Source organism: Alteromonas sp. S167 (assembly GCF_036864375.1).
In the GTDB taxonomy this organism is placed as follows: Bacteria; Pseudomonadota; Gammaproteobacteria; order Enterobacterales; family Alteromonadaceae; genus Alteromonas.
Genome location: NZ_JAZETR010000002.1, coordinates 576,715 through 630,170, shown reverse-complemented (window position 1 = coordinate 630,170; position 53,456 = coordinate 576,715). Strand labels below are relative to the sequence as shown.

40 protein-coding genes and 1 tRNA gene (1 of these 41 running past the window's edge) are annotated in these 53,456 nt (G+C 44.3%); 15 read left to right on the top strand and 26 right to left on the bottom strand.

Annotated features, from left to right (window positions below):
* The 5 genes from V7R35_RS05960 to V7R35_RS05940 all read right to left on the bottom strand — a co-directional run.
* Positions 1 to 1,793, bottom strand: a 1,793-nt coding sequence (locus V7R35_RS05960; protein ID WP_334013799.1) for a ligand-binding sensor domain-containing protein, incomplete at its 3' end; no start/stop codon positions are given.
* Positions 1,794 to 2,026: 233 nt separating this feature from the next.
* Positions 2,027 to 2,458, bottom strand: coding sequence for a DUF3010 family protein (locus tag V7R35_RS05955; protein ID WP_334013798.1), 432 nt, complete (start codon positions 2,456 to 2,458; stop codon positions 2,027 to 2,029).
* A 135-nt stretch (positions 2,459 to 2,593) separates the two neighbouring features.
* Positions 2,594 to 3,229 (bottom strand): hypothetical protein, encoded by a 636-nt coding sequence (locus tag V7R35_RS05950; protein WP_334013797.1) that lies wholly within the window; start codon positions 3,227 to 3,229, stop codon positions 2,594 to 2,596.
* Positions 3,226 to 5,415 (bottom strand): xanthine dehydrogenase family protein molybdopterin-binding subunit, encoded by a 2,190-nt coding sequence (locus tag V7R35_RS05945; RefSeq protein WP_334013796.1) that lies wholly within the window; start codon positions 5,413 to 5,415, stop codon positions 3,226 to 3,228. Before V7R35_RS05945 ends, V7R35_RS05950 begins: the two co-directional genes overlap by 4 nt.
* A 2-nt stretch (positions 5,416 to 5,417) precedes the next feature.
* On the bottom strand, positions 5,418 to 5,879 hold the full coding sequence (locus tag V7R35_RS05940; protein ID WP_334013795.1) for a (2Fe-2S)-binding protein: 462 nt from the start codon (positions 5,877 to 5,879) through the stop codon (positions 5,418 to 5,420).
* Between the two features lie 402 nt (positions 5,880 to 6,281).
* Here V7R35_RS05940 and V7R35_RS05935 point away from each other — a divergent pair, with 402 nt between their 5' ends.
* Positions 6,282 to 6,917 carry a PEP-CTERM sorting domain-containing protein gene (locus V7R35_RS05935; protein ID WP_334013794.1) on the top strand — a complete coding sequence of 212 codons (636 nt, stop codon included), beginning with the start codon at positions 6,282 to 6,284 and terminating at the stop codon, positions 6,915 to 6,917.
* A gap of 11 nt (positions 6,918 to 6,928) precedes the next feature.
* Positions 6,929 to 11,017, top strand: a complete 4,089-nt coding sequence (gene pulA, locus V7R35_RS05930; RefSeq protein WP_334013793.1) for a pullulanase-type alpha-1,6-glucosidase — start codon at positions 6,929 to 6,931, stop codon at positions 11,015 to 11,017.
* Positions 11,018 to 11,195: 178 nt separating this feature from the next.
* Here the strand turns inward: pulA and V7R35_RS05925 are convergent, their stop codons facing one another.
* The 7 genes from V7R35_RS05925 to V7R35_RS05895 all read right to left on the bottom strand — a co-directional run bounded on the left by V7R35_RS05925 (position 11,196) and on the right by V7R35_RS05895 (position 17,854).
* A complete protein-coding gene (locus V7R35_RS05925; protein WP_334013791.1) occupies positions 11,196 to 11,558 on the bottom strand; it encodes a hypothetical protein in 363 nt (120 codons plus the stop codon).
* Between the two features lie 33 nt (positions 11,559 to 11,591).
* Positions 11,592 to 12,188 (bottom strand): NAD(P)H-dependent oxidoreductase, encoded by a 597-nt coding sequence (locus V7R35_RS05920; protein ID WP_334013790.1) that lies wholly within the window; start codon positions 12,186 to 12,188, stop codon positions 11,592 to 11,594.
* Between the two features lie 440 nt (positions 12,189 to 12,628).
* Positions 12,629 to 13,318 carry a hypothetical protein gene (locus tag V7R35_RS05915; protein WP_334013789.1) on the bottom strand — a complete coding sequence of 230 codons (690 nt, stop codon included), beginning with the start codon at positions 13,316 to 13,318 and terminating at the stop codon, positions 12,629 to 12,631.
* A gap of 22 nt (positions 13,319 to 13,340) precedes the next feature.
* Positions 13,341 to 15,620, bottom strand: a complete 2,280-nt coding sequence (locus V7R35_RS05910; RefSeq protein ID WP_334013788.1) for a xanthine dehydrogenase family protein molybdopterin-binding subunit — start codon at positions 15,618 to 15,620, stop codon at positions 13,341 to 13,343.
* Entirely contained in the window at positions 15,617 to 16,117 is a 501-nt protein-coding gene (locus V7R35_RS05905; RefSeq protein ID WP_334013787.1) for a (2Fe-2S)-binding protein, read from the bottom strand. Before V7R35_RS05905 ends, V7R35_RS05910 begins: the two co-directional genes overlap by 4 nt.
* 196 nt (positions 16,118 to 16,313) lie before the next feature.
* Positions 16,314 to 16,745 (bottom strand): hypothetical protein, encoded by a 432-nt coding sequence (locus V7R35_RS05900; RefSeq protein WP_334013786.1) that lies wholly within the window; start codon positions 16,743 to 16,745, stop codon positions 16,314 to 16,316.
* 17 nt (positions 16,746 to 16,762) lie between these two features.
* On the bottom strand, positions 16,763 to 17,854 hold the full coding sequence (locus tag V7R35_RS05895) for a CaiB/BaiF CoA transferase family protein (RefSeq protein WP_334013785.1): 1,092 nt from the start codon (positions 17,852 to 17,854) through the stop codon (positions 16,763 to 16,765).
* A 397-nt stretch (positions 17,855 to 18,251) separates the two neighbouring features.
* Here V7R35_RS05895 and V7R35_RS05890 point away from each other — a divergent pair, with 397 nt between their 5' ends.
* From V7R35_RS05890 to V7R35_RS05870, 5 genes are all read left to right on the top strand, one after another.
* Complete coding sequence (locus tag V7R35_RS05890) at positions 18,252 to 19,460, top strand: acetyl-CoA C-acetyltransferase (RefSeq protein ID WP_334013783.1); 1,209 nt, start codon at positions 18,252 to 18,254, stop codon at positions 19,458 to 19,460.
* A gap of 22 nt (positions 19,461 to 19,482) precedes the next feature.
* Positions 19,483 to 21,633 (top strand): 3-hydroxyacyl-CoA dehydrogenase NAD-binding domain-containing protein, encoded by a 2,151-nt coding sequence (locus V7R35_RS05885; protein ID WP_334013782.1) that lies wholly within the window; start codon positions 19,483 to 19,485, stop codon positions 21,631 to 21,633.
* 64 nt (positions 21,634 to 21,697) lie between these two features.
* Positions 21,698 to 23,341 (top strand): AMP-binding protein, encoded by a 1,644-nt coding sequence (locus V7R35_RS05880; RefSeq protein ID WP_334013781.1) that lies wholly within the window; start codon positions 21,698 to 21,700, stop codon positions 23,339 to 23,341.
* Positions 23,342 to 23,420: 79 nt separating this feature from the next.
* On the top strand, positions 23,421 to 24,422 hold the full coding sequence (locus tag V7R35_RS05875; protein ID WP_334013780.1) for a helix-turn-helix domain-containing protein: 1,002 nt from the start codon (positions 23,421 to 23,423) through the stop codon (positions 24,420 to 24,422).
* Positions 24,423 to 24,519: 97 nt separating this feature from the next.
* A complete protein-coding gene (locus V7R35_RS05870) occupies positions 24,520 to 25,662 on the top strand; it encodes an acyl-CoA dehydrogenase family protein (RefSeq protein WP_071815872.1) in 1,143 nt (380 codons plus the stop codon).
* A 124-nt stretch (positions 25,663 to 25,786) separates the two neighbouring features.
* On the opposite strand, the gene V7R35_RS05865 is transcribed toward V7R35_RS05870, so the two are convergent.
* The 3 genes from V7R35_RS05865 to V7R35_RS05855 are packed head-to-tail and all read right to left on the bottom strand — an operon-like array spanning position 25,787 to position 28,695.
* Complete coding sequence (locus V7R35_RS05865; RefSeq protein ID WP_334013779.1) at positions 25,787 to 26,560, bottom strand: 2OG-Fe(II) oxygenase; 774 nt, start codon at positions 26,558 to 26,560, stop codon at positions 25,787 to 25,789.
* A 10-nt stretch (positions 26,561 to 26,570) separates the two neighbouring features.
* Positions 26,571 to 27,908, bottom strand: coding sequence for an aldehyde dehydrogenase family protein (locus V7R35_RS05860; protein ID WP_334013778.1), 1,338 nt, complete (start codon positions 27,906 to 27,908; stop codon positions 26,571 to 26,573).
* Positions 27,901 to 28,695: a CmcJ/NvfI family oxidoreductase gene (locus tag V7R35_RS05855; RefSeq protein WP_334013777.1), complete on the bottom strand. Its 795-nt coding sequence runs from the start codon at positions 28,693 to 28,695 to the stop codon at positions 27,901 to 27,903. The genes V7R35_RS05860 and V7R35_RS05855 overlap by 8 nt, the downstream gene beginning before the upstream one ends.
* 77 nt (positions 28,696 to 28,772) lie before the next feature.
* Between V7R35_RS05855 and V7R35_RS05850 the strand changes: the two genes are divergently transcribed.
* The 4 genes from V7R35_RS05850 to V7R35_RS05835 all read left to right on the top strand — a co-directional run bounded on the left by V7R35_RS05850 (position 28,773) and on the right by V7R35_RS05835 (position 37,330).
* On the top strand, positions 28,773 to 29,690 hold the full coding sequence (locus V7R35_RS05850) for a LysR family transcriptional regulator (RefSeq protein ID WP_334013776.1): 918 nt from the start codon (positions 28,773 to 28,775) through the stop codon (positions 29,688 to 29,690).
* 440 nt (positions 29,691 to 30,130) lie between these two features.
* A complete protein-coding gene (locus tag V7R35_RS05845; RefSeq protein ID WP_334013775.1) occupies positions 30,131 to 30,832 on the top strand; it encodes a hypothetical protein in 702 nt (233 codons plus the stop codon).
* A gap of 346 nt (positions 30,833 to 31,178) precedes the next feature.
* Positions 31,179 to 34,631, top strand: a complete 3,453-nt coding sequence (locus V7R35_RS05840; protein ID WP_334013774.1) for an AAA family ATPase — start codon at positions 31,179 to 31,181, stop codon at positions 34,629 to 34,631.
* Between the two features lie 815 nt (positions 34,632 to 35,446).
* Positions 35,447 to 37,330, top strand: coding sequence for a hypothetical protein (locus V7R35_RS05835; protein ID WP_334013773.1), 1,884 nt, complete (start codon positions 35,447 to 35,449; stop codon positions 37,328 to 37,330).
* Positions 37,331 to 37,587: 257 nt separating this feature from the next.
* Here the strand turns inward: V7R35_RS05835 and V7R35_RS05830 are convergent, their stop codons facing one another.
* The 9 genes from V7R35_RS05830 to V7R35_RS05790 all read right to left on the bottom strand — a co-directional run bounded on the left by V7R35_RS05830 (position 37,588) and on the right by V7R35_RS05790 (position 46,984).
* The gene (locus V7R35_RS05830) at positions 37,588 to 38,418 is read right to left on the bottom strand and encodes a hypothetical protein (RefSeq protein ID WP_334013772.1); all 831 of its coding nucleotides are present in this window, start codon (positions 38,416 to 38,418) and stop codon (positions 37,588 to 37,590) included.
* The gene (locus V7R35_RS05825) at positions 38,418 to 39,995 is read right to left on the bottom strand and encodes a hypothetical protein (RefSeq protein WP_334013771.1); all 1,578 of its coding nucleotides are present in this window, start codon (positions 39,993 to 39,995) and stop codon (positions 38,418 to 38,420) included. The genes V7R35_RS05830 and V7R35_RS05825 overlap by 1 nt, the downstream gene beginning before the upstream one ends.
* Before the next feature lie 3 nt (positions 39,996 to 39,998).
* A complete protein-coding gene (locus V7R35_RS05820) occupies positions 39,999 to 41,471 on the bottom strand; it encodes an OmpA family protein (protein ID WP_334013770.1) in 1,473 nt (490 codons plus the stop codon).
* A 408-nt stretch (positions 41,472 to 41,879) separates the two neighbouring features.
* Positions 41,880 to 41,966, bottom strand: a tRNA-Leu gene (locus V7R35_RS05815).
* Positions 41,967 to 42,100: 134 nt separating this feature from the next.
* Entirely contained in the window at positions 42,101 to 43,312 is a 1,212-nt protein-coding gene (locus V7R35_RS05810; RefSeq protein WP_334013769.1) for a saccharopine dehydrogenase family protein, read from the bottom strand.
* Positions 43,313 to 43,431: 119 nt separating this feature from the next.
* Entirely contained in the window at positions 43,432 to 43,968 is a 537-nt protein-coding gene (locus V7R35_RS05805; protein ID WP_334013768.1) for an Ig-like domain-containing protein, read from the bottom strand.
* Positions 43,969 to 43,979: 11 nt separating this feature from the next.
* Positions 43,980 to 45,572: a DUF4331 domain-containing protein gene (locus tag V7R35_RS05800; protein ID WP_334013767.1), complete on the bottom strand. Its 1,593-nt coding sequence runs from the start codon at positions 45,570 to 45,572 to the stop codon at positions 43,980 to 43,982.
* Between the two features lie 180 nt (positions 45,573 to 45,752).
* The gene (locus tag V7R35_RS05795; RefSeq protein WP_334013766.1) at positions 45,753 to 46,454 is read right to left on the bottom strand and encodes an anti-sigma factor; all 702 of its coding nucleotides are present in this window, start codon (positions 46,452 to 46,454) and stop codon (positions 45,753 to 45,755) included.
* Positions 46,451 to 46,984, bottom strand: a complete 534-nt coding sequence (locus V7R35_RS05790) for a sigma-70 family RNA polymerase sigma factor (protein WP_334013765.1) — start codon at positions 46,982 to 46,984, stop codon at positions 46,451 to 46,453. The genes V7R35_RS05795 and V7R35_RS05790 overlap by 4 nt, the downstream gene beginning before the upstream one ends.
* 369 nt (positions 46,985 to 47,353) lie before the next feature.
* Here V7R35_RS05790 and V7R35_RS05785 point away from each other — a divergent pair, with 369 nt between their 5' ends.
* The gene (locus tag V7R35_RS05785) at positions 47,354 to 47,869 is read left to right on the top strand and encodes an RDD family protein (protein ID WP_438823447.1); all 516 of its coding nucleotides are present in this window, start codon (positions 47,354 to 47,356) and stop codon (positions 47,867 to 47,869) included.
* A 100-nt stretch (positions 47,870 to 47,969) separates the two neighbouring features.
* Here V7R35_RS05785 and lptG read toward each other — a convergent pair whose 3' ends face one another.
* Together lptG and lptF are read right to left on the bottom strand one after the other, a co-directional pair.
* Complete coding sequence (lptG, locus tag V7R35_RS05780; protein ID WP_334013763.1) at positions 47,970 to 49,031, bottom strand: LPS export ABC transporter permease LptG; 1,062 nt, start codon at positions 49,029 to 49,031, stop codon at positions 47,970 to 47,972.
* Positions 49,032 to 50,144 carry an LPS export ABC transporter permease LptF gene (gene lptF, locus V7R35_RS05775; protein ID WP_334013762.1) on the bottom strand — a complete coding sequence of 371 codons (1,113 nt, stop codon included), beginning with the start codon at positions 50,142 to 50,144 and terminating at the stop codon, positions 49,032 to 49,034.
* A 262-nt stretch (positions 50,145 to 50,406) separates the two neighbouring features.
* Here lptF and pepA point away from each other — a divergent pair, with 262 nt between their 5' ends.
* The 3 genes in view from pepA to V7R35_RS05760 are tightly spaced (at most 35 nt apart) and all read left to right on the top strand, a layout consistent with a single transcriptional unit that may run on beyond the window.
* A complete protein-coding gene (pepA, locus tag V7R35_RS05770) occupies positions 50,407 to 51,912 on the top strand; it encodes a leucyl aminopeptidase (RefSeq protein ID WP_334013816.1) in 1,506 nt (501 codons plus the stop codon).
* A 6-nt stretch (positions 51,913 to 51,918) separates the two neighbouring features.
* Complete coding sequence (locus tag V7R35_RS05765) at positions 51,919 to 52,341, top strand: DNA polymerase III subunit chi (protein WP_334013761.1); 423 nt, start codon at positions 51,919 to 51,921, stop codon at positions 52,339 to 52,341.
* A 35-nt stretch (positions 52,342 to 52,376) separates the two neighbouring features.
* Positions 52,377 to 53,456: the beginning of a valine--tRNA ligase gene (locus V7R35_RS05760; protein ID WP_334013760.1), read on the top strand. The gene runs 1,695 nt beyond the window's last position; only the first 1,080 of its 2,775 coding nucleotides appear in the window; the start codon lies at positions 52,377 to 52,379; its stop codon lies beyond the right edge, outside the window.

Here is a 53,456-nt window from a genome sequence, read left to right as displayed (position 1 = left end):
TCTAGGCCATATAATCCATGGCCGGGATACGCTATCCATAGCGTATTGTAGTCGTCAAGGATAGCCTCAGTAGGTTGCAAAATATATTCAGACTGTACATTGCGGGTGGTATGAATTTTCTTAAGTTCGCTACTTTTTGTATTGTAACGCCATAACCCACCGGTCATTGATATCAGAACGTAATCATCCGTATTGCTGTAGTCTGGGATGAACGTGTAAAACTGGCTTACATCTAACGACGTTGACAGTATTTCATCTTTAATCAGCGTGTTGTTTTTCTCGTCCAGTTTATAAAACTGTTGTTCAGACGCCACAATAAATTTGTTCTTTGACACCTTTAAAATGTCATAGGTTTTGTCAGACGCTAACATTTCGTTTGTAGTAGCGTTCATATCAAGAGGGATAATTTGTTTCTCGACAAGGTCAAACTTACGCAAGCCTGCAAAAGTAGCTAGCCATACCCAGTTGTCTTCCCCTTCTCTGATAATGTAAATAGAACTTGAAGAGGCCACTGCTTTCTTATCGGGGGTCACCAAAAACTGTTCGACTTCGCCTGTTTCAAGGTTATACAAATTCAATCCATTGTTGGTGCCAACCCATAAATTCTCATCGTTTTGAACATGAAAATCATGAACAATATTATCACTAAGAGAACCTTGTGATGCTCCTTCAGCGTAGACGTTATCAAATAGCACCGAGCGTGGGTTCCACAGCAACATGCCAGACGTTTTCGTGGATAACCATAGCTGTTCGTTAGGTGTTACTGCGATTTTTGTTAAGCTGTCATCGGTTATCAGTAAGTTAGCACTTGATGGCTTGAATAAATGCTGCAGTTGTTGAGAGTTTAAATCGACAGTATACAGGCCTTCGTTTGTCGCAAGATAATAATGACTGCCGTTAATATGCAGTAAACTCCAAATATTTAGAGATGGCAGTGCAAGTGCACCATCAGGTATTGTCTCGCCACCTTTTGCATAATCTAAAAGTGCATTTAGCTCAAATTTGTAAAGGCCTTCTACAGTACCTAACCAAAAGTTAGCCTGGTCATCAACAAGTATCAGCTTGGCGTTTAGCTTATCTTTGTTAGATTCTCTATTCTCTTCATACTGTATTTTTTTGACTTTTTGCGTGGCTAAATCTTGAGTATACAAACCTGCAGAGGTTGCAATAAAAAGTACATTGTCGTGAAGTGCCAGCTGTCGAATTACTTCGCTTTCGGGAATGCCAAATTCAGGAGTAAGTAGGTCAAATACGCTCGACCACGTGTTTGTAGTGAGGTCGTACTGCACAATAACGTGGTCATGCGCGATATAAATCGTGTCATTAGGGCCGTTAATGAAATGTGAGGCAAATTGATACCAGTCTGGCTGGCTTTTATAGGTTATTGCAACAACCCTCTCACTCTTACCCGTTTCACGCTCTACTTTATACACACCGCTGCTAAACGTACTTACCCATAGATTATTATCTTTATCTTCAAATAAGGAATAAATACCATCATCTGCAAACTCGTTGTTTAAACCTAAAATTTGCTTGTTGTGATAACCATCGTAGCGGTTAAGTCCTGTTTCAGTGGCCACCCAAAGAAAGCCCTCACTATCAACTAGCATATCGTTAATGGAATCTTGAGAAAGGCCGTTTTCAGTTGATAAGTGTTTGAAGCGGGGGGAATTGATAATAGGGTCAGCAAATACAGTTGTGGGTAGCAGTGTGAAAAACAGAAGCCAAAAGCCCAAAAGTGCAGACGTTAATTTAAAGGAGCTATTTAGTAACTGTTCAAGCTGGTACCGCATATATTAATTCGCTTTCTGTATTTTTTATTTTTATAAGCGTCTAACGCAGCAACGCTACGTTAGCGTGTTTTGTAACAATTTGTTACTTGAAATAATAGCCTATGTATCGCTCAACATGATAGCGGTCATTTGGCTAATTAGGTAATGGGAAGGAGGAGAGCGATACAATCTTGGGTTAAATACTGCTGATGGGGTATTGATGAATAGGCCTTAAGCTTGGCACTGAAGCATCACTATTTATGTGCATCTGACATCAACCACGCGTATGCGGTGGTGAAAGCAGGCTCTTGGAATTGTTTGAGTCCTGTTTCTGAAAATGGAACTGCAATAGGGTTTTTGCGCAAAGACTCTTTTATGTCTGTGGGGCTATATATCGTAACGTCTAAGTCGTTTATCAATTCAATGGCTGCTTCAAGTTTAAAGCCAATGGCACTTCCTGCAAATTTACCTTTGCTTTGACGTTGTCGAATAATTACAGCCTCAATTTTGTAATCTTCAACCAATTTAGCAAAGGTGTTTTGAAAATTCTTAAGGCCTTTGGCACTAGTATCGGCCAAGGTTAAACGTCGTGTACGGCAGTCTGGTAAATGAAATACACCATCAGTTAACGTAAGCAAGCATACAATCGCCTCATTACTTTTAATTTCTATACCACACGCTTTCATAATAATTCCTCTTAAAATGGGGCGGTAAGTATAGCGCGTTTCCAGCTTTTAAGAATCAACGCTGCTTTTGATGCGGTGAAAGCATGGTAAAGCAGTCTAGCGTTTTAACAATGTCTGCTAGACTGCTACTCGATTTTACATTGCGCTAGGGCAGTGTGCGCCAGAGTTCACCCACGCTTTTGCTAGAGCGCCTGCTTCTTCTTGCGTGCCTGGTGCTTTTTCTCTTCCTTTACCCGGATGAAAGCCCCAGCCAACCAAGCCGTCTTCGGCAATGTGCTTAACCACAGCTTCTAGCGTTTTGCCGCCGTTACGGTTTTGGTCTTTTAACTGCTCACAGATTTCGTTTAGTGATTTACCTAGCCATTTTTGATCAATGGGGGCGGCTTTCCATGGCGTGTGTCCTGGCATCGACCAGTCGTCTTTAACCTTTACGTTGTCTGACGAATGGCAAGTACTGCACATCATGCCTGGCACGCCAACGTCTGCAACGCCTCTTTGAACTGGCGGCATGTGGGGTTTTTGAGCATCGCCTTGTAGCAACACGTCTTCTACATGGCAATTAACACACCGCGGGTGCTGAAGCACTTTTCCTAATTCAATAAAGACCGCTTTAGAGTAGGCTTGCTTGGATGACAGGTGCGCAAAGTCTTCAGGTGCTTTTAACGTGCTGCTGTGGTCCTCATTATGGCTGTTGGCATGCACGGTCTCAATCACAAACGCACCTAGAAGTGTTATTGTAGCGAACAGCAGGAGTGTATTTATAAATTTCATGATGCCTCCTGTGCGCGTCGAATTGCCTTGTTCATTGGCAGGTTGGTAATAAATTGTCCGGTAAGCGAACGCCACGCATTAGCCACTGCTGGACCTATCGGCGGTACACCAGGCTCGCCCACACCGGTTGGCGACTCGCTAGATGGAACAATGGTTACCTCTACCTGTGGCATTGATGCAATACGCAGTGGGTGATATGTGTCGTAGTTGCTTTGCTGCACTTCACCGCCTTCACCTAAAGTAATTTCTTCATCGAGTATGGCGCCTAGGCCGAATCCGATGCCGCCTTCCATTTGTGCTTTCACAATATCAGGGTTTACGGCAAGACCGCAGTCAACAGCGCACCACACGCGAGTTACCTTGGGCAAACCTTCATCGTTTTTGGTTACTTCAGCAATTTGCGCTACGTAAGTGCCAAACGACTTGTGCACAGCAATACCGCGAGCATGGCCTTCAGGTATTGGTCCTGCAGTGTCAGACAGTTTTACTACCGCATCTAATACGCCTAAATCGCGCGGCGAGTCTTTTAGCAGTGTTCTGCGCCCTTCAATAGGGTCGGTTTCTGTTCTTGCGAGTGCGTAGTCTAATGCAGTCTCAACAACATAGGCAGTATGTGTATGTCCAACAGAGCGCCACCAAAGTACAGGTACAGGATTACTCATTGTGTGAAGTGATACGTTGCGATTAGCAATGGCATATGGGAAATCACTGGCACCTTCAACCGATGTTGGGTCAACGCCATTTTGTATCATTTGCTCGAAGGGAGAGCCTGCCACTATAGACTGGGTAGCAATCACGTGATGCCACGCGTTTACATTGCCGTTACTGTCGTTACCGGTTTTCACGCGGTGTACAGTAAGCGGTCTATAGCGACCACCTTGTACATCGTCTTCCCGGGTCCACATTAGTTTTACGGGTATTCCTTTGGCTTGGGTTTTGGCAACTTCTGCCGCTTCTTGTGCGAAGTTGCTGGCAGGTTGAGCTCGTCTGCCAAAGGTACCACCACCTAATTGTGTATTAATTGATACTTTTTCTGGTTTAACGCCAAATACCGAAGCCACGGTGCCTTGGTCAACGGTTTGTAGCTGACTGCCCATCCATACTTCAACAGAGCCGTCTTCGTTTGCTCGTACTACGCCATCTAATGTTTCCATTGGTGTATGTGCAAGATAGGGAAATGTATAAACCGCTTCATAGGTGCCGGTTGCACTTTTCAAGGCTGAGGCAGCGTTGCCATGACTGGTAGCAGTAATACCCGCCGTTTCGGTCTTATCAACATATTCTTGCGTGATTTGCTTGGTTGAGCGGGTTTCGGCTTTTGAAATGTCCCACGATATTTTTAGCGCGTCTCTACCTTTTATCGCTGCGTAAGTAGATGTAGCTATTACCGCAACTCCGCTGCTAATGGTATGTACGCCAACAACGCCAGGCACTTGCTTTGCTTTTGAATCATCTACCTGTTTAAGTGTGGCGCCAAAATGCGTGGGGTGAGCCACTACCGCATAGCGCATGTCAGGCAGTGAAATATCCTGCGTAAAAATGGCGTTACCATTGGTTTTCGCCACAGTGTCTATTTTGGACACCGGCTTGCCGATATACATAAACTTATCAGGTGATTTTAGCGTTGGATCTTGATTTGGCGTTATGACAGACGCGGCTTCTGCTAATTCGCCGAAGGTGGTGTGTCGGTTAGATGCCTTATGATGCACAACACCTTTTTCTACGCTGATACTCGTTGAACTTACGTTCCACTTGTCAGCTGCCGCCTTCACTAAATTTTCGCGCATCATTGCGCCTGCTTTGCGCATTTGCATATAACTGTTAGCAAGTCCTGTCGAACCACCAACGCCCTGAATACCGAATGCAAAGTTTTTGTATAGTTCTGTATTGGCCTGCGCGTGTTGCGCTTTCATCTGTGACCAGTCTGCGTCCATTTCATCAGCAACTAACGTAGCCATACCCGTAAATGCGCCTTGGCCAATTTCAATATGCTTTACTAACACCGTTATGGTGTTGTCGGGTTTCAAATGAATGAATGCATTAGGCTGCATGGGGGCATTCTGACTAGCAACAGCACGATTTCGCAAAGGCAGATAAAGCCCTACTACTAAACCTGTTGCTATTCCCACGCTGGCTTTTAAAAATTGACGGCGGTTAAACGATGGCTTTTCATGTGACATATGCATGGTTAAGCCTCCAATTCTGCTGCAGCGTTTTTGATAGCCTGTCGAATGCGTACGTAGGTAGCACATCTACATAGGTTTCCTGCCATTCCGGCATCAATATCTTCGTCAGTAGGGTTTGGCTTTTTGGTGAGAAGGTCGACCGCACTCATAATCTGACCCGATTGGCAGAAGCCGCACTGGGGAACATCTAAGTCTTCCCATGCTTTCATTACCGCCGCGGCCGTTTTGTTATCCATACCTTCAATAGTGCTTACTTGGGAATTGTTTACAGCGCTGACAGGCGTTACACATGAACGCACGGCATTACCGTTTAAGTGCACAGTGCAGGCGCCACACTGCGCTTTGCCACAGCCATACTTTGTGCCTGTCATGTTTAATTCATCGCGCAAAACCCAAAGCAGCGGCGTTTGTCCGTCTACTTCAAGCTCGCGAACGTCACCGTTTACGTGCATCGAAATTTTCATAGTATCTCCGGGCTATGTTGTCAGACTGCGACAAACAAGTTTGATGTTGTTGATTAGAGGACTGCGGCTAATCGAGGTGCTTGTATGCAAAAACCACGAGCAACGTGGCACGTGAAATTACTTAGTTAAAGTATAGTTAATGTACTGCTTACGTGCCCACGTAGTATCGGTTCAATAATTTTCGCGCATCGCAGTGTTTTTAAAGCTTTTATCCTTCCTTCTGTCTCAGCCAAAAGCCTCTTCTCCTATAACTACAAGTTTCTGCTCAGTTTTCTTGCATACGTATTCAATGCCCATTGGTCTGTTTTGCTCTAGTAAGCGTGATGTCGATTAAATAGTATGCAGCAAAAATAAACATGATTTTTACAAGATGGATACAACATTTAACAAAAGGGCGAAACCATGAAACTCAGTATTTTATTGGCAGCATGCTCACTTTTTATAAGTGCACAGGCCAGCGCGAACTTTATTACCAACGGCGATTTTCAAACCTGCAATTTTGATGGGTGGCTTTTAGATGCGGATGGACCTATAGCACCAGCGGACGCAGGCGACTTTACAATTGTGAATAACAATGGTGATTGTGCTGCGCAGATAGGTATGACTGAGCTTGGCGCTTTTGGTGGTTTTATAAATACGCTGTTCAATCAGGTTAATTTGTCATCTGTTGCCAATGACACAGAGTTAACACTCAGTTTCGATTGGGTATTTAGCGGAAGTGATCTTCAAGAGGATGAATTTTCTGATCTTTTTGTTTTTTCCATTGTTGATGAATTTGGCACACCAGATGAATATTTTATTAATTTTGAAGATGGCAGTGGCACGTTTACTACATTATTCAACAAAACCCTCGATATTTTTACTCTAGATTTTGCAATGTGGGCAGGCGTACCCGAGGGTAATCCGTATACCTCATTCCTCACCATCGACAACGTTTCTTTAACTCAGAGCACAGCAGTGCCTGCGCCGCAAACTTCTGTTCTGCTTGCACTCGGATTGGGCTTTGTTGCACTTCGCCGTGCAAAGCACAATAAATAAGGGGCACTACAGTGAAAAAGAACGCGTTTATTTGTTTACCCGCTTTGCCCTTGTTGGCGCTAGTCAGCATGCCAGCGATTGCGGATTGGCAGGTTAATCAGACTGCAGACACAAGTTACCGAAGCCGCCCTGCATACGACCGTGTAAACCGTCAATATGTCAGTAACATTACTGTTCAGAACCCCAGTGAAGAAGCGCTTACAGGACCTATTCGTATTTTGCTTAATGCCAGCAGCCATACCTTGGTTAACGCAAACGGTGAAATAGATGGAATTCCTTACTTAACCGTTGATGTAGAAACGCTAGAACCAGGTGACAGCGCCTCTGTTACAGGCCGATTTGCGCTTAAGCGAGCGCGCTTTTCGCTAGATCTTAGCGTACAAACTTTTGTCGAAGATGAAGATGGAAGCGGACTTACGTTAGAAGAAAACCAAATAGCTGTTTTTTATAACCGAGAAGACGGTGAATACGATGGTTGGGGCCTGCATTTATGGAACGGTCAAGCCTGCGGAAACTACGCAGAGCCTACAACGCAAAGCTCGCACTTTAGCAATTGGCCCGACCCTTACCCAGCAGACGGCGTACATCCTGAATATGGTGCATATTATGTGCTTACGGTAGAGCCAGGTGCAGATTGTTATAACTTTATCGTTCACAAAGGCAACGACAAAGCGCTTGGTGATGCCGATAGCCGCTTCGAGTCAGAATTCGGCAATCAGGCGTTTACTTTCCATGGTTTTCCAGAGCTTTGGTATACGCCTATTTCAAGCCGCCCTCAGTTTCTAGACGGGGCGCGAGCGCACTGGATGGATGACAATACGCTGTTATGGCTTACCGACCACAGTGATGCAGCAGACATTGCACTTTACTACTCAAATGATGCAAGTTTAGATGCTGAAAGCGCGGGTGTGTCGCTTCTAGATGTAGGCGCGTTAAGTGCGGCAACGGGCGTTGCTATGACCCGTGATATCCCTGAGCAAAGTCACTACAGTGAAAACCCGCATTTAAATGGGTTTACGGGCTTTGCTATTGATGTAAGTGAGTCGCAGGCTAAGCAAATGCTTACCGGGCAGCTTGTTGCTGTGGCACGTGATGCCGAGGGTAATGTTTTAGACTCAACGCGAGTACAAACAGCAAGAGTACTAGATTACCTATACACGCGCGGTACCAATGATGCTGATGAAGCAAGCATGGGCGTGAGCTACAGCGGTGATAGTGTTATCGCATCGGTATGGGCGCCAACGGCACAGTCGGTAAGCCTTAAGGTTTACAACAAAGCAAAAGAACTGCAAGACACACATGCAATGGTGCTTGATGCGCAAACTGGTATTTGGCAGTACACCGGCAAAAAAGCCGATTTAGACAGACAGTTCTACCGGTATGAATTAACAGTTTTCCATCCATTAACACAAAACATTGAAGTGCTGGAAACTACCGACCCATATTCGGTGTCGCTGTCTACCAACGGTCGCTTTACTCAGTTTGTAAACTTGGGTGACGCTGATTTGAAGCCTGCAGGTTGGGATAATCACGTTGTGCCTGCGTCAGGCGACCCTGAAGATATTATTATTTACGAAAGCCATATTCGCGACTTCAGTATTCTTGATGAGAGTACAAGCCCTGAAAATCGCGGTAAGTACATGGCGTTTACCGAGTCTAATTCTGTGCCTGTGCAACACCTTCAAGGGCTACAGAACGCTGGTTTAACACACTTCCATATGCTACCTGCTAACGACATTGCCACTATTCGCGAAGACGCAGAAAGCCGCGTAGATATTACCGATACAGTAGCAAAGCTGTGCAGCTTAAACAGCGAAGCGCCTGTGTGTGGTGTGGAGAGCGATAGTGCAACGTTACTAGAGGTACTTAAAAGTTATTCTCCAGATACTACGCAAGCGCAAGCGCTGGTGGAAAGTATGCGCGGGTTAGATGGATTTAACTGGGGGTACGATCCGCATCATTTTGCTGCACCGGAAGGAAGCTATGCTACCGATCCAGACGGCGAAGCCCGTATTGTAGAAATGCGTGCTATGAACCAAGCATTACATGAAATGGGTCTTCGCGTTGTGCTGGATGTAGTTTACAACCACACCGCATCTTCTGGGCTTTTCGATAACTCGGTACTCGATAAAGTCGTGCCCGGCTATTATCAGCGTTTGAACGAAACAACAGGCCGCATCGAAAACTCAACGTGCTGTGAAAATACGGCAACCGAACATGTGATGATGGCAAAGCTAATGAACGATTCATTGGTAAGTTTTGCTGAGCACTTTGGGTTCGATTCGTTCCGTTTCGACTTAATGGGGCACATTCCAAAGCAAGCAATTTTAGATGCCCGTGAAGCTGTTCGTGCCGTTGACCCAGACACCTATTTCTACGGCGAAGGCTGGAACTTTGGTGAAGTTGTGAATAACCGCAGGTTCGAACAGGCTGCACAGCTCAATATGGCGGGCTCTGAAATTGGTACATTTTCTGATAGACAACGCGAAGCTGTTCGCAGTGCCGCCTTGTTCAACGCGGGTGGTAGCTTGCACGACCAAGACACTATTAGAATAGGGCTTGTAGGCAACGTTGGAAGCTATCAGTTTGTTGCCGCCGATGGAACATATCTTTCAGCTTATGATTACAACTGGAATGGCCAACCTGCCGGATACAGTGAAGACCCAGCAGATACCGTTAACTACATTTCTAAACACGACAACGAAGCCTTGTGGGATCAGCTTCAATACGGTTTACCTACTGATATGTCGGTACAAGATCGCGTTCGTGTACAAAACGTGGCGCTGTCTATTCCGCTATTAAGCCAAGGTATACCGTTTATGCACATGGGTTCAGAGCTTATTCGCTCGAAATCTATGGACCGCAACACGTATGATGCTGGCGACTGGTTTAACCGTGTCGACTTTACGAAAGCACAAAGCAATTGGAATATTGGCATACCGTTAGCGCAGGATAACCAGGCAAGATGGGATGAGATCAGCTCTGTTTCTGCAAACCCTAATTCGCAGTTTGGTTCGCAAGATATTCAACTTACGTCTTCATTGTTTAATGAGTTCTTAAATGTTCGTTCAACCAGTAAGTTGTTTAGGTTGAACAGTGCCGAAGATATCTCGCAGCGAATTCGTTTTCACAATACCGGAGCAGGGCAGGTTCAAGGGCTTATTGTAATGAGTCTTGACGATGGAATTGGCCTTACTGACCTTGATGAAAACAACGATGCCATTGTAGTACTGTTTAACGGTACGCAAAGTACGCAGAACTTTACCATTGGTGATGCAACGAATTTTGTATTACACGCTAACCAGCAAGGGTCTGCAGACGAGCGCGTTAAACGCGCATGGTTTAACAACGGAACCTTTAGCGTGCCGGCGCTAACTACTGCTGTATTTGTGAAGCCGCAAAATGGTGAACAGGGCTATGGATTGTCTGCATTGCCACCTTACGGAGACAGAACAGTTTATTTACGTGGTGCAATGAACAACTGGGATACGTCGCTGCCGTTAGAATATGTAGGTAACGATACCTATCGTATTACTGTTAATTTGCTTGAAGGTACCTATGACTTCAAATTTGCTGATGAAAACTTTAGTGTGGCAAATGTTGGCGGTGGTATATCGGTTGGCGCAGGTCAGTCGGCTACCCTAACCAATGGCGGTAACAACTTAACGCTTAATATTATAAGCGACGGTGAGTACACCTTTGAGCTAGATGCCGAGAACGATGCAAATCCAACGCTTTCTATTACCACGCAAGACCCTAATGCAGTACCTGCACCGTATGGTGATACCACCATTTATGTACGCGGCACAATGACTGAATGGGGTACAACTCACCCAATGGTGTACGAAGGCGCGGGTATTTACTCTATTAGCTTTGAAGTACCAGCAGGAACCCACGAGTTTAAAGTAGCAGAGGCAAATTGGTCTTCACCTAACTTGGGCAGTAATGGTGGTTCAATAAATGTTGGCGAATCGCTAACACTACAACAAGGCGCAGGGAATATTCTGCTATCGGTAAGTCAGTCGCAAACACTTCGTTTTGAAGTAGACGCTTCAGATACAGGTGCACCTGTTGTAAGTGTTGAGGCTGCTTTGGAGTAAAATAAAAAGCTTTGCTGTACTGTTTACTGCAGCAGTAACCAAAAAGCCAGACTGTATACTGTTCACGGTCTGGCTTTTTATTTAGTATGCGTTCAAGGCTGGTTTAATCAGCTTTTTAACGTTTACGAACAAGGCTTATTGCCCAGTTTTGTTAGCCGTATCGTTATAAAGAGTGTGACTATTTTTCTTCAACAATTATTGCAATGGCTGTCTTCTCTCCAAGGTTAGTGACTCTGTGAGTCCACGCCTGATGCCACATAACATGCCCGTCAGGAATATCAGCAATTATTGTCTCGCCGCCAAGCGTTTCAATTCTTAACTTGCTACCTTTTTCAAAATAAACGGTTTCGTTATTGTGACGATGAAACGAGTCGCTTTCGCCTGGCTTTAATACCATTTTCAAAACTAAGGCTCGTTCATTATCCAGAAGCAGGTCGTACTGCTGTGGCGAAGCTACATGTCCAGACTCATGATGATCTTCAGCATAAGCGTTGACGGCTGCTGCCACTAATAAAAACAGTCCTACTCGTAAAATAGGCATAAAAACTCCTAGGGCGTTTGTCACCAACGCCAATTAAAAGTGCTTGTTAATGTGGGCTTCAAAACGTTTAAAGTCGTTTTCAACGTCTGCGTTTTTCATAACATCAAAACTCGCAAAGGTTGCCATTGGCTGCATGCCGAAAAACTTAAAGTTCATGTGCATTGGAAACAGTAAATCATCAACAGACTTACCGTCGAAGAACTCTTCACTATCGTTGAACGATTCTTCTGGGGCATTGAAGGTCAACGACATCATGTATTTCACATCAGATAGCGTTCCGCCAGTACCGTAGTTTTTCTTAGGCTCTTCTGCTACACGTCCATCGCCTGCACACATTGCGCCCCCCATACCTGCGGTATAGACTTCGTCCATATACTTTTTAAATGACCAAGGCACACCCATCCAGTTGATAGGCGTTTGAAGAATGACATAGTCTGCCCATTGGTGATGCGCTAATTGCTCATCAACTTCGTATTCTTCCACCATGGTTATCACTCGGGTGTTGTAGCCCTTTTCCTCTAGTAGGGATACCGCTTTATCAACTAAAGCAGCATTCAGCTTTCCTTCAGAGAATGGGTAATACTGATGTGCATTAATAATTAGTACATTACCTGATTCGTTGATACTCATTGAAAAACTCCTAAAATTACTTGTCTATGGGCTAGCGAAAGTAAGTGTATTTGCTCACTAAATGTCATGTGGTATATATTAGTAACCTTAATACTTTTTTCAACTAGTGTAATTTTAGTTACTGCATTTCAAAGGAAGTTTTTTTAGAAAAAAGTCCTATTAAAACAGGCGGTAAAGAAACAAAAAAATTTACAATGCTTGTATTGAAACTTCTGCTTTTGATAAGGAAATACAATAACAAAAATGCAAGACTAAACGTTATTTGCTGGTTAAAAAGTAGATGCGGGGTGTGGCACGACATCCAAAAGATAGAAATGCAAAGAATCGTTTGGCGCCTCCCTTATTGAGAGGCGCTCCAATTAGCGGATAATCATTTATTAAGCTAGGATGGGGTAGTTGTTAGCTTAAGCCTGTTTATTTACCCATATAGCTAGTGCAGGTTATTGTGGGCAGGGTACTCCTTCCTGAATCCACAGCTTCATTGCCTTAACAAAATCTGAATGTGTTCCAGGTGCAGGCGTTCTTCCGGGGCCAGGCGCCCAAGCCCACCTTACTAGAGGGTCATCTTTTACGTGATGTATAAACTCTTTCTTAAACACATCCATTTGCTCAAGCCCCCCTCTGAAAGCTAAGAAAGAGTTCTTCGCTGGATCTAACCATGTTTGGCATAATGTTTGTGCGCTCAAGTCTCTCGGTATAGCCATAGTAGGTGGCGGCATGTGCCAGATAAATCCCGGCATCAAGTTGTTTGATGCGCCTGGAGGCATACCTGGCTCATCGCTATTCGCATTTTGATGACAGCTTCGACAGTTAACAGGATGTGGATTGCCCGTTTGCACAAATTCACTATTTTCCACAGATAACCTAATGTTATTCAACATCGATATATTCATTGGGTGTAGCGATCTTTCGTCACCAACAGTAGGACGATGAATACCTTCTTCAACAACCCCATGGCAATTTGCACATCGAGGGTGCACTGCGACTTCGTGTAAATAAGCAAACGCTGTGCGTCCATCGGGATTGGCCGTGAACGCTTTGTAAGCGGTCTTGGCTTCTGCAGCATGCGCTGATAATGAAGAACACATGACTAGCACCAAAGTAAGTATGTGCAAAAAAGGAAACTTCATATTTACCTCCTCCAAAATTTCATTAAGCCAAAGCTGCTTTAACGTCTTTGCTGGTCATTGGTAAAGACCGTAGTCTAATCCCTGCCGCATGATAGACCGCATTTGCTACAGCAGGTGCAACACCAATAACCCCTGGCTCACCCAAGCCAACAGGAAACTCGTCACTATCCACAAACTCAATGTCGAGTTCTGGTAAATCGTTCATCCTTAGGGGATGGTAAGTGTGGAGGTTCAATGCTTTAGGCTTGCCTTTTTCGTAGCTGTTTGACTCATGAAGTGCAATACTGGCACCCCACAAAAGCGAGCCTTCAAGCTGAGCTAGTGCTCCGTCAGGGTGAACGATGATCCCGCCATCAACGGTTGCATAAAGGCGCTTTAGCGTTATTTTTCCTGTTTTTCTATTAACATGAACGTGCGCTGCTGTCGCAATCCATGCTGGCATGGTTCGCTCTTGCCCCGCAGTGACTGAAAACCCGATCCCTTCGTCATTGGCTAGTTCGATGTCTTTTACTTTTTCAGCTAACAGACTAAGAACATTGCGTAACCGGGTGGCACCGCCAACGCTTTCGGGTGCTTTACCTGCTTGTTTTCCTTTTCCATCAAGCAGTGAGAGCCTAAATTGCAAAGGATCCTGATTTGTTTGATGTGCAATCTCGTCAATAAATGATTCTAAACCCCAGGCGATCCAACCTTGTCCAACTGAACGCAACCAGCCAGGCGTAAAAGTGTCCTGAGCAATACCATTTTGAATTGCTCTTGCGCGGTGATGTTCCATTGTGTACCAGTGATCTGCGCCAGAGGCAGAGAACATATCAACTTTACCTTGTCCTTCTATCGTTTCTGACATAAAGCCTGGCGCCATTGCCGCAGTGGGCCACCCTGCCGAGAATGAATGCTCTAGGCCTGTGAACTGGTTGTTTTTATCAAAAAACGCTTTAAGGACAGCCGTTGAGGGGGAGCGACTTTGATCAAATGCTGTATCGTCGGGACGAGTAAAGATTAACTTAACAGGCTTGTTTATAATCTTTGACGTGAGCAGGGCAGGCACAATCCAATCACCATACAGACGGCGCCCAAAACCACCACCAAGGTAGTGGTGGTGTATGACTACATTCTCTTCAGAAACTCCTACTGCCTTTGCGAGCATAGGTAACGTTAATGATTGCCACTGATTTCCTGTATGGACGTGCCATTTTGTATCTTTGAATTCAACAACAGCATTTAGTGGTTCAAGTTGAAAATGGTTCACAGTTGCCGTTGTAAACGTTGACTCGAGCACGTGTGCAGCAGCGTTTGCCACAGCGTCAATGTTTCCATCGTCTACAAACAAATGGCCTTCTTTACTATCACGGCATAAGCGTTCGCCCTCATTCAAGATGTCTTGTTCTGAGACAGAAATAGAGGGGCCGGGTTCGTAATCGACTTTTAGCTTGTCAGCCGCTTTTACCGCGGAGTAATAGTCATTTGCAACTACAGTAATCCAACCTTCACACGTACCACTGGGGTCAGTCAATACATGATATCCCGCATAGCCAGGAATGCTTTTGCATGCAGAATCATCTACCTTCTTAACCCTAGAGTGATAGCGTGTTGGCGGCAAAACGGGGCGTGCGTAAACCATTCCTTCTACTTCAACGTCAATTCCGTAGACCGCCGTCCCATTAGTTTTAGGTGGAATATCAAGTGCTTTATATGATTTGCCTAACAAATGCCTTTTGCCACTGGGTTTGATGGGCATATTGCTAATTTCTTCAGCTGTAAATGTTCTGTCTAGAGCGCTATTTGAAACAATATCGCCATAATCGATTCGTTTTGCTCCAGCAATGACAAAACCATTCTCCGCACGACAGTTTTGAGAAGGAACACCAAGAAGTTTTGCGCCAGCTTCAATCATTGCTATCCGTCCAGCAGCACCCGCTTGCGACAATGGTTTAAAAGAGTGAAAAACAGACCATGAGCCTCCGGTAACCATATACCCCCATTTTGGGTCGGTGTTCACGTAGTTAATGGATACTTTGCTCCAATCACACTCGAGCTCTTCGGCAACAATTCTCGCTAACGCACTCCCAATATGCTGGCCCATTTCGACTTTAGCAACATTAATAGTCACATATCCATGCTCGTTAATCTCAAACCAAATAGTTGGAGAAAAACGTTTACTCGAAAGTGACTCCGTCGCTGAAATGTTGGCTGAAACCAACGTGGGGGCGAACGCCATTAGCAGACCACTACTCGCGCTACCTACAAGGAAATCCCTTCTTGAAAGACTAATTGCATCTTTCTTGGGTTTGAACAATTTCATGATTCTTCCTCCTCATTAGATTTGAGAGGATCAAAAATCTGTACTGCACTGTTCTGATACTCTGCTGCCACTTTAATCGCTTTTTTGATTCTCGCATGAGCCATACAGCGGCAATAGTTTGAGCTCATGTGATTGACAATGTCTGTATCGCTTGGCGATTTGTTTCTATCGAAAAGCGTTACGGCCTGCATAATCTGGCCAGATTGACAGTAGCCACACTGCGGTACCTGAACGTCAATCCATGCTTTTTGTAATGGGTGCTCACCACCTAAGGACTCAATAGTTTTTACGTTTTTGCCTTTCGCCATTGAAACTGGGAATGAACATGAGCGGACAGCATTATCGTCAATATGAACAGTGCAGGCTCCGCACATGGCAACACCGCAGCCGAATTTTGTACCTTTAAATCCAAATTCATCTCTGATTACCCAAAGTAACGGTGTATCGTCAGGTGACTTGGACCTTACTTCCTTACCATTAAGTGTGAACGCTACCATTCGCTTCCCCTATCAAGGTTTGTAAACTGGAAAAAAGAGAAAGATAGATGAGACTTCCCATCCAACTTTTTGATTGATATTGAACCAAGGCTGCCCGCACTACAATTGGTTACATTTTTGTAACTACTGTAAGTTTTTGATATTTAATCTTTTTTTGTCTCGGTGGCTGTTAAGGCGGGCCGCTGCGTCTTAATATTCATAGGTACCCCTCAATCGAATCAACAAGTGCATTATTGAGACCGACATTCAGGGATTGGAGCCATGTAATGGCACTGTTCTTTAATTCAAAAAATCGGTAATTAATTGGCAGGTCTTTATATAAACTGGCGATTTGCTCTTGCACTAGTAATGGGCATTGTGAGTTTCGAATCAGAAAAGCGACGTTCTTCAAGCCAGTTTCAACCCTTTGAACACTTGCTATGCGGAAGTTATCGTATACCTCTGGCATCATAAGGCTATCACCCTCAAGCACTACATATCCCGAAAAGCTTGAAGAACCTGATTGTTCTAACATATCTGTAAGATCTGAATTGTAGTGGCGGAATGTTTCTGCGTTCCACGGGCCAATCATTTTTAAATAAATAACGTCATTCACAAATCGCAATGTAAAGGAACCGTGTTCATTCATCAGTGTGCCCTCCTTATTCAATCAACTTTCAACGCACTTAGTATTTCATCAGTGTGCTGTCCACGTTTTGGTATTGCTTTAGAGGCCGCACAGGAATATGCATTGTCTAAGAATCGCGGGGCAGGCGCGGCTTGTAAAAATCCATCTGCGGTAGCCCACACACCTCGTGCATCCATATGTGCGTCGTGTTGAGAATGTTCAGGGCTGAGCACGGGTGAAACACATGCGTCACTCTGCTCGAACATTGTTTTCCAGTATTGTTGTGGGTGTTTGCTAAAGATTTCTTCCAGTCTGCCACTCAATGTTTTCCACAGCTTGGGGTTTCTTTGCTGGAGAAAGTCTGGGTCACTGTTTAGCCCCAATTGAATTAAAAAGGCTTTATAGAATTGAGGTTCTAGACATTGAACAGACATCCAATTTCCGTCTGAACACTGATAACAGCGGCTCCAATGAGGACCGTCTAGCATACTTTTCCCGCGAGTTTCGCTGAACACGCCGATGCCTGACATGTACATGATCAAGTTCATCATGTGTGCAGAGCCATCAACGATAGCAGCATCAACAACTGTTCCCTCACCAGTTCGGCCAACACGGTACAATGCCGACAACACGCCAGCGACAAGGTAGAGTGCTCCTCCTGCGATATCGCCCAATAGTGTTGGTGGTGTGAAAGGCGCTTGTCCAGGTGGCGAGGCGTACCAAAGTGCGCCAGATAATGCGATGTAGTTTAGATCATGTCCGGCCGCTTTTGCTCGGGGCCCATTTTGGCCCCATCCAGTCACTCTGCCATAAATCAACGCGGGGTTCACAGCATGAAGGTCATCTGGGCCCAACCCTAGCTTTTCCATCGTGCCTGGGCGCATACCTTCAATAATAATATCAGCCGTTCTAATCAGCTCGCGAACGCTCGCTTTTCCTTCATCTGTCTTCAAGTTCAATAGGACAGACTTTTTTCCTCTATCAAGTAAGCTTTTATCGGTCATTCCTTCCACTGGAACGTCTTCCCGGTGAACCACCGTGACATCGGCACCTAGGTCTGCCAGCATCATTGCAGCAAAAGGCCCTGGCCCAATACCCTCGATTTCTATGACTTTTAAACCACCTAACATATTTCATTGTCCTCTTAGAAACTCGGAATCACACCTATTCGCTAGCATCCTAACCAATAGCGCTGCACTGTATTTAGCATTGCGACACTGGCGTTGGCTTCTGAGTTTTACTTTGTTTTAACAATCTACTTTTTTACCGCGACAATGATAATGACCAGAAAGCTCAGTGTGATTGACAAAATCCAACAAGTTACTGCAATACCATTCTTGTTAGGCATGTATTCGAATTATTTGTCACTTTTAGTCAATTTATATGGTGTCTTTAGTCATCGTTTTTTTGCCCATTCTCTCTATAGTTTTAAGCAACATTTTTTTAACAAGGCCGTGGTCTCAGTGAAACGGTAAAGGTTTCACCATGCACTGTGGCGTTGCTGATACAGCAAAGGGGAATGGTGTTATGGCAACACAAGCTTATATTTTTGATGCGGTGAGAACGCCACGCAGTAAGGGAAAGTCTGATGGTTCGCTTCATGAAGTGAAATCTATAGAGCTGGGTGCGGTATTATTACGTGAATTGCAAAAACGCTACGACCTAGATACGTCCTATGTCGACGATGTAATGCTGGGTTGTACCGGCCCCATCAAAGAGCAAGGTGGCGATATTGCCAAGTCAATTGTGCAGTTTGCTGGGTGGGACGAGAGTGTGGCAGGCGTACAAATGGACAGGTTTTGCGCTTCAGGCTTAGAAGCGGTCAATTCCGCGGCTCAAAACATTATGTCGGGTTGGAATCAATTAATCGTAGCTGGTGGTGTGGAGTCTATGTCTAGGGTCCCTATGGGAGCCGCAGGTGCTTCGATGATGTTTGACCCTGAGTTTGTAATGACGCAAAAAACACCACCCCAAGGTATTGGCGCAGACTTAATTGCAACCTTGGGCGGCTGGTCTCGAAATGATGTAGATAACTATGCGCTTCTTTCACAAAAACGCGCAGCTTATGCCCGGGATAATGGGTATTTCGACCGCTCAGTAGTACCTGTGCGAGATACAAACGGCTTAATGATATTAGCTAAAGACGATTTCATTAGGAGCGATGCCACGTTGGACGGACTCGCCAGTTTAAAACCGTCCTTTAAAAAAATAGGCGAATTGGGAATGGACGCCACACTATTGTCGAAGTATCCGCATATAGAGCGCATTAACCATGTCCATACTCCCGGGAATTCTTCTGGGATTGTAGATGGTGCTAGTGCCGTGCTTATTGGTAGTGAGCAAGCAGGAAAAGATTTGGGGTTATACCCACGTGCAAGAATTGTTGCCGGAGCGGTTACCTCTACAGAACCATCTATTATGCTAATCGGGCCCGCGCCTGCTGCCGAAAAATGCTTAAAAATTGCGGGGCTTCGCAAAGAAGATATTGACCTCTGGGAAATTAACGAAGCTTTTGCTTCTGTGGCGCTTAGGTATATGCGTGAATTAGGTATTAGTGAGGAGGTGACCAACGTTAACGGTGGTGCAATTGCCATGGGACATCCGTTAGGTGCGACTGGCGGAATGCTCGTCAGTACGGTGTTAGATGAGTTGGAACGCCGTGAGTTAAAACGCGCAATGATTTCACTTTGTGTAGGTGGTGGCATGGGCATTTCCACCATTATCGAAAGACTGTAACCGAAGGATAATGGAGGAGAGCATGAATACTTTTAAATACCAAAAAGACGATAACGGCATTGTAGTCATTACCATGGACATGAATGGACCGGTAAACGCAATTAATGACGAGTTTTATCGCGAAATGTCGGAAGCACTAGACACTTTGGAAAAAGAAACAGATCTTTCAGGTGTCGTGTTCACTTCAGCTAAAGATACGTTTTTTGCTGGTGGTGATCTCAATATGCTCATGGCAATGGAACCAGGAGATGAGCGAAAAATATTTGATACGGTAGAGGCGAATAAGTCGTTGTTCCGTCGATTAGAGAAGTTACCGGTTCCCGTAGTCGCTGCGATAAACGGCGCAGCATTAGGTGGTGGCTATGAGCTGTGCTTAGCGAGTAATTATCGCGTTTGTGTAGATAACCCCCGCATTGAAATTGGATTACCTGAGGTGTCTTTGGGGTTGTTACCTGGAGCGGGAGGCGTTGTTAGGCTTACAAACCTAGTTGGGTTAGAGGCAGCGCTTCCCATGCTTCTTGAAGGTAAAAAAGTCAGACCGCAGCAAGCTTTGAAAACTGGGTTAATTGACGCCACTGTACAGAGCAAAGATGAGCTTATTTCACATTGCAAAGCGTGGCTGGTTAACAACAAAGATAACGGTGAGGTCGCTATTCAGCCTTGGGATCAAAAAGGTTTCAAAATACCCGGTGGAGATATTAACAGGCCTTCTATAACGCAAATTGTGGCAATGGCGCCGCATATGCTTCTTAAGAAAACCAGGGGCTTGTTACCCGCGCCAGAAGCGATTTTAGAAACAGCAGTACAAGCGGTTACTGTTAATTTTGATACGGCACTTAAAATAGAGTCCAGAAAATTTGCCTCTTTGCCAGTTACGCCTGAAGCAAAGAATATGATGTCAGCTTTTTTCTTTCAATTGAATCAGATTAATGGTGGTGGAAGCCGCCCTGACGTGAAAACAAAGTTCACATTCAATAAAGTTGGGGTGATTGGTGCTGGCATGATGGGGCAAGGCATTGCTGCGGTGGCGGCAGGTTTAGGTATTCAGGTTGTATTAAAGGACGTGTCTATTGACGCAGCTGAGAAAGGTAAAGCTTATACAGCCAAAGTTTACGACAAGAAAATAGCAAGAGGGCGAGCAACTGAGCAAGATAAAGAGCAAGCTCTCTCACTTATTATTGCTACTGATAATGATGAAGACTTGAAAGGCTGTGAACTTGTTGTAGAGGCTGTTTTCGAAGATATGTCGCTGAAGCACAAGGTGCTTAAAGGCTCAGAGCAATTTCTAACCGAAGATGGAATTTGGGCCTCTAATACCTCAACACTTCCTATCACTCATCTGGCTGAACCTAGTCACAAGCCTGAAAATTTCATTGGGCTGCATTTCTTCTCTCCCGTCGACAAAATGCCGCTGGTAGAAATAATTTGTGGCAAAAAAACGAGTGACGCTACCCTCGCAAAAGCATTCGATTTCGTCCAGCAGATAAAGAAAACCCCCATCGTCGTTAATGACAGTGTTGGCTTTTTTACTTCCAGAACCTTTGCTTCGCAATTACAAGAGGCGGCAACTATGGTCAGTGAGGGTATTCATCCAGTCAGAGTTGATAACTTAGGTAAAGCTATTGGGATGCCAGTAGGCCCGCTAACGGTAAATGACGAAGTAAGCTTAACGATTGGTATTAAAGTACGAGAAACGCAAGTAGCTGCCGGCTTGATAAAGGCTGAGGATGATCGCTGGCCTAAAGGGAACAAACTCATCGAAAAACTTGTGAAGGAACACAAACGCGGTGGTCGCTATCACGGTGAAGGCGGGTATTTCAATTATGTTGATGGTGACAAGGCAATTTGGCCTCAATTACTTGATATGTATTACGACCCAACCGTCGAAATTTCCGATAGTGACATCAAAGACAGGCTGTTGTTTATAAACGTAATAGAAAGCTTGCTGTGTTTGGAGCAGGGTGTGTTGAAATCAGTGGCCGATGCCAATATTGGCAGTATCTTTGGGATAGGTGCACCCATTTGGACAGGCGGATACATTCAATTTGTTAATAGCTATGGGCTTGAGCGCTTCCAAGCCAGGTGTGAAGAGCTTGCTGAAAAATATGGTGAGCGATTTAAAGCCCCTGCCATTGTAGGAAAGAAAATAGCAGCAGGTGAATTATTTCTTTAGAAATACTTCACCTATTTCTTCGGACAATATCGCTTTACATTTTTAGACTGAAGGGGCGTGTAGCATGAGCCAGTTAAAAACACCGTTAGACTATTTCTATTATTGGGAAGAAAAAACACCTACCGACATATTTCTGAGGCAGTCCTTTGGCAATGGGCAGTGGAGGGAGTACTCATGGTCAGAAGTCGGAGAGAGAGTTAGAAAAATAGCTAGCTTTATCCATTCTCGTAACCTTCCTCCTCAAAGCAAAATAGCGCTTTGGTCAGCAAATTCAGCTGATTGGATCATGGTAGATTTGGCTATCATGCTAAGTGGGCACATCAGCGTGCCCTTATTCCCCAATCAATCAGTTAAGGCCGCTAATCATGTACTAAAAGAATGCGATGTTTCGCTAATGTTTGTTGGTGAATGTGGGCAAGAGCAAAAGTTTACAGAATGGAATACGGCAAACGTCACCCTAGTGGGCATGCACGGCTGTTCGATAGCGGTAGACCACAATTTAGCGCAAATTCAGCAGACGTTTGGTCTTGTATTAAGCAACCCAAAAGCAGAGCTCGATAGTCTAATGACGATAGTGTATTCATCCGGCACAACGAGTATGCCCAAAGGCGTTATACACTTGTATTCTGCGCCGGCAAAGGTAACGCCCTCTATCGCCAAGGAGTTCAAAATTTCACGAGAAGAAGGGTATAGAGCCTCACTTTTCTCTTTTTTGCCACTGGCTCATATGGCAGAGCGTGCCCTTGTCGAATTTACGGGCCTTTATAGTAATGCTTGTATTTCATTTTCTGCAGGTCTCGACGATTTTAGTGACGAAATCGTTAGCGTGCAGCCTACATTTTTCTTTGCGGTTCCAAGGCTGTGGGACAAGTTTAAATTGTCGGTAGATAGCAAAATTCCCCCTGAGGCACAGGCTGCAATGAGTGAAGAGGATAAGCATAAAATACGATATATGTTGGGCCTCTCTAGAGCTGATATGATCCTGAGCAGTTCAGCGCCGCTGCAGCCAAAAGTCCACCAGTGGTACTTACATATGGGAATTAAAGTAAGAGAAGTTTACGGAATGACCGAGACTTTTGCGACAGGAACAGGATGCTTTGAGGATATACCTGCGTCGGGAACAGTAGGAAAGCCCCTTGGTGATGTTGTAGAGGTAAAGCTTTCCGATGAAAACGAAATACTGATGCGATCTGAGGGCATGATGTTTGGCTATTACAGAGCCGAAGAAAAAACGTTGAGCGTGCTTAAAGATGGATGGTTTCACACGGGAGATTGTGGCACTTATGACGAGAGTGGCAACCTAGTGGTAACCGGGCGCAAAGGAGATGAATTCAAAACAGCCAAAGGAAAATTTATCCATCCGGTGCCGTTAGAAAAATGCTTTAGCGGTGTACCGGAGATAGAGCAATTTATCGTTGTTGGGCAAGGGCTTAATCAACCAATTTTGTTAGCGACACGCTCTGAATCTGCTTGTTTATTAACAAACAGTGAGTTGCGCGATAAGCTGAAGCAGTATTTGTCGAAAATAAACACCACACTTGCCCCTTACGAGCGCATTTCGCATATTTTAATTACTCGGGCTGCGTGGACAATTGATAACGGAATGTTAACCCCGACCTTGAAATACCATCGAAAAACCATTGAAAGCTGCTTCAAGCCAGATGCCCTAAAATGTTGTGAAAACAAGGAAGAGGTTGTCTTTGTTTAATATCGAGACCCCTTGTATTACATGTATTCGATACGGTATTGATGGGATCAATGTATGAGAGTGTTCTAACTTTAAGCCAATGAAGAAAAAGCAATCGTTACAAAAAGCAGCCTTACAACACCTGTTTGCCGGCTATGAAAAACATGGGCTCTCGATTAAAGCGTTATTTACCGAGTTGGGTTATGACGCGGAAGATTTTGAAGAAGCAAGTTTTAGGTTGCCGTCAGAAAAGTTGGGAAAACTGGTTCGACTTGCGGCAATCAAACTCAACGATGAAACCATAGGCTTTTTTGAGCGCCCCACAAAACTAGGTGGCGTGAAGATAGGTGTGCTATATGCCTTACGAGGTAAAACACTGCGAGATGCGTATTTCAGACTATTTAAATATTTAATGCTGTTGCATGATGATTTAGATATAAAACTGGTTGAGAGCGGTGAAGAAGCGAATATTGCTATTAACATAAAGCGAGAAGAGTCGGATGCAGACATGCTGGTTTATATAACGCTTATGTTGTTTGTATTTAGATGGTCGTCTTGGGTAACAAATCATCGAATATCGCTTAATCGCCTGAATTTCAGTGGTAAAAAGTCGACTTACTCACACGATTTAGACTCTGCTTTTCCCTGTCGTCACTACTACGAAAGGCCGCAGACGGAATTAAGTATTTATCGAAGCGACCTAGAATTACCTGTTACCCAAAAAGAAGAAAGTGTTACTCAGTTTATACATTCCCTTTCCAACTTACTCATTAATCGCATGTCTGACGCCAGCATTACGGCGCAAATTAAACGCATGTTGAGAGAGTGCGACAATTTAGAGAATTTACCACTCAAAAAGGTGGCTGATGATCTGAATAAAAGCCCGCAGACTGTTCGTCGCTATCTTGCCCAAGAAAATACAAGTTTTGCGGCATTAAAAGAAAGCGTTAGGAAAGATATTGCAACCTACCACCTTACGCAAAAAGACACCTCCATTAAAAATATTGCCTATCTGGTCGGTTTTTCAGAACCCAGTGCCTTTATACGCGCATTTAAGAAATGGACTGGCCTCACCCCTGGGGAATGGCGCGAACGTCAATGATCGTTTTGGTCTATTCTCTGGCGCTTTCGGTCATCGGTAAGCACTAATTAGGTTGTTAACATGTTGTGAAACTTACATTGAACGTTGGAGTAGGACCATGTTACCGAGAACCTTATTTAGTTCTGAGCACGAGATGCTGCGTGATAGTTTTCGAAAATTCTTACAAACTGAAGCCGTTCCACATTACGAAAAATGGGAAAAGATTGGGCAGGTTGATAAATCAATTTGGAAAGCGGCGGGCGAGCAGGGCTACTTAGCACCGCTCGTTTCAGAGGAGTATGGCGGGCTGGGTCTAGACTTTCTATACAACGTTATCCTTACAGAAGAAATCGGCAGACTTGGACTAAATGGAATAGGTTTCCCATTACACTCTGACATTGTTGTTCCTTATCTATCGAGATTAGGCACTGAAGAGCAAAAACAAAAATACCTTCCCGCGTGTGTTTCTGGCGAAATAGTGACGGCTATCGCCATGACAGAACCAGGAACAGGGTCTGATTTGCAAGGAATCAAAACTACAGCAAAAAAAGAGGGTGATGATTTCATTATCAACGGAAGTAAAACGTTTATTACGAATGGACAATTAGCTGACTTAGTTATTGTTGTCGCAGTAACCGACCCAACAGCTGGCGCAAAAGGTTTAAGTTTAATACTCGTTGAAGCGAATACACCTGGCTTTGAGCGAGGTTCAAATTTAGCGAAAATTGGCATGAAGTCTCAGGATACTTCGGAATTATTTTTCAATGATGTGAGAGTGCCTCAGTCTAATTTGCTCGGCCCCGAGGGAAGTGGCTTCGCGCAATTAATGGCAGAGTTACCACAGGAGCGCTTAACAATCGCTGTGCATTGTATGGCAATGTGTGAATCTGTTTTAGCGCAAACCGTTGAGTATGTTAAAGAGCGAAAAGCGTTTGGCCAAAATATAGGGGCATTCCAAAACACTCAGTTCGTTTTAGCAGATTTAGACACTGAAATTGATGCGGCCCGCGCTTTTACAGACCGCTGTATTGAATTACATTTGACGAAAGACCTCACTACAGAACTTGCATCAAAAGCTAAATTATTGGTGACTGAACTACTCGGAAAAGTGGTTGATAAGTGTCTACAACTCTACGGTGGATACGGTTACATGCTGGAGTACCCCGTCGCAAGGGCATACGCAGACGCGCGCGTTATGCGAATTTATGGCGGTACAAGTGAAATTATGAAACTTATCGTTGCTAGGCAGCTGCTAAAATAGCTACCTAATACGCTGATTAGCCTATACTGTTGGCTTGACGGAAACAGCGTTCAGGGACTGGTTGCTGCTCGCTGTTTCTCTTCAAGTTGCCCAAATACACTATTTGTATACCCTTTATTTACCATTAGATTTCAAACAGCATATCGGTGCGAATAATATACTTTACGCCCTTCGTTATTGGTGTTGAACTGTGTAAACAGTGCAATGAGTGATGTCCATGTGGAAATAAGAGCACACCGCCTGCAGGCGTTCGCACATTAACTTGTGCTTGTCTGTCACCTCGTCTTGCTGGTTTTCCCGGGTGGTCTGCATTCACCAAAAACTGTGTTTCTCCCCCTTCGAAATTGTCGTTAAGCAAAATTAGAAACGTCATTTTGCTATATCTGTCCGAATAGGCGTTTTGAATTAACGTGTCTCCTTCAACTTTGGAGCCCGGCCAGTCACCATCAATATGATATTTAAAATAATCACCTTCCTGGTATCGATAGAACCGAAAGCGAGTATTGATACCCAGCGGTTTCTTACCGTCAAATATGGCAAGGCTTTGCTGAGTTAGTGCCTCAATGCGTTGCCATATCAGACGCTCCGTAACATCATCTACAACGATAGTTACATTGTCGTTATGCCGAATTTCACGGGGTAGTGACACTGCCGCATCTTTTAAGTAGCCAAGCTCTTCCGACGTTTTCAGTAGTTTTCTACACTCTTGTTCACTAAAAACATTCAGAAGTTGGTAGGCGCCAGGCACTTCACTTATTTCACGGCGAACCGTTTGTTGCTGAGTTTGCGCTGATGAACTATCAAGCGCAAAGGCGTTATCTGTATGGGCAGCCCATGTAGGAATAGCTGGGTTTTGTGCGCCAGGTTCACGCGCTATAACGAAAAAGTTGCCTTTCATGATACTTTCCTCATGCACTAATTACTTGTACTTGTGTAAACTGGCGATGCCCTTCAAGTGAACCGTGGTAACCAAAGCCGCTTTCTTTCGCGCCCACCCATGGCCCATCACCTGCGCCTGGGCCACCGTTAATACCCACCATGCCAGCTTCCATATTTTCTGCTACGTAGGCAGCGTTACTTTCACCAAAAACGACTGCACCAAGACCAAGGGGAACGTTGTTCGCACGCATGATGGCTTCATCGATATTGCTAAAACTATCAATAGCGACGACCGGGCCAAACGTTTCTTCTTTTGCCATCAACATCTCATCTGTTAAACCGTCGATAACGGTGGGTTGAATGTAAGGGGGGAGGTAATCATCGCTGCCCAGTAAAAAACGCGCGCCTTTTTCTTTCGCGTCTTTTAAATGATGAATTATCTGCTGGTGCTGCTTTTTATTAACGATGGGGCCAATATTTACTCTGGGTTGGTCCCACGGCCCAACGGTATATTGTTTTGCAATCTCCACCACGCGTTCTACAAACGTGTTGTGAATACGCTCATCAACGTAGATACGCTCCGTTGATGTACACATTTGACCAGCATTTTCGAAACTACTCGCCACTGCAAAGCGAGCAGCCTTATTGATATCAGCGTCTGCAAGAACGATCATAGGATCGTTGCCACCTAGCTCCATCACAAGTCGATGAAGTTGTTTGGCCGAACTCGCCATTATATGTTTTCCGGCTGCCGCTGAACCAGTAAATGCGACCATATTAATATTGCTGGCAACAAGTGCTTTGCCCACTTCTCCGTCGCCATGAATAACTGACAGCACGCCATTAGGCAAAACTTCATTGAGTGTTCTTACGAACATGTCAGCAACCAAGGGAGTGATTTCTGAGGGTTTCAGTACTACGGTATTTCCTGCTACAAGTGCTGGTAGAAGTAAATTATTTGCCATAGCCAAAGGGTAGTTCCACGGCGAAATCACGCCCACCACTCCCAGTGGACGGTAGTAGATTTTTGTGCCGCTTGGCTTCTTTACTGGTGCAATAGCTTGCATGATCTCTCGGCAAAGATAAGACGCACTTTGTATGACCCCCATCACCTCATAGGTAGCTCGACGATGATCTTTACCCATTTCTTTAGAAATAAGGTTTACTAACTGCTCTTGAACACGGTTTAGGCCCGAGAATGCTTCAATAATTAGTTGTGCTCGCTGCTCTGATGTTAGCTTGCCCCATGCAATTTGAGCTTGTTTTGCGTCATTTACAGCAGTAACTACATCGTCATTACTTGCGACCTTCACGCTTCCCACTTCCTGTTCATCAAGCGGGTTTCGAGATACTAAAATGTTATTCATTGCTTTCACCACTAAACACGATTGCGCGTATTTCTAGGCTTGTACGCGGTTTTTTAGCTTCATCGTTTAAAACATCCACCGCTGAGTGTGGTACCCCAAACATTCCTTGTTCAAATGTAGAGTCGTACACTTTGAACAATAACCCTTCACCCGGCGTCATTTCGGACTGATAAAACCATTTGTGATTAGGGTTGTAAGTGATGGCAGCAAGTTCACCGATACGATCGGGATAGATAAGTTTAAGTCGCTGAAAATCAGTTGGCTGAACGGTAGATATATCAACCATGGCTAGCGGAGATGACTCCACTTTATTTCTTACAGGAAGCCACAGGTTCACCAAGGTATAATCGCGGTTTCGTAAATGCTCTTGACCTTTAGTCTCTTCCATCATGCGGTGATTAGCTGATACATCAGTGTAGTCGTTGTGTACTGTTCTTACCGGGGCTCTATTGTGAATAGACTTATCAGCACGGGTTGTCGAGCGATAAGTATGATCAAAAATGATCACGTCATCACTGTTCATTCTGCGCTTCAACATATCGATTACATATGGATATAGTTGCTTTTGTATTGCCTCGTCATCTTCAAAAGCTTCAAAGTCGGGTGAAAACGACACAACTTCGAAGCCATTTTTTTCCAGTGCAAACGTGCTTTTTTCAGCGCGCATATCACTAACACTAATAGTTCGTTTATCTACTGACGATGTAAGTTCTGAAGCGCCAGGGCCCTTATACGTTTGGTCGTAAACCAAAGGGGCTTCGGGTGAAACGTAGTTTACTGAAAACATAATCGTATCCTGTTCTTTAGCTTGTGATTTGATCCTACGCCTTTATCAATTACAATAAAATCAAGTGGATAATGTATGTGATACAAAAAAAAATGGTAATCCAGCTAGACATTAAGCAGTTGCGCACGTTTGTTGCGCTTATAAAAGTGAGAAACTTGTCGAGAGTGGCGGAGCAGTTAGGTGTTTCGCAACAGGCCGTGAGTGAGCATTTAAAAAGAATGCGCAATGTGTTTAATGACAGGCTGTTTGTTCGAAGTGGAAATGGTGTACAGCCCACCGCGCTCGCCGTCGCTTTACAGCCCAAAGTTACGGCTACGCTGGAAGCTTTTGATTCGCTTTTGACACCGGAAACTTTCTCACCTTCAACGACATCGACGACTTTCACGTTGGCATGCACTGACTTCGAGCAAGTGTCGCTGCTGCCGAGTATACTTGCCGACATTCGACAACTTGCGCCGAAGTTAAAAATAGCGATAAAAAAGTTAGAACTGGATAGCTTGGCGAATGACCTTAAAAACGGTGAAGTAGATCTGGCTATCACAAATCCGTCGTTAGCACCTTCGACATACCCGAGTGAAACGCTCTATCGCGAACGCTATAAATGTGTTGTGTCATCGCAAAGTAAGCTAACCAAAAATGAAATGACGGTGGCTCAAATATCAAAAATACCTCAGGTTGTGGTTTCGCCCTCTCGAGGCGATTTCAGTGGGGCTATTCATCATTGGTTTGAAGCGAAAGGCCATCCTAGAGAAGTTTTTATGTCTTTTCCTACTTTCTCCGCAGCTATTGAAACAATACACAGCACCGACTTGTGTGGTTTCGTACCAAGTGCGCTTATACCTAACAGAAAGTTACGCGTTATCGAGTTAAATGAAAAGCCGCCAGGATTTGATGTTATCAGCACATGGCACCACCGATTATCAAATGACCCTCTAACCTTATGGATTAAAGAGCTGCTGGTGAAATCTATTAAGGGCCGTTCTAAGTGCTCGTAACATGGAAAATAGGGCGAGAGCGGATTGCTGAATTTAAGGCATAAAAAAACCGACATTCGTCGGCTTCAGTATCTGCTTCTTGAGGAAGAGATGGTACCAGTGGGCGGACTTGAACCGCCACGCTATCGCTAGCAGCGGATTTTGAAAAGCTTGTGTTTATTTTAACTTTTAATAATCAATAGCTTATTTGTTTTTTTTGTGCGCTTCGCAAATTCTTTGCAAATAAAGGTGCCAGCCCGCCCTAAATTAATACGCTGCAATCGTACTAGCTCTAATTAGGTGACCAACCTTATGATGCCGCTACAGTAATTAATATTCACATAGGGTCAACTCTTGACCCTGTATCCAATTATCATTCTTCAAAAATCAGTTAGCAGCCTCTCTTTTTAAGTTGCTGTGTAATAAATAGGATGGAAATGATAATGAAACACATAATAAAAATGTTCGGACTGTTCAGTGTGCTTGTCAATTTGTCTGCAAACTCGGCAATTATTGACAGCCAATCATTCACGCAGGATAGCTTTGTCGATACGAGTACCGGATTAGCATGGATGGATTTCGGCATCAACAACGGGCAATCGTATAATTACGTCGCTAACCAATTAAGCGATGGGGGTGACTATTTTGGCTGGCGATTACCCACTACAGAAGAAATATTTACTCTATGGAGTAATGTAGCTGACCTGGATAATGTTGAAGCCGATTACGAAGACCTAAATAAGTATGGTACCGGTCAATTTTATGCGTGGGATAACAATTCCCGTACGGTGGACGGTGATGACTCCGTATGGGATGACGCTTTCTCAGTTATGGGTTATAACACTTTCAACAGCACAGACTTTGTAGAAAGAACAAACGCAATCGGTTTTTTCATGGGAGAGAACGGTTTAGCTAGCGTATCGCTTAGTGATGCAAAGAGTAAGACTTCCTATTACTTTACTTTTAAGGATGAAATCAAACTTCGGGACGATGCAGCTTATTCAGGCTTCTTTTTAAATTTGGCACACGAAAATTACTCAACGATGTTAGTCAGAGAGGCTAACGTGCCTGAGCCTGGTACTGTTGGCATCTTTGCTAGTGCGTTAACACTATTGGTTATGCGTCGAACGCGTAGACACCGGTCCTCTCTCAAAAATCGATAGGTTAAATTAATCATCATCCATTGATCTATTCTGTATGTGGAAAATTCGCATTAGGGCAGGTTATCAGAATTGGTAATCTGCTAAGTAACGACTTTCCATCACATCTTTGTCGCATTGTGATAGTCACGCCAGCATACTAAGTTAGTTTCGCTAACTACTTTTAAAATATTGTTTCTCTTTACATGCACCACATCTAGTCGATGCTGCAACTCAAATTACTCATTAATATTTATAAGCCTCAAGCATAGCAGGCTCCTAAACTTATCAGCAAAAACTGCGGTGGGTCAGGGATTGGCCCACTTGTAACGTACCCTTGTCGCTCTATATGTTTGAGGGGGGACAAGATATGGCATATTCGCTTAACGCAATCATACCTACTAAATACGATACAGCATCTTTTGTATTTGAAGGCGACAAAGTGCCCTTTACGCGCTGGTTGCTGGATACTGAAAAGCTTATGCCCTTTTTGATGATGCAAGCTTTACACCTTGCCACGTTGCGCCGCATTGCATTGAAACTGAGTTGCGAGTTTTATATCAAAGGCGAATCAGCGTTTTTACTGCAAGGTAAAATGCCAGAGCTGAGTGCGCTTCCAGCCTTCGAACGCAGCACCTTGCAACGCCTGCTTAAAGAAGCGGCAACCGACCTGCTGGATACTTTTTTTCCCGTTGACAACGCTGGTAAAAGCGACACACCACTATCCCTGAAACTTTTTCTGCTGAGTTATTCTCATTTCTTGTTTGAACACTATAGCGATGGCGAAGTGGTAACCACCTCAGGGGTTATTCATTACTTGTTTGGCGGGCGACCCTTTAATACCTACAAGCAGGCACTGAATTTATCACACTTTCTGTCAGACTCGCCTTTGAACGGTAAGCAGTTTCAGAACAGACACAAAGACAATACGGAGAATAGCAATGGCGAGCATAACATCGCCCCGATTATGCCTACGATGAAACAAATTCTTTGCCGCCCGTCATTGGCACTTAAACCATTGATCAGCCGCTTACAACTCATCGCAAAGGCTAGCAAGAAGGATAAACCCATTGATGATACCGCACTGCTAGCAGCGTTTATGATGGTGAAGTCGGTGCGCGACACATTTAAAGCTATGATGGGGGTAAAGCACGATATTATCGCTCCTCTTGCAGTTAATCAGTTACTGCAATTACTGACTGAGAGCGTGGACATGCAACTTTGCTGCTCAGGGGAAGATGATGGAAAAAGCTGGTTTGCTACCAGATTACCAGACGTTACGCCGGCTCTTTTTACTCAGTCGGCAGCGAATTTGTTGCAGCAATGCTGCGAATATGATGGCACAGCGGATACTACCAGCCTTTCGAATCATGCAATCTCTGAGTTGTGTGAAAATAACAGGGTAAACACATCGTCTATATTTTCAGAGTTTGTTACTTTTAACTACCTGTTTAACGAATCAAAAGAGAAGCGTTGCCTGCTGAGCTTAGTCGAAAGCCAGATGGAAGCCGATGTGGTTGGGCAGCCGACAGTGAAAAAAGCACTGCTTAGTAGCCTTCGCCAGCATCTTGATGGCGTGCCGAAAGAGCAGCGGGGACCAGTATTTATTTATGGAGCCTCGGGCGTGGGGAAAACCTCTCTGGCTAAATCCTTCGCGAGATCCCTTAATGTACATTTGGCAGATAGCTACGAACTGCAAGTGATAAACATGGAGCAGTTTTATCATAAAAACGCCGCATTACAACTTTTCGGAGCGGGCTTTCAATTTAACGCAGCTAACCTTGGTACGCTTACTACGCCAGGTGAATTTATCCCAAAACGCATCATCGTATTTGATGAAATAGAAAAAGCACATGCCAACACTATCAATGCGCTGCTTACATTGTTATCAGAACACCAAGCGAAAGACGCTTCATCTAATCGGATGGTAGATTTCAGCGAGTGTATTTTTATTTTCACTTCAAATGTAGGTGAACAAAGTCGCACAAATGGTTTCGCCACTGATTACCGGAGCGAGTTGGCCACTACTTTCAGCCCTGAATTTATCAACCGTATTTCTCGTGGCTCGGTAGCCAAAGCCACCCCATTAAAGGAATCCGAAGTTGCCAGTCTGGCAACACAGCTGGCATATGATTTGGCTCTTGAATTCAATGCGGATATAGATGGCGACATAGCTAAAGCTATATGTCATCTGGCAGGCGAGCTCAATCCCAGAGCAATGCTTGGAGCAGTTGCCAGGCTTCGAGCTGAGATTAGCGAGGAACTTGATAAGTCTTTCATCGATGACTGGAAATTAATACAGATGCTCATTATTGAGTTTGACTCAAATACAATTAAAAAATCAGATGAGAGCTTATCAACATTTATCCATCGTCATTATTCACGAGTATGGCAATCGTCACTGTCATTACAAAGCGAATCAAGTGGTGATGGAATAGTATTGCGACTTATATGCGCAGTCCCTAAACCACTTATTTGCCTGGCAGACAGACAAACCTCATTTATGCATTTTGTATCAGATACCAACTGTTATTATCACGACCTCATCGGTAACCGCGAGGCAATAGAAAATATAAAGCAGATGGTGAATATGCTAAATATCCACTCTCACAATGCTCCAACTGTTAATACCGCACTTGCTCATACTTTATTGGTCGGCAAACCGGGAACAGGAAAAACACATTTAGCTAGAGCAATTGCCAGCGAATTTGAAGGGGTGTTTATCCATGTAAATGCCTCTGAGTTGACTATTGGTGACACAGATAAAAATTTGAAAACCCTGTTTACCGCGGCTCGAAAATATGCACCTAGTATTGTGTTTATTGATGAAATTGATGCAATAGCAGCAAAAAGGCACCCTAACACCAAAACGAATAACATGATGGTAAATTCGTTACTAACCGGGCTAGACGGGTTTGATACCAACACCGATGCAGTACTTGTGGTAGGCGCGACCAACCATCCCGATTACATCGATGATGCCGTGGTACGGGCGGGTAGAATGAGTAACAGGCTTACCCTTAATTTCCCTACCCAGACAGAACTGACAGCGTACCTCAAAAGCAGGATAAAAGAAGAAAAACTCACTTCACATGTCACTGATATTTTAGAAGCCATTGCCGGAAAACTGCAATATCATCCGGTTTCCATGGTGGATACGATTCTGCGTAACGCATTGGCCACGACTAACAAACATGGCAATATAGCTCACACCTTGTTAACAGCCTATATCAACGAGATAGAAGGTGAACCTGAAGTCGAGATTGACATAAGTTCTAGCCAAACCCAACGTTGTGCCTATCACGAAGCTGGCCACGCCTTAGTTATTGCTGAACTGTATGCACCAGAAGATGTGCTGGCAATTGATATCTGCAAAAGAGACAATACCAAAGGCGTGGTACTGTTTTCAGATCTTCAGGGAAAATACGGTATTACCCGCGCCACGGTAAAAAAGCAATTACAGGTGTTATTGGCTGGGCGTGCTGCAGAACAAGTATTGTTAAACGACGCTGAGCAGCTTAGTCGGGGAGATGCGCTGGATATTCGACAAGCAACAGAACTGGCAAAAAAAGCAATCAGTCAATGGGGGTTGGGGGGCTTTAGCGAAATGGTGGATAAAAGCCAGTTCAGCATGAGCGAAGCAGAGCTACTTGATGAGGTCAACGAGTGGATGAAAGATGCGTTTGATAAGGCCACAGTAATTTGTGAAAAAAAGCGAGATGAGCTTGAGCGCCTCTCTGAAGCGCTAATTAATCAGAATAGCTTGTACTACCCTGGAATACAGCGCTTGATAACGAATAAATGTGTACACAGAGTACACTAACTTGTACATGAAATTGAAAAAAAAGCCGCTGTTAGCGGCTTATTTGCTTTGAATCGGTGCCATCGAATAGCCTCTGGGATGAGCATCTTCTGAACACACGATGGGTTTAAAGCAAGATAACAAGTCCATGTCCCGATAAATCGTTTTCTTTGAGCACTCAAACCCATGAGTGGCTAGATCCTGTTGTAATTGAGCAACGGTTTTTTGCTTTGGAAAACTGGGTATCAGTCTTTCCAACAGAAAACAACGAGCCACTCTCTCACCCGAACCTTTAACGACAGACGCACTAATTACCTTTTCCATTTTTACCTACCTTTGTTGAGTTAGGATTCCTTCCTATTCACAGATAGCAAGCCATTGCTGACTCTATCTGTCTCAACATCAATCAAAGATTGATTTGCTTCCTTCCTCCATGGTGGGCATGCCTTCCAGCATTATTCTTTTCAGTTATTAGTAAGACAAATCAAATGTAGGTTTTTTGGTCGTCCTATGCAACTAATATTTGGCGGATGCAATTAAACAGTTTCAACTTAGTTTAGATTGAAATTTTCTCCTTTAAAGTTACGGAAAATAACGGACTAAAATTTGATGAAATAACTCGCTAGGACATTTTCTGCCCCATCGGCGTTTTAAAATTAAGTAGATGAAAAGCGCACCAGATGCATCTGAAATAAAAAGAAAAGAGAAAATGACTTGAATCTAACTCAATAATGCTCAGTATAGATTTTTTCCGATTTAAAAGGCAAACTAATCAATCACTTGATTAAAAAGCCCTTCAGTTTTTTACGAGTTTATGAATAAAAGGAATTGTAATTATGACTCACCTCTCAAAAAAAATTTTTATCGGGGATAGGTTTAATAGCGATACTGGAGAACCTCTTCAAGAAATCCCATCGATCAAGACTTACGCCGAGATACAGCCAGCCACATATGCTGAACTTAAAGAACGCTTTCCAGATGGCGCTATCCATTCGGGTGTTATAGACCATGTCTTTTATTACCGGCGATGTTACAAACATACTAAAAGAAACCACGGAAGTACTTATGTTGATAAAACTATAACTTCCACGACACACAGTTATTTTTGGGTAGGCTTAAAAGACCACGAAGGTAATATGCATCATTTTAGTATTGATGCCGAAGATGAAGTTTTCACAAATTTAAAGAAAGGGGACATCTTTACGGTAATTTGCTTTCAAGGCGTATATTTAAATCATGCAATTGAAGGTAAAGAAGCGCAAAATATCGTAACGAATAACTTAATGAACTGTGCAGCCATCACCTATAAAAACAACAAGAGAGTGTCGTACATAAATCCCCACTATGTTCCAGAAATGAGTGGGGCAGCTCCTGTGGCTTTGATTGTCTCTGTTCTCGCTTTTATTACTGGTTGGATATTGGAAGAGTTTTTAATCGGTATTGCCTGTGGTGCGGTAGCGGGCTTAATTGCTTATCCTCTGGACCTCTTTAATAACAGAAGACAATTTGAGAAGAGTGAAGAGACTTTTGGTGCTATAAAATCGATCATGGCCAAATTACGCCGTGTGTCGAAGCGTGATTTAGGTTATGAATATTTATCACGGCTTAAGCATAGGAGTGATGTCATTTGCGGTGAGTGTGATTCGCGCATTAGTGCTTCGCTTTTTTATTGTGTTTATTGTGGTGCCAATCAGGCTCCCTCAGATGAAGAGGGTACGAATAATTCTTATCCACCTCCTTCACTTATCGGGCTTAAAATCAATGAGAGTAATGATAATGAGCTTGTAATACCTGATTGTAACTCTTGTTCTGAGATAAAGAACGAGAGTGAAAATGAACACTCTTCTTCCACACGTACTAGTGAGCCTGAAAAGAGTACGTCAGATGCTAATTCTATTTCGGCTATTGAAGATAGTCTTTTGCGTGAGTTTACATTAAATTACCAGAAGGAATACATTCACAAGGCAGCACTCTATTTCAATACTAGAAATACGGTCCACATAACTTGTATTATGGCAAAGGTGCTGGATAGACATAATGAAGTAGAAGTCTCGAATCAGTCTACCTTCGAAAATAATTCGTATTTTGTTGATGTTTACCGTAATTACTCTGATGGTTCTTCGAGGTACGACCGTACAGAATTACGAGGGAGTCTCACAACAACGAACAGCCGTTCGTCGACTATGAAAACGCTATTTGTTCTTCAATTAGAAGGTGGCAAGGTAATTCATACTCACTTGCCAGACGACATGTCCGCGGATTTGAATGTCGACGATTGGTTTGTCTTGGCCGAGTCTACTGTGGATTTTGATGAGCCTCTGTCTAATAGAGAGTTTGCAATAAACCTTACAAAAGGGAAAGAATATTCATCCAGTTCTTTTGTTAAATACTCTGGCCCGCTAGCATTTCAACTTTGGTTATATTTATTCGTTTTTGTTTCAGTTCTCAATTTCAAATACCAAGAGCCGATTGGCTATTGGATGCAAAACAAGCTCATAGGTACGGGGTTGCGTGAACTCACAAGTACATACCATATTGATACTTACTTCCCTATAGCATTATTCATATTAACGGGTATTTTTTTACTATTGAGAACTATCCGGCTTAGAATGGAAAATCGTCGTAATCGCAAAAAAGTGATGGCACCGCTTAGAGAACTAATCAATTCACTTAAAGAAAAAGCACAAGAGGTTGAAGCGACGATTAAAAGAATCTCGTAAAATAACATTTATCGTTTATAAAAGGGCGCGACGCGCCCTTTTTTGAATTAATAAAATGTCAACTTATATGAACAAACTTATATCAGGGCTAGTCACTTCTCTTGTCTGCAGACTGTAATAAAACCTCCCTCAAAAGACGCGCTTTTAGCAATTGACCTGCCGTCAATTGAACCCCTAGTGGCTATAGACATAGAACATTAGATACAAAAAAGGCCATTTATTTAGAATGGCCTTTTACTTTTTCGTTTTACGAACTGCTACTTAATGTCTTTGAGCAGTTGTGGTGTGCCAAAATCAGAAAGTTTACCACCAGCTCGCGCTATCACTTGTTCCCAAAAGTTACGTAGGGAATTCAATGCTGTTTGTGAAGAATACGCTCTACCACCATTTAGATAACCGCCGCCAATTACGAATACGTCTACTGAAGCTAATGCATCTGTTGGAATCGAATTTGAGTACTTGGCAAATTCAGCATCAGGGTCGATTGTCCTTACACTCCCTTGCGCATAGAAACTAGAAACGTCGGAGTTCTCCAACATATCTGAAACTAAGATGAGGATCTTACGTTGCTCACCCGCATCAGAGAATAAGCTTTTTGATACGCTCATCAAAGACCCGGCAAGTTCAGTTTTAGGGTAAGTCTGTTCGCTATCATGAAACGACGATTTAAGCTTTTCATGCACAAGACGAATTGCCATTGTTTTTTGCTTTTCCATACATGCATCAAACTTATTCAATTTAATGCGGTTCATGGCGTTACGGCTGTCATTTGAAAGTTCAGTATCAAACGCACCATCAAAGGCGACATCCGTATAACGACCTTGGGCATTCGCTGAAAACGGTACAATACGAATACGATCTCCAGATGTTAATAGTTGCCCCATTTGCTGATGCACCGTTTTTTTGAGATTAACATCAAGATTAACGGTTTGGTCGACCATCACTACTACGTCACGAGAGTAACTGTCTGGCTTAAATTCTGCTACATCAGCATAGTCATAACAGGAGATGATGTCATCGCGCTCTGTTTGTGCCACTGCGGATAGGCTGCATGCAGCAAGCATCAAAGAAATTAACGTCTTTTTCATTAAAGCTTTCCTTCTGCTTTTAGTTTGGCTAGAAGTCGGGCACGCTGCTCTTCAGGCGTTTCCTTTTTCTTCTGCATCTCTTCAAGTAACTGCCTTTCCACTTCTTCGTCTGTCAATTCTGGCTCAGCTGCTTCTTTGAGTAACTGCGCTTCCATTTCCTCGTCAGACAGTGGCGCTGCATCCGGTGATACAGTCTCTAGCTGTGCCTTCACTTCAACTTGCTGACTAGACAGCAGACTTGAATGCTCACTATCTTTACTTAGGGTTGTTTTAGTGCGTCGGTTACGATTAGAAAGGGTTTGCTCGTGCTCTTCCTCAAGGAAGTCAAAGAACGTTCTTTCTGATGCTGTATTGATAAGGTGATCCACACGGTCATTCATCGTCTCACCCGATAGCTTTTTAGCCATGCGTGATTGCAGATTGCTCAGTGTTTTTTGAGCGCGTTGAGCAATAGAACGGGCCTTAGAGTCCATTTCTGTCTCATATTGACCTTTGGTTTTGTATTTATGGGTATTTTCCCACGCCACTTTAGAATGTTTACCTACAAAGCCGAACTTAAAAGATACCCATGTAGCGAAAGCTTGCAACACGAGGAACAAGATGGCCAGCATACCAAATGTTGCCCAGCTGCCTTCTTTGGTCGCTTTACAAATCTCAGATTCACCTTTTTCCCTTGCTGCCTTGGAAACGGCAACCGCAGATGGAGGAGGGGGGGGCTTACTACCATAAAGATCATCGAGGTTGACCTCACCTGCTGAAGAGCCATCATCACCAGCTACACACATCGTGTCTTGTGTCTGAGCAACTTCCAGCGTTTTAACGCGAACAAAGGTAATGATGACACCGATGATTACGATGGCGAGCACTGCTAGCGTAGTGAAGGTATGCTTTACACTTGGTGAACTCACATCAAGCCTATCAAGACGACGTTTGTACATAGGATTATCGACATCAGATTCATCACCTATTTCAGGATCTTTCGATATCGCATCTAATGATGAAGGCTTTTTAGGAGTCTTATCTGTTTGCCAATTGTTTCTAATGCGCTTAATAATACCGTTACGATATATTTCATGTCCCATCAAGTGAGTTAAAAAGGCGAGAATCACAGCAAATGCAATCGCAACGATGCCGGTCATGATAACCCGTGTATTCTCAGATGCACTTAAGTCAATAAACCCACTCATCGTGTAACTGAAACCCCAAGCTTCAAGTACAAGTACGCCGAACAAACCTAAAAGCATAAACGCGCCAAGAGGACGACGGCCTGATTCACCTACTATCGCGAGGTATTCTTTACACGCATCATAGAAATCGCCGTCCTTATGAACCTTTGAGTAATGTTCATCATAATCCCTGCATACGACATTTTCTGAATGAAACCAATTGCCGTTCATATCTGGATTTTTAGCAAGCGAGCGCGTCTTAGGGAATAGGAAGTTATTGTATTTTACGTTCTTCCACCATAGACGAAGGGATTCCCAGTTTGTATAGGAAAAGTAAAACAGTATTGATAGCGTTAACGCCATCACTATTAATATATCTCGATATGTGCTTAGTATTTTAAATAAGTCCATTAATTATCCCTTCACTACTGATAATTCGTAAGCTTTAGCCATGAGATTACGCTTATCTTGATAAATTAAAGCGCTTGCCTTTGAAGTGCTTTCACCGTTTGTGGAAAACACTGTGTCAGAGCATTTCATCAAAGCGTTGTCGTCTTTTGCATACATACGTACCAAGACTGTTCCATCACCCTTATAAGTTTCAACACTTACCGGGTATTGGTAATCAGGTTCAACATTGCCGCCTTTATAGTTCTTATAGAAGCTAAAAATAGGGGTAGTAGTTGGGTCTAGGGTGTTCTTTTCGATGCCAATTGGACCTAACGTGACAGCAGTAGTACCTGCTATGCCATACCAAGAGTTACCGTAAAGGTTTTTGATTTGTTCACCAACTTGCTTTTCATTTACAGGGCGGCCATTGAAATCTCGAAGGCGCGATTTAGTGACTGGATCAGTGTAGGCACAGCTGCCTACGATAGGTGCTTCGCTGTTCGCATTTGCCTTTGCAAAAAAGCCCCAGCTTTCATCGTTTTGTTGCTTGCCGAGTGCTGCTACGATATGAGTTTGGTCAAATGATGATAATGGTACTCCGTCTAAATCCAAGCTTTCTCGGCGCAAAGCGCGCGAAGCAGTAACCTGGGGTTTAGGCTTCTTTCGCACCTTCTTTTCTGGAAGCACATTAGTGACATTTTCTAGGCGTTGCTTTTTGGCGCGTGCAACCTCAACGACATTCTCAACAGGCGCTGTGTTTAATTGCGCAGCTTCGTCTGGCACTTTTTGATGCATGACGTCGACCAATTCAAATCGACGGTTTTTTGCGCGGCCTTCACTTGTTGTATTTGACGCTAGTGGCTGGGATTCACCAACACCTTCATAATATATATTGCTCTCATCCATGCCCGCCTCAGATAGTAAAAAAGCGATATATGCGGCACGTTTTTCAGATAATGATTGATTGTATTCAGCACGACCAGAACTGTCCGTGTGACCGACCACGTAGACTTTAGAGCCATCAGCTAAGCCTTCAACATACTTTTTAAGGAAAGAAGTTAAACGCGCTTTTTTTTCAGGGTCGGTAATAACATGCTGATTGATATCGAATATAGGTTTATCACTATTAATGGAGACTTGTGCGGCAATTACGTTTTCATCAGCGTCCACTGAAAAACTGGTGCCTTTTTTCTCATCGACAGCAATACGCTCAAATTCAGGTTCAAAACCATTGGCTTGCGCAGCTTGTTTTAACTGTTGTTCACGATAGTCTAAATAGTTACCAATTGCACATCCTGCGATACCGCCGATAACCGTACCGGCTAGCGCTTTACCAGGGTCACCTGTAGCTATAAGAGTGCCAACACCACCAATGGCAGCACCACCTATACAGCCAATTGCGGTTTTACTCATATCGCCAATCGTGGCACAACTTGTCATGAAAAATGGTGCGGTGAGCGCGAGCACTACCGACTTATTAAGGTGAGTTCTCTTCATATTATTCCCTTTTGAAATTCACTAACAGGTATTATTTTTTGTTTTTTGACGGCGCAAGTAGTGAATAAATGCTTCGTTACACCGTCCTTGTTTCCTTTGCTATAAGCAAGTAACGCAATGCATTTGTGGAACAAGTGTACAGATAAAATAATAATAGGGAAATTATAAGTTAAATATTAAGTAAGAATTGAAACATCACCCCTTGACTAACTATTTCTTCGCCAAATGAATCGATTAGACTTTTGCTCAGGCCCTTCTAACTTTCATTAATAAATAGAGAAACTTTGAAAATTATCGAATAAGAGTGATGACCCATTGCGGATGGGATGGTGTTATCAATCGTGTAAGGTGAATGCTGATCCCCCGTTTATGGGGTAGAGCCTCAGTATCTGCTTCTGTAAGAAGAGATGGTACCAGTGGGCGGACTTGAACCGCCACGCTATCGCTAGCAGCGGATTTTGAATCCGCCATGTCTACCAATTCCATCACACTGGCATTGTGTATGGTATCAACGTGGTGTTGATGCTTGGCATTATAGCGATGCGGCGTATCTATACAACTCTTTTTTAACGATAACGTTATTAAGTGCTGAAAGATTGTGCAGCCAGTACCGCACTTAAATACGCGGGTTAATGCATTTCACTTACTACAACGCCCGCATGCAGTTTTAAGCGCTCCATTAGCTTATCACCCAAACCTGCAGCAGGCGTCCAAAAACCACCTTCAAGCTCGGGCACGTCTTGCGATAAACAAAGGGCGACTTGCGAAAGCATTTTAGCTGTACTGCCGTAACCCGGATCTCTATCGCCCGTTACTTGCACTACTTGTTTCTCGCCGTTACTTAATGTGGCGTAAAACCGCATATCGTACATACCGTTTTCTTGCTCACTCGGCGACGGACCTTCTCCCGGTTTCGGTAAAATATAATTGGCTAACAAGTGGCGCAGCGGAGAAAAACTCGCAGCACCCACAAAGGCACCAAGCCCAAGTGTAGTTATCCATGCAGTAGACGCGGTTTTGCTCGACATGGCTTCATCGTACTTGAATGCTTTTCCATATTTAGCATTTAGCAGCAGGTTACTACGATGCACTATTCGTTCGTTTATTGCGGCCATCACAAAGGGCATAGTCCATATACCAAGTTCCTTATCAAACTCAGCTGACTTATGATTTTTCTGTCGAACATGAAACGGATTGTCTGCTCCACAAAGAATGTAAGGGTTTACTAACATTTTGCGAAGCTCAGGGTTCTCGCCCACTTCTTTCATTACGTTTAACATGCTAGCGATGGTACCGCCCGATGCGCCACCTTTAATTTTCCGCACGCGCATTTTTATGTGCGCTGCGGGCTGCCCTGTTTTTTCGATAGCAAGGTGTTGTGATAAATTAACGCCTAAATCTGATGGGATAGAGTCGAAGCCTGCGCTATTTATAATACGGGCCCCCGACGCTTTTGCGTCGCCCTCATACTTATCTAACATGGCTTTTATCCACTGTGGCTCACCCGTAAGGTCACAATAATCGGTCCCCGTTTTTGCACACACTTTTACCAATGTTTCACCATATAAGGCGTATGGGCCTACGGTTGAAATAATCACCTTGGTTTTTTCACTTAGAGAAGTCAGTGCGGCTTCATCACTAGCGTCGGCTACGAAGTGGGGGAGGCTAGCTAAGTTGTGTTTTGTTTTAAGCGCAATTAGCTTTTGCTCGTCTCTACCAGCAATGGCCCATGAAAAAACGTCTTTGGGTAGGTTAGCCAAATAGCTAATCATTATTTTGCCAACAAATGAAGTGGCGCCATAAAGCAGTATGTCGAACTGGGTATCTGTTGATGTAGGCATGTTACTATTGATTTTGTTGTGGTGTATTCACTTTGCATGAATACCTGCTTCTTATCAACAACGTAGCTAAAATGTAACTCAGAAAAGGGCCATCCTTGGCCTTGGGATCGTGCTCTTTTTTACTGACCAACTAGGTCATCAAAACTTGCTTCATTTGCATCCTGCGTAAACTCTCGCCCGTTAACCGGTAAAGGTGTATCGGTAGGTGCTTGCGCAAAGGCTTCGCGGGTATAGCTAGTTAATGATAACTGTTGTGCTTCAATGGTTATCGTTATAGTACCCGTGGAAGATGCTACACCGTCAGAAACACTAAACGTAAAGCTGTCGCTGCCTGTTACCTGTGCATTAGGGGTGTACGTAAAATTGCCGTTAGCAGCAATATCTACACTACCTAACGTTCCGTTTTGGTCTAATGCGAAGCTAACTGCATCACCGTTAGGGTCAACTGCCGTTAGTGCACCGTCAAAAGCAATGTCGGCCTGCGTAGTAAACGTTTCATCAACCGCTACAGGTGCTAGGTTTGGCTCATCCTCATCACTGTCAGAGCAGCCTACAACAGCAGTGGCTAGCGTAATCAGCGCACCTAGTTTAAGACCTTTCTTAATAGTTGATGAGAAAAACGCCCCACTAGTACGCTTTTTCGTGAATGTGTTCATAACATTCCTCCTTATTCAGCGCCTGCTAATGGTGTTTTAAGGTACGGGAATGTGGTATCGAACATACTTGCGTTAATAGGAGCTCCATCGGTGAATGGCACCATGCCCACGCTTGCATCTTCTGATGTGCACAGTCCAAGGTCGGTGTCTTCGCCCGCAACTGGAATGGGGTAGCATAGTCTTCCCATAACAACGCGAAGCGCAATATCAACTACGTCGTCGCCGGGTCTACGACCATTTGGGAAACCTGCTAAGTCATCACCCGCTACACCAAAGGCCGATTGCGATGCTGCAGGCGTTGCAGGAATAGCCGTATTTAATCGCAGCATTTCTGATGCTGTAACCGTTGCTTGTTGGTTAACACCTGGGAAGCCGGTTAAAAACGCAGTTACCAAGTCAACGCGCGGGAAGTTAGTGGGGGCTAGTGTTTCAATGTCTGTGCCCAACGTGGTGTTAACTGCATCTCTGAACAGAATGTTTAACAGTTCTGGTAGCGACGGATTGGTTACATAGTCGGCAAACTGGCCATCATTACTTGGATGGGCGCTTGAAAACTTATCTTTATCGCCAATACCAATCACTAACTCGTTCACTAACGGGCTACCTAATCGCGACACTTGCGTCATAGCACCACCGTTAACTTCTGGTTTTGCGAAGGTTGCGTCTGCGTTTAATATACGTGCTTGCGGCAAGCTAGCGGTTGTCCAACTACCAATGGTGCCATTACCCTCGCCAGTAACACAGGCTGCGGGTACTTCAACAGAGATAGCCGTTACGTTTTTATCGATTAGATCGTCATTGTCGGCACTTTGCGTAATACCGCCAGGGAAACCTTCACCATCACCTGCGCCTGGCGCACTGTCGCCTTCAACAGGAACGTAATTCACAAGGTCGAATGTTGCGCCTAGGTTTACCACAAATGGGTCTTTGCGTTGACCTACAAAAACGCGCGCCATGTCGTCACAGCCAGGAATTGCAAATGAGTAGATAAAGCTCTCTGCGTATCTTGCATATTCTGCTTCACTGGTGAATGTTTTATTACCAATGTAGTCCAGCGGTTTCTTAAACATGTCGCCCATGGCTGGAGTAAGCATTGTGCGTGTGCCAGTAGACATGTCGCCGCTTACCATGGTTAGCGTATAGCTTTCTGAAAAGTTCGCTGCGCTTTGGTCATCGGCACTTATTCCGCCAATGTTTTTAAGCGGCACTTTAACCATTTTCTTGTCGCCTTCAGGGCCGATAGGTAACGCGATACCTTCGTTGTCAGCGGCGAGTGTATTTGTAAACTGGAAAACAAAGCTTAAGTCTTCAACAGCATCACCGTCGCTATCTATGTGAATTGCGTAGTGCGCGTAAGGATCCATAGCGAAGTAGTTCGGACCGCCATACGCATCTTGCAATGGAATATAATTGGCAATCATTGTTACGTAGCCTTCTCTACCTTCTTCATAACTATTGAAGGCATAAAAGTCAGTGCTATCTAACTTGGGGTGACGAGTAATGTTGGGTGCTTCACGGTGGCTAGAAGCCATTACATTTATAGCGCCTGCAGTGCACGTTAATGCAACGGCAGCAACCAATGCTTTTTGTTGAAACGTAGTCATGGTGAGTCTCTTTGTTTATGAGTTCAAGAAGCCTAACGACTGGCAAGTGAAATTAGATTCAATAAGATGTGAATTTTTTGAAAATAAATTTCTAATATAATGGATAGGTTATTAATGATTAAAAAACAAACAAAAAAGCCACTTAACTAAGTGGCTTTTAATTAATACGCAGTTTTTTGATTAAACAGACACGATTGGCGCTATGTAAAGCACCTCAGTTGGCGCTCCAGTTACAGAGCCTCCAGGAGCTTCTAGACTAACTGCCAAGGCCGCGATGCTTTTATCTAGCAATATACTAGGCGTTGCTCGACTATCCCCACCCAATTCAGGTAACAAACCCAATGATATTGGTGCTTCGCCGCTCGCTGGTACCATCCAAAGTTCATAGTCTTTGTTATCTAATGCTGCAAAAGCATCGGTAACTTTCACCGATAGGCTAGATGACGACACCTCAATAACCCAAAGAGGGGTATTATCAGCATTGTTTACAACCGCAATATGTGAAACCTCGTCAATCGGTTCTGGTTGCGTCGTGATAAGTACAACAGCCAGCAATAATGCGGCAGCGGTAGACAGCATGGACAGCACGCGCCAACGACCGCGTTTGGCTCGTTCAATTTCCACAACGTTGTCGTGATCCGTATTTATTACCTTGTGACCTAAACGCAGCTGAATGGTTTCCCATACGTTTTGACCAGGAGTAACGGGGGCGATAGTATCGGCAAAACCTGAAAGGTGTTGCTCCCACTGTGAAACAGCGTCGCTTACTGCTTGGTACTGCATCATCAGTTTTTGAAATCGAGTACGCGCCTTTCCTCTGAGTGTTCCCAGCACATATTCAGCGGCAAGCACATTTAATCGTTCTTCTTTTAAGTAATTCATATCGATAGGCACCTTTGTAAGCTTTGAAGACCCCGACGAATCCAACTTTTAATCGTGCCAAGGGGAGATGCTAAATGGTTTACTACCTCTTGATGTGACATACCATTGATATAGGCTAAGTGAATTGCCTGCCTTTGAGGCCCATCAAGTTCATCAAGGCATTCTGATAGCCGAGCTTGCTCAGCGCCTAGCTTTATACTTGGCCCAGAGTCATTGCCCGATGGCTCATCATGGTTAAGTTCTACTTCATTGCGCACATTGTGATAGCGCATAAGGTCGAGTGAACGATATCTTACAATGCTTACCATCCAGGTAAGAACAGTGCCCTTTGCTCGTTGGTAACTACCAGCATTGTGCCAAATTTTAATGTACGCATCTTGAGTTGCTTCATCTGCAAGCTCTGGCCTTTTTAGTAATTTCAAAGCCACTGCATAGAGCTGTGGGCTGGTTATCCTGTAAAGCTCCGCAAAGTCATCTTTACTGCCTTGCGCGGTCTTACACAGCAAGGGAAACAGTATCTCGTGTTCCATTTTCGCTCCTTATTAGGCGCCTAATGTTGGCGCTTCGTATTATTGTTGGCACCACAACACACAAGCGTTAAGCCATTGGCGATGTGTTATATGTACTAACGATTACTTAATGCGTTTAGATGCAAGCGACCCGTTATGTTGTGCTAACCCTTTCAAGGTAGCATGAATTTTGTACAAATGTACGTGGTGAGTAAATTAGATAAAGTGAATATTAAAAAGAAATGATGAAAAGCGCGTAATTAAGCGCACTGTGTATTTATGACAGCCATGGGATATGCCACACTATTATGGAATTTGTTTTTAAATGAGATGCATGTGGCAAAACGTAACACCCGTGAGCAGCGTTCTAAACGTTCCAAAGCAAACAGCATAGTCGAAACTCAAGCACAGACAAGCGATGCTTGGGGAGAGCGGGCGAGTTTCTTTCGTCGCCTATTGGCCATGGTTTACGATGCGCTGGTAGCTATTGCCGTTGGCATGTGTGCGGCAATGGTAATGATAGTAACGCTAGTGGTTATGCTTAAAAACGGTGTTTTAGACTTGCAGGGTTTTGCCGAGCCCGCCGACCTTATTCAGGCATCAACTACTTATAAGCTGCTTATTCAAGTGTGGGTTGCGCTGTGGATATCTGGCTTTTTCTTATGGTTTTGGAAGCGCGGAGGCCAAACCATTGGAATGCGAGCATGGCGACTACGCATTTTCAGTACAGTGGATGAGCCGGTTACGTGGCCTAGATTGCTAGTTAGATTAGTGTCTTCATTGTGTGGGCTTGGAACGCTGCTGGTACTTTTCGATTTTAAGAATAAACAGTCTTTACAGGATAGATTGGCAAAGACTGAAGTATTAAAGCTTTCAAAAGAAGCAAACGACCACAAAAGCTGGTAGTAGTGCTTTGCGGAGCGCTAACCGAATAATAAAAAAGAGGCTGTAAGGCCTCTTTTTTATTAGTTTCGACTGTTGAGTTTGAATAATGTTGCTAGCATGTTCAACGCCTCAACATTACTCCTGCAATCGCTGCGAAAAGTAAACTTGGCAGTAATGCGCCTAAGAATGGCGGTAGCTGGTACACCAAGCTCACGGGTCCAAACACTTCGTTAAGAATAAAGAAACCAAACCCGGTTAACACGCCCATAATTACGCGTGCGCCCATAGTAACGCTGCGCAGCGGCCCGAAAATAAATGACAGCGCCATCAGCAGCATTACCCCTACCGACACCGGCTGCAAAATTTTGCGCCATAGAGCAAGCTGATAGCGTGATGGGTCCTGAGCATTATTCTCAAGGTAATTAACGTAATCTAACAGGCCCGTGATAGACAATGCTTCAGGTTTCACCGCAACAATACCTAATTTGTCTGGTGTAAGTGTTGAGTTCCAGCGCATGCGCTCTGACGCCTCGAGCGTTACCTGCGTGTCAGTAAACTGTGTTACTTCAACGCCGCTTAGCCACCAACCATCACCATCAAACTCACTGGTTTTGGCATAGGTAATACTTTCAAGTGACAGGTCATTTTTAAAATTGAATATGCTTACATCTTTCAATGAGTCTTGGCTAAGTACCTGACCAATGCTTACGAAGCGGTCTCCGTCTTTAGCCCAAACCAACTTGTCGGACGAAAACAGGCTGCCTCCGGAAATGGCTTCTGTTCTAATTTGCTTAGCTTTGGTCTCGCTGTAGGGGGTTACCCATTCTCCCACTGCCATAACTAGCAAAATCATTACCAGCGTAGACTTCATTGCTGAATTGATTATGTTCCAGCGACTAAGACCTGCAGCCTGCATGACTACTAATTCACTGTTACTGGCTAAAACACCCATACCAATTAGTCCGCCAAGTAATGTTGCCATGGGGAAGAATTGTTCTAAGTCTCTCGGTAGGCTAAGTATCACAAAAATGAAAGCGGCAAGCATGTCGTAGTCGCCTTCACCAATCTTACGAAGCTGCTCAACAAACTTAATCAAGGCGCTTAAGCCAATGAGCACGCTTAAGGTCACGGTAATGGTTCCTAATAGGGTACGTGCTATGTATAAATCGAGGATTTTAAACATCTACTTTTTCCCCAATACCCAAGCACGAAATAGCGTACCTGTTTTTCGATCACGAGCTATTAACGTTATACCAATAATTAACATCACCGTATGCACCCACCAAAGCCCAAGTTGCGGTGGCATTTTGCCGTCTTCTAGTACGCGCCTGCTCGCTAGCAGTAATAAGAAATACCCGAGATAAAGCAAAATGGCTGGGAACATTTTCCCAAAGCGTCCTTGTCGAGGGTCTACTGCACTTAGCGGTACGGCAATAAGCACCAGAAAGGGGATAGATAGCGGAATAGCAATACGCCATTGAAGTTCGGCGCGCGCTTCAATGCTGTCGTCTTCCCATAGTTCACTAGTGGGAAGCACGCTTACTTTTCTTCGCGTTTCGTCTGCCGGTTTGTCGGCAATCTGAATTTGATACTCATCAAACTCAACCTTACGGTATGCCATTTCAGACTGCTTTCCTTCATACTGCACGCCCTGTTTTAGCACCAAGTTTCGGGTGCCGTCAGGGTTATTCGCAACTTCGCCGGTTTGCGCATAAACCACACGAACATCACCGTCGCTTCCTTCGGTTTGGTTTTGCGATAAAAATACGCGCAACAGCTGGTCTTGATTACCTGTGTTGGTGTCTACGTCATGCACAAAAATAACGGCTTTTTCGTTTCCAGTTTGTTGGAATCGCCCCGGCATCAATGCTGAAATACCGGCTTCGCTGCGCGCTTTTTCACGCAACTGATATTCATTTTCGGCTGCCAGCGGCGCAAAATACAGCGTTATTGCGCCAGTCACAATCATGATTAACACAGATAAAAACAGCATTACCCGAGTAACGTACCACTCACTGATACCACAGGCGCGCATTACCGTCATTTCGCTGTCTACATACAAGCGGCCGTGTGCCAACATAATGCCGAGGTATGCGCTAATTGGAAGCACCAAAGAAGAAAGGATTGGGGCGTACAAACCAAGAAAACCAAGAACCAGTCCAGCGGGAATATCACCGTCTGACGCATCGCCCAATACGCGTACAAATCTTAATGTGACGAAAATAGCCATTAAGATGAAGAAAATCGCTAACTGAGATTTCAGCGTTTCCTTAAGTAAATAGCGGAATATCAGCATCTCAGCCCTTCCGGAAAATTAGGAATTTTAGTGAAAGAATGCACAATTTTGTTTAAACTTACCGTTTTTACAAGTTTTGCCTGCAATCATAAACCGTTTGCATGGTGTTTTTACGCAAAAGTTGCCTTTATTCAGCAACGCATTTGCGAGAATTGCAGCGTACTAAAAAGTTATGCTGTGTATTAAAACATAAAGCAGCGCGAAACGTTACGTGATTTTAGTCATCGTGCAAACCATAAACGACGAAAAGCGAGGTGATATCGTGGAGTTTAGTGTAAAAAGTGGCAGTCCTGAAAAACAACGCAGTGCATGTATTGTTGTGGGTGTCTTTGAGCCGCGTCGCCTAACGGCGGTGGCTGAACAACTAGACGAAATCAGTGAAGGTTATATCAGCAATTTGTTGCGCCGCGGCGACCTTGAAGGTAAAGCCGGCCAAATGTTGTTGCTACACAACGTGCCGAATGTGCTTAGCGAGCGCGTGCTTCTTGTCGGTTGTGGTAAAGAGCGCGAATTAGACGAGCGTCAGTACAAAAATATCATTGCTAAAACCATTCAAACCTTAAATGAAACCGGTTCAATGGAAGCCGTGTGCTTCTTAACCGAGCTTCACGTTAAAGGCCGCGATACCTACTGGAAAGTGCGTCAGGCAGTAGAAGCCACTGAAGATACGCTTTACACCTTTATGCAGCTTAAGACTAAAAAAGGTGAGCCTCGTCGTCCGCTTCGCAAAATTGTATTCAATGTACCAACACGTCGCGAACTTACCGTGGGTGAGCGCGCGGTGGAGCATGGCTTGGCTGTAGCTCGTGGTTCAAAAGTAACGAAAGACGTGGCTAACATGCCGCCAAATATCTGTAATCCAGCATATCTATGGCAGCAGGCGCAAGAACTTGCCAGCCAGTACGACAGTGTTACAGCTGAAGTAGTAGATGAAACGCAAATGGCAGAGCTAGGTATGCAGTCTTACCTTGCTGTTGGTCGTGGTTCAGATAACGAAAGCATGATGAGCATTATGCATCACCGTGGTGGTCCAGCTGATCAAGCGCCAATTGTGCTAGTTGGTAAGGGCTTAACCTTCGATTCAGGCGGTATTTCAATTAAGCCTGGCGAAGCCATGGATGAAATGAAATACGACATGGGTGGTGCAGCAGGTGTACTTGGTACAATGCACACCATTGCGGCACTAAACCTTCCAATCAACGTTATTGGTGTGTTAGCCGGCTGTGAAAACATGCCTGATGGCAAAGCATACCGTCCGGGTGACATCCTTACGACTATGTCGGGTCAAACTGTTGAAGTATTAAATACCGACGCAGAAGGCCGCCTAGTGCTTTGTGACGCACTGACATACGTTGAGCGTTACGAGCCAGAGCTTGTTATCGACGTTGCTACGCTAACTGGCGCAGCAATTATCGCACTAGGTCACCACGCAACAGCAGTAATGAGCACACACAACCCGCTTGCGCACGAGCTACTTAATGCGTCAGAGCAAAGTTCAGATCGCGCATGGCGTTTACCGTTGTGGGATGATTATCAAGAGCAACTAGAGAGTCCGTTTGCCGATATGACTAACTTAGGTGGTCGTCCGGCAGGCTCAATTACAGCTGGCTGCTTCTTGTCGCGCTTCACTAAGAAGTACAATTGGGCGCACCTTGATATTGCCGGTACGGCGTGGCGCAGCGGCAAGAATAAGGGCGCAACAGGGCGTCCTGTTCCGATGCTGTCTCAATTCTTGATGAACCGCGCTGACATCAAGCTAGAGGACTAATTATTCATGCCGCAGGTTATTTTTTATCAACTTTCCAGTAGCGACAATGGCGTAGCCGGTCGCGCTAGCGAAGTGATTGCATCGGCTTACGCTAACAAACAAAAAATTAGCGTGCTTTGCGATACACAGGCGCAAGCTGAACAAGTTGATGAATTGTTGTGGCAGCTACCGTCAAACCGCTTTGTTCCCCATAACCTCTATGGTGAGGGGCCGCAAACGGGGACGCCGGTGGAAATTTGTTGGCAACCGCAACAGGTTGCCAGACGACAAATGGTGGTGAATGTGGGCTCAGGTATGGTGCCTTCACCCAATCAGCATCGCCAAATTATCGATTTTGTACCCGTGGATGAAAATGCCAAACAGGCAGCGCGGGTAAGATACAAAAACTATCAGCAAGCTGGATGTAATATGCAGTTCAAATCTGCATAAGCCATTCGTGTTCAGCTTCAATTTGAGAGTGTGTAATGGATAAAACCTTCGAACCGCAGTCCATCGAGCAGCAATGCTACAAGTCATGGGAAGAGGCGGGTTTATTTAAAGCTTCAGGTAACGGCGACCCTTATTGTATTTTGCTTCCGCCACCAAACGTTACTGGTAGCCTTCACATGGGCCATGGTTTTCAGCAAACCATTATGGATGCCTTAACTCGCTATCACCGTATGAAAGGCGATAACACGCTTTGGCAGGTAGGTACCGACCACGCCGGTATTGCCACCCAAATGGTAGTAGAGCGTCAGCTTAATGCTCAGGGCAAAACCCGTCACGATTTAGGTCGTGAAGACTTCATCAAAAAAGTCTGGGAATGGAAAGAGCACAGCGGCGGTACGATCACAGGCCAAATGCGCCGTTTAGGTACCTCACCTGATTGGTCGCGCGAAGTGTTCACTATGGACGAAGACCTGTCTAAAGCGGTAACAGAAGTATTCGTTAAACTACACGAAGAAGGCCTAATTTACCGCGGTAAGCGTTTGGTTAACTGGGATCCAGTGCTTCACACTGCAGTGTCTGACCTAGAAGTGCTGAACGAAGAAGAAGACGGCCACATGTGGCACATGCGCTACCCACTTGCAGATGGTAGCGGTGAACTGGTAGTGGCAACAACACGTCCTGAAACCATGCTTGGTGATACAGCGGTTGCAGTACACCCAGATGACGAGCGTTATCAAAGCTTCATTGGCAAAGAAATTAAGCTGCCTATTACTGGTCGATTAATTCCGGTTATTGCCGATGACTATGTAGACCAAGAATTTGGTACCGGTTGCGTTAAAATTACGCCAGCTCACGACTTCAACGACTACGACATGGGTAAGCGTCATAACCTACCTATGATCAATATTCTTACCGACGACGCGAAAATTAACGACGATGCCCCAGAAGCGTACCGTGGTTTAGATCGTTTCGACGCCCGTAAGCAAATAGTTGCCGACCTAGAAGCACAAGGCTCGTTGGTTAAGATTGAACCGCACAAGCTTAAAGTGCCACGCGGCGACAGAACCGGTGCGGTAATTGAACCATACCTAACTGACCAGTGGTATGTAGCGGTT

Excerpts from the sequence above, each read along its gene's own strand:
- V7R35_RS05955 (WP_334013798.1), bottom strand. The coding sequence starts at position 2,458 with ATGAAAGCGTGTGGTATAGAAATTAAAAGTAATGAGGCGATTGTATGC.
- V7R35_RS05950 (WP_334013797.1), bottom strand. The coding sequence starts at position 3,229 with ATGAAATTTATAAATACACTCCTGCTGTTCGCTACAATAACACTTCTA.
- V7R35_RS05945 (WP_334013796.1), bottom strand. The coding sequence starts at position 5,415 with ATGCATATGTCACATGAAAAGCCATCGTTTAACCGCCGTCAATTTTTA.
- V7R35_RS05940 (WP_334013795.1), bottom strand. The coding sequence starts at position 5,879 with ATGAAAATTTCGATGCACGTAAACGGTGACGTTCGCGAGCTTGAAGTA.
- V7R35_RS05935 (WP_334013794.1), top strand. The coding sequence starts at position 6,282 with ATGAAACTCAGTATTTTATTGGCAGCATGCTCACTTTTTATAAGTGCA.
- V7R35_RS05925 (WP_334013791.1), bottom strand. The coding sequence starts at position 11,558 with ATGCCTATTTTACGAGTAGGACTGTTTTTATTAGTGGCAGCAGCCGTC.
- V7R35_RS05920 (WP_334013790.1), bottom strand. The coding sequence starts at position 12,188 with ATGAGTATCAACGAATCAGGTAATGTACTAATTATTAATGCACATCAG.
- V7R35_RS05915 (WP_334013789.1), bottom strand. The coding sequence starts at position 13,318 with ATGAAGTTTCCTTTTTTGCACATACTTACTTTGGTGCTAGTCATGTGT.
- V7R35_RS05910 (WP_334013788.1), bottom strand. The coding sequence starts at position 15,620 with ATGAAATTGTTCAAACCCAAGAAAGATGCAATTAGTCTTTCAAGAAGG.
- V7R35_RS05905 (WP_334013787.1), bottom strand. The coding sequence starts at position 16,117 with ATGGTAGCGTTCACACTTAATGGTAAGGAAGTAAGGTCCAAGTCACCT.
- V7R35_RS05900 (WP_334013786.1), bottom strand. The coding sequence starts at position 16,745 with ATGAATGAACACGGTTCCTTTACATTGCGATTTGTGAATGACGTTATT.
- V7R35_RS05895 (WP_334013785.1), bottom strand. The coding sequence starts at position 17,854 with ATGTTAGGTGGTTTAAAAGTCATAGAAATCGAGGGTATTGGGCCAGGG.
- V7R35_RS05890 (WP_334013783.1), top strand. The coding sequence starts at position 18,252 with ATGGCAACACAAGCTTATATTTTTGATGCGGTGAGAACGCCACGCAGT.
- V7R35_RS05885 (WP_334013782.1), top strand. The coding sequence starts at position 19,483 with ATGAATACTTTTAAATACCAAAAAGACGATAACGGCATTGTAGTCATT.
- V7R35_RS05880 (WP_334013781.1), top strand. The coding sequence starts at position 21,698 with ATGAGCCAGTTAAAAACACCGTTAGACTATTTCTATTATTGGGAAGAA.
- V7R35_RS05875 (WP_334013780.1), top strand. The coding sequence starts at position 23,421 with ATGAAGAAAAAGCAATCGTTACAAAAAGCAGCCTTACAACACCTGTTT.
- V7R35_RS05870 (WP_071815872.1), top strand. The coding sequence starts at position 24,520 with ATGTTACCGAGAACCTTATTTAGTTCTGAGCACGAGATGCTGCGTGAT.
- V7R35_RS05865 (WP_334013779.1), bottom strand. The coding sequence starts at position 26,560 with ATGAAAGGCAACTTTTTCGTTATAGCGCGTGAACCTGGCGCACAAAAC.
- V7R35_RS05860 (WP_334013778.1), bottom strand. The coding sequence starts at position 27,908 with ATGAATAACATTTTAGTATCTCGAAACCCGCTTGATGAACAGGAAGTG.
- V7R35_RS05855 (WP_334013777.1), bottom strand. The coding sequence starts at position 28,695 with ATGTTTTCAGTAAACTACGTTTCACCCGAAGCCCCTTTGGTTTACGAC.
- V7R35_RS05845 (WP_334013775.1), top strand. The coding sequence starts at position 30,131 with ATGTTCGGACTGTTCAGTGTGCTTGTCAATTTGTCTGCAAACTCGGCA.
- V7R35_RS05840 (WP_334013774.1), top strand. The coding sequence starts at position 31,179 with ATGGCATATTCGCTTAACGCAATCATACCTACTAAATACGATACAGCA.
- V7R35_RS05835 (WP_334013773.1), top strand. The coding sequence starts at position 35,447 with ATGACTCACCTCTCAAAAAAAATTTTTATCGGGGATAGGTTTAATAGC.
- V7R35_RS05830 (WP_334013772.1), bottom strand. The coding sequence starts at position 38,418 with ATGAAAAAGACGTTAATTTCTTTGATGCTTGCTGCATGCAGCCTATCC.
- V7R35_RS05825 (WP_334013771.1), bottom strand. The coding sequence starts at position 39,995 with ATGGACTTATTTAAAATACTAAGCACATATCGAGATATATTAATAGTG.
- V7R35_RS05820 (WP_334013770.1), bottom strand. The coding sequence starts at position 41,471 with ATGAAGAGAACTCACCTTAATAAGTCGGTAGTGCTCGCGCTCACCGCA.
- V7R35_RS05810 (WP_334013769.1), bottom strand. The coding sequence starts at position 43,312 with ATGCCTACATCAACAGATACCCAGTTCGACATACTGCTTTATGGCGCC.
- V7R35_RS05805 (WP_334013768.1), bottom strand. The coding sequence starts at position 43,968 with ATGAACACATTCACGAAAAAGCGTACTAGTGGGGCGTTTTTCTCATCA.
- V7R35_RS05800 (WP_334013767.1), bottom strand. The coding sequence starts at position 45,572 with ATGACTACGTTTCAACAAAAAGCATTGGTTGCTGCCGTTGCATTAACG.
- V7R35_RS05795 (WP_334013766.1), bottom strand. The coding sequence starts at position 46,454 with ATGAATTACTTAAAAGAAGAACGATTAAATGTGCTTGCCGCTGAATAT.
- V7R35_RS05790 (WP_334013765.1), bottom strand. The coding sequence starts at position 46,984 with ATGGAACACGAGATACTGTTTCCCTTGCTGTGTAAGACCGCGCAAGGC.
- lptG (WP_334013763.1), bottom strand. The coding sequence starts at position 49,031 with ATGTTTAAAATCCTCGATTTATACATAGCACGTACCCTATTAGGAACC.
- lptF (WP_334013762.1), bottom strand. The coding sequence starts at position 50,144 with ATGCTGATATTCCGCTATTTACTTAAGGAAACGCTGAAATCTCAGTTA.
- V7R35_RS05765 (WP_334013761.1), top strand. The coding sequence starts at position 51,919 with ATGCCGCAGGTTATTTTTTATCAACTTTCCAGTAGCGACAATGGCGTA.